This is a genomic window from Streptomyces sp. NPDC001852, assembly GCF_042891825.1.
Taxonomy (GTDB): domain Bacteria; phylum Actinomycetota; class Actinomycetes; order Streptomycetales; family Streptomycetaceae; genus Streptomyces.
Genome location: NZ_JBIATN010000015.1, coordinates 224,825 through 278,686 on the forward strand (window position 1 = coordinate 224,825; position 53,862 = coordinate 278,686).

Annotated in this window: 44 protein-coding genes, 2 pseudogenes and 1 riboswitch (1 of these 47 running past the window's edge); of the genes and pseudogenes, 23 read left to right on the forward strand and 23 right to left on the reverse strand. The window is 69.9% G+C overall.

Annotation, left to right across the window (positions count from 1 at the left end):
• On the forward strand, positions 1 to 1,497 hold the 3' portion of the coding sequence (locus ACFYZB_RS26465) for a sigma-70 family RNA polymerase sigma factor (protein ID WP_388763006.1). 135 nt of this gene lie to the left of the window's left edge; 1,497 of the gene's 1,632 nt are visible here — the last part of the coding sequence; its start codon lies beyond the left edge, outside the window; its stop codon occupies positions 1,495 to 1,497.
• Between the two features lie 22 nt (positions 1,498 to 1,519).
• On the opposite strand, the gene ACFYZB_RS26470 is transcribed toward ACFYZB_RS26465, so the two are convergent.
• From ACFYZB_RS26470 to ACFYZB_RS26485, 4 genes are all read right to left on the reverse strand, one after another.
• On the reverse strand, positions 1,520 to 2,818 hold the full coding sequence (locus tag ACFYZB_RS26470; protein WP_388763008.1) for a lanthionine synthetase LanC family protein: 1,299 nt from the start codon (positions 2,816 to 2,818) through the stop codon (positions 1,520 to 1,522).
• Positions 2,819 to 3,084: 266 nt separating this feature from the next.
• Entirely contained in the window at positions 3,085 to 3,894 is an 810-nt protein-coding gene (locus ACFYZB_RS26475) for a VOC family protein (protein WP_351212548.1), read from the reverse strand.
• A 165-nt stretch (positions 3,895 to 4,059) separates the two neighbouring features.
• Entirely contained in the window at positions 4,060 to 4,335 is a 276-nt protein-coding gene (locus tag ACFYZB_RS26480) for a hypothetical protein (RefSeq protein ID WP_388763011.1), read from the reverse strand.
• 226 nt (positions 4,336 to 4,561) lie between these two features.
• A complete protein-coding gene (locus ACFYZB_RS26485) occupies positions 4,562 to 6,061 on the reverse strand; it encodes an FAD-dependent monooxygenase (protein WP_388763013.1) in 1,500 nt (499 codons plus the stop codon).
• 362 nt (positions 6,062 to 6,423) lie between these two features.
• On the opposite strand from ACFYZB_RS26485, the gene ACFYZB_RS26490 reads away from it, so the two are divergent.
• Positions 6,424 to 7,251, forward strand: coding sequence for an alpha/beta fold hydrolase (locus ACFYZB_RS26490; RefSeq protein WP_388763015.1), 828 nt, complete (start codon positions 6,424 to 6,426; stop codon positions 7,249 to 7,251).
• A gap of 86 nt (positions 7,252 to 7,337) precedes the next feature.
• Here ACFYZB_RS26490 and ACFYZB_RS26495 read toward each other — a convergent pair whose 3' ends face one another.
• Together ACFYZB_RS26495 and ACFYZB_RS26500 are read right to left on the reverse strand one after the other, a co-directional pair.
• Complete coding sequence (locus tag ACFYZB_RS26495) at positions 7,338 to 7,781, reverse strand: VOC family protein (protein ID WP_190172138.1); 444 nt, start codon at positions 7,779 to 7,781, stop codon at positions 7,338 to 7,340.
• Positions 7,782 to 8,279: 498 nt separating this feature from the next.
• Positions 8,280 to 8,867: a TetR/AcrR family transcriptional regulator gene (locus tag ACFYZB_RS26500; RefSeq protein ID WP_388763017.1), complete on the reverse strand. Its 588-nt coding sequence runs from the start codon at positions 8,865 to 8,867 to the stop codon at positions 8,280 to 8,282.
• Between the two features lie 332 nt (positions 8,868 to 9,199).
• On the opposite strand from ACFYZB_RS26500, the gene ACFYZB_RS26505 reads away from it, so the two are divergent.
• A complete protein-coding gene (locus tag ACFYZB_RS26505; protein WP_388763018.1) occupies positions 9,200 to 9,949 on the forward strand; it encodes a glucose 1-dehydrogenase in 750 nt (249 codons plus the stop codon).
• 845 nt (positions 9,950 to 10,794) lie between these two features.
• Here the strand turns inward: ACFYZB_RS26505 and ACFYZB_RS26510 are convergent.
• From ACFYZB_RS26510 to ACFYZB_RS26530, 5 genes and pseudogenes are all read right to left on the reverse strand, one after another.
• A complete protein-coding gene (locus ACFYZB_RS26510) occupies positions 10,795 to 12,240 on the reverse strand; it encodes an aldehyde dehydrogenase family protein (RefSeq protein WP_388763020.1) in 1,446 nt (481 codons plus the stop codon).
• Between the two features lie 292 nt (positions 12,241 to 12,532).
• A pseudogene (locus ACFYZB_RS26515) lies at positions 12,533 to 12,910 on the reverse strand (LexA family protein); the annotation flags it as partial.
• Positions 12,911 to 13,158: 248 nt separating this feature from the next.
• Positions 13,159 to 13,437 carry a DUF1622 domain-containing protein gene (locus ACFYZB_RS26520; RefSeq protein ID WP_388763022.1) on the reverse strand — a complete coding sequence of 93 codons (279 nt, stop codon included), beginning with the start codon at positions 13,435 to 13,437 and terminating at the stop codon, positions 13,159 to 13,161.
• Between the two features lie 277 nt (positions 13,438 to 13,714).
• Positions 13,715 to 14,362 (reverse strand): cysteine hydrolase, encoded by a 648-nt coding sequence (locus tag ACFYZB_RS26525; protein ID WP_388763024.1) that lies wholly within the window; start codon positions 14,360 to 14,362, stop codon positions 13,715 to 13,717.
• 406 nt (positions 14,363 to 14,768) lie between these two features.
• Complete coding sequence (locus tag ACFYZB_RS26530; protein WP_388763025.1) at positions 14,769 to 15,119, reverse strand: ArsR/SmtB family transcription factor; 351 nt, start codon at positions 15,117 to 15,119, stop codon at positions 14,769 to 14,771.
• A 347-nt stretch (positions 15,120 to 15,466) separates the two neighbouring features.
• On the opposite strand from ACFYZB_RS26530, the gene ACFYZB_RS26535 reads away from it, so the two are divergent.
• The gene (locus ACFYZB_RS26535) at positions 15,467 to 16,462 is read left to right on the forward strand and encodes a hypothetical protein (protein ID WP_388763026.1); all 996 of its coding nucleotides are present in this window, start codon (positions 15,467 to 15,469) and stop codon (positions 16,460 to 16,462) included.
• 41 nt (positions 16,463 to 16,503) lie between these two features.
• Here ACFYZB_RS26535 and ACFYZB_RS26540 read toward each other — a convergent pair whose 3' ends face one another.
• The 4 genes from ACFYZB_RS26540 to ACFYZB_RS26555 form a co-directional block, all read right to left on the reverse strand.
• Complete coding sequence (locus ACFYZB_RS26540; RefSeq protein WP_388763028.1) at positions 16,504 to 17,409, reverse strand: GNAT family N-acetyltransferase; 906 nt, start codon at positions 17,407 to 17,409, stop codon at positions 16,504 to 16,506.
• A gap of 29 nt (positions 17,410 to 17,438) precedes the next feature.
• Positions 17,439 to 18,326: an esterase/lipase family protein gene (locus ACFYZB_RS26545; protein ID WP_388763030.1), complete on the reverse strand. Its 888-nt coding sequence runs from the start codon at positions 18,324 to 18,326 to the stop codon at positions 17,439 to 17,441.
• Positions 18,327 to 18,465: 139 nt separating this feature from the next.
• Positions 18,466 to 19,629 (reverse strand): site-2 protease family protein, encoded by a 1,164-nt coding sequence (locus tag ACFYZB_RS26550; protein WP_388763032.1) that lies wholly within the window; start codon positions 19,627 to 19,629, stop codon positions 18,466 to 18,468.
• A gap of 124 nt (positions 19,630 to 19,753) precedes the next feature.
• Positions 19,754 to 23,374 carry a hydantoinase B/oxoprolinase family protein gene (locus ACFYZB_RS26555; RefSeq protein ID WP_388763034.1) on the reverse strand — a complete coding sequence of 1,207 codons (3,621 nt, stop codon included), beginning with the start codon at positions 23,372 to 23,374 and terminating at the stop codon, positions 19,754 to 19,756.
• A 134-nt stretch (positions 23,375 to 23,508) separates the two neighbouring features.
• Between ACFYZB_RS26555 and pstS the strand changes: the two genes are divergently transcribed.
• Positions 23,509 to 24,654 carry a phosphate ABC transporter substrate-binding protein PstS gene (gene pstS, locus ACFYZB_RS26560; protein WP_388763035.1) on the forward strand — a complete coding sequence of 382 codons (1,146 nt, stop codon included), beginning with the start codon at positions 23,509 to 23,511 and terminating at the stop codon, positions 24,652 to 24,654.
• A 149-nt stretch (positions 24,655 to 24,803) separates the two neighbouring features.
• Here the strand turns inward: pstS and ACFYZB_RS26565 are convergent, their stop codons facing one another.
• Entirely contained in the window at positions 24,804 to 25,397 is a 594-nt protein-coding gene (locus ACFYZB_RS26565; protein WP_388763036.1) for a hypothetical protein, read from the reverse strand.
• A 186-nt stretch (positions 25,398 to 25,583) separates the two neighbouring features.
• Complete coding sequence (locus tag ACFYZB_RS26570) at positions 25,584 to 26,486, reverse strand: NAD-dependent protein deacetylase (RefSeq protein WP_388763037.1); 903 nt, start codon at positions 26,484 to 26,486, stop codon at positions 25,584 to 25,586.
• 262 nt (positions 26,487 to 26,748) lie between these two features.
• Between ACFYZB_RS26570 and ACFYZB_RS26575 the strand changes: the two genes are divergently transcribed.
• Together ACFYZB_RS26575 and ACFYZB_RS26580 are read left to right on the forward strand one after the other, a co-directional pair.
• Positions 26,749 to 27,903, forward strand: a complete 1,155-nt coding sequence (locus ACFYZB_RS26575) for a hypothetical protein (RefSeq protein ID WP_388763039.1) — start codon at positions 26,749 to 26,751, stop codon at positions 27,901 to 27,903.
• Between the two features lie 166 nt (positions 27,904 to 28,069).
• A complete protein-coding gene (locus ACFYZB_RS26580) occupies positions 28,070 to 28,885 on the forward strand; it encodes a cutinase family protein (protein WP_388763041.1) in 816 nt (271 codons plus the stop codon).
• 96 nt (positions 28,886 to 28,981) lie between these two features.
• On the opposite strand, the gene ACFYZB_RS26585 is transcribed toward ACFYZB_RS26580, so the two are convergent.
• Positions 28,982 to 31,999 carry a BTAD domain-containing putative transcriptional regulator gene (locus ACFYZB_RS26585; RefSeq protein WP_388763043.1) on the reverse strand — a complete coding sequence of 1,006 codons (3,018 nt, stop codon included), beginning with the start codon at positions 31,997 to 31,999 and terminating at the stop codon, positions 28,982 to 28,984.
• Positions 32,000 to 32,114: 115 nt separating this feature from the next.
• Complete coding sequence (locus tag ACFYZB_RS26590) at positions 32,115 to 33,146, reverse strand: hypothetical protein (protein ID WP_388763044.1); 1,032 nt, start codon at positions 33,144 to 33,146, stop codon at positions 32,115 to 32,117.
• Between the two features lie 83 nt (positions 33,147 to 33,229).
• Here ACFYZB_RS26590 and ACFYZB_RS26595 point away from each other — a divergent pair, with 83 nt between their 5' ends.
• From ACFYZB_RS26595 to ACFYZB_RS26615, 5 genes are all read left to right on the forward strand, one after another.
• Positions 33,230 to 33,541: a helix-turn-helix transcriptional regulator gene (locus ACFYZB_RS26595; RefSeq protein WP_351212600.1), complete on the forward strand. Its 312-nt coding sequence runs from the start codon at positions 33,230 to 33,232 to the stop codon at positions 33,539 to 33,541.
• Positions 33,538 to 34,302: a hypothetical protein gene (locus ACFYZB_RS26600; RefSeq protein WP_388763046.1), complete on the forward strand. Its 765-nt coding sequence runs from the start codon at positions 33,538 to 33,540 to the stop codon at positions 34,300 to 34,302. The genes ACFYZB_RS26595 and ACFYZB_RS26600 overlap by 4 nt, the downstream gene beginning before the upstream one ends.
• 87 nt (positions 34,303 to 34,389) lie before the next feature.
• Positions 34,390 to 35,127 (forward strand): polyprenol monophosphomannose synthase, encoded by a 738-nt coding sequence (locus ACFYZB_RS26605; protein ID WP_388763047.1) that lies wholly within the window; start codon positions 34,390 to 34,392, stop codon positions 35,125 to 35,127.
• An 83-nt stretch (positions 35,128 to 35,210) separates the two neighbouring features.
• Entirely contained in the window at positions 35,211 to 36,476 is a 1,266-nt protein-coding gene (locus ACFYZB_RS26610) for a PP2C family protein-serine/threonine phosphatase (protein ID WP_388763049.1), read from the forward strand.
• A 1,084-nt stretch (positions 36,477 to 37,560) separates the two neighbouring features.
• Complete coding sequence (locus ACFYZB_RS26615; RefSeq protein WP_388763051.1) at positions 37,561 to 40,926, forward strand: GH92 family glycosyl hydrolase; 3,366 nt, start codon at positions 37,561 to 37,563, stop codon at positions 40,924 to 40,926.
• Between the two features lie 127 nt (positions 40,927 to 41,053).
• Here ACFYZB_RS26615 and ACFYZB_RS26620 read toward each other — a convergent pair whose 3' ends face one another.
• Both ACFYZB_RS26620 and ACFYZB_RS26625 read right to left on the reverse strand, forming a co-directional pair.
• Entirely contained in the window at positions 41,054 to 41,950 is an 897-nt protein-coding gene (locus ACFYZB_RS26620; RefSeq protein ID WP_388763053.1) for a LysR family transcriptional regulator, read from the reverse strand.
• A 114-nt stretch (positions 41,951 to 42,064) separates the two neighbouring features.
• Positions 42,065 to 42,925 (reverse strand): NAD-dependent epimerase/dehydratase family protein, encoded by an 861-nt coding sequence (locus ACFYZB_RS26625; RefSeq protein WP_388763054.1) that lies wholly within the window; start codon positions 42,923 to 42,925, stop codon positions 42,065 to 42,067.
• A 357-nt stretch (positions 42,926 to 43,282) separates the two neighbouring features.
• Here ACFYZB_RS26625 and ACFYZB_RS26630 point away from each other — a divergent pair, with 357 nt between their 5' ends.
• A complete protein-coding gene (locus ACFYZB_RS26630) occupies positions 43,283 to 43,675 on the forward strand; it encodes a hypothetical protein (RefSeq protein ID WP_388763056.1) in 393 nt (130 codons plus the stop codon).
• Here the strand turns inward: ACFYZB_RS26630 and ACFYZB_RS26635 are convergent.
• Positions 43,639 to 44,067: a MarR family transcriptional regulator gene (locus ACFYZB_RS26635; RefSeq protein ID WP_351212616.1), complete on the reverse strand. Its 429-nt coding sequence runs from the start codon at positions 44,065 to 44,067 to the stop codon at positions 43,639 to 43,641. The genes ACFYZB_RS26630 and ACFYZB_RS26635 overlap by 37 nt on opposite strands.
• Before the next feature lie 106 nt (positions 44,068 to 44,173).
• On the opposite strand from ACFYZB_RS26635, the gene ACFYZB_RS26640 reads away from it, so the two are divergent.
• The 3 genes from ACFYZB_RS26640 to ACFYZB_RS26650 all read left to right on the forward strand — a co-directional run bounded on the left by ACFYZB_RS26640 (position 44,174) and on the right by ACFYZB_RS26650 (position 47,261).
• Positions 44,174 to 45,631, forward strand: a complete 1,458-nt coding sequence (locus ACFYZB_RS26640; protein WP_388763058.1) for an aldehyde dehydrogenase family protein — start codon at positions 44,174 to 44,176, stop codon at positions 45,629 to 45,631.
• Between the two features lie 25 nt (positions 45,632 to 45,656).
• A complete protein-coding gene (locus tag ACFYZB_RS26645) occupies positions 45,657 to 46,763 on the forward strand; it encodes an NAD(P)-dependent alcohol dehydrogenase (RefSeq protein WP_388763059.1) in 1,107 nt (368 codons plus the stop codon).
• A 348-nt stretch (positions 46,764 to 47,111) separates the two neighbouring features.
• A complete protein-coding gene (locus ACFYZB_RS26650) occupies positions 47,112 to 47,261 on the forward strand; it encodes a hypothetical protein (RefSeq protein ID WP_388763079.1) in 150 nt (49 codons plus the stop codon).
• 26 nt (positions 47,262 to 47,287) lie between these two features.
• Here ACFYZB_RS26650 and ACFYZB_RS26655 read toward each other — a convergent pair whose 3' ends face one another.
• Positions 47,288 to 48,397, reverse strand: coding sequence for a HoxN/HupN/NixA family nickel/cobalt transporter (locus tag ACFYZB_RS26655; protein ID WP_388763060.1), 1,110 nt, complete (start codon positions 48,395 to 48,397; stop codon positions 47,288 to 47,290).
• 26 nt (positions 48,398 to 48,423) lie between these two features.
• Positions 48,424 to 48,614, reverse strand: a riboswitch (cobalamin riboswitch).
• Positions 48,615 to 48,693: 79 nt separating this feature from the next.
• Here ACFYZB_RS26655 and ACFYZB_RS26660 point away from each other — a divergent pair.
• The 7 genes and pseudogenes from ACFYZB_RS26660 (at position 48,694) to ACFYZB_RS26690 (ending at position 53,766) form a co-directional block, all read left to right on the forward strand.
• Complete coding sequence (locus ACFYZB_RS26660) at positions 48,694 to 49,074, forward strand: ArsR/SmtB family transcription factor (protein ID WP_388763061.1); 381 nt, start codon at positions 48,694 to 48,696, stop codon at positions 49,072 to 49,074.
• Positions 49,075 to 49,429: 355 nt separating this feature from the next.
• On the forward strand, positions 49,430 to 49,807 hold the full coding sequence (locus ACFYZB_RS26665) for a hypothetical protein (RefSeq protein ID WP_388763063.1): 378 nt from the start codon (positions 49,430 to 49,432) through the stop codon (positions 49,805 to 49,807).
• On the forward strand, positions 49,804 to 49,977 hold the full coding sequence (locus ACFYZB_RS26670; protein WP_388763065.1) for a hypothetical protein: 174 nt from the start codon (positions 49,804 to 49,806) through the stop codon (positions 49,975 to 49,977). The genes ACFYZB_RS26665 and ACFYZB_RS26670 overlap by 4 nt, the downstream gene beginning before the upstream one ends.
• Before the next feature lie 128 nt (positions 49,978 to 50,105).
• Positions 50,106 to 50,399 carry a hypothetical protein gene (locus ACFYZB_RS26675; protein ID WP_388763067.1) on the forward strand — a complete coding sequence of 98 codons (294 nt, stop codon included), beginning with the start codon at positions 50,106 to 50,108 and terminating at the stop codon, positions 50,397 to 50,399.
• A 77-nt stretch (positions 50,400 to 50,476) separates the two neighbouring features.
• Positions 50,477 to 51,208 (forward strand): SDR family oxidoreductase, encoded by a 732-nt coding sequence (locus ACFYZB_RS26680; protein WP_388763068.1) that lies wholly within the window; start codon positions 50,477 to 50,479, stop codon positions 51,206 to 51,208.
• A gap of 120 nt (positions 51,209 to 51,328) precedes the next feature.
• Positions 51,329 to 51,868, forward strand: a pseudogene (locus ACFYZB_RS26685) (nitroreductase); the annotation flags it as partial.
• A gap of 785 nt (positions 51,869 to 52,653) precedes the next feature.
• Positions 52,654 to 53,766 (forward strand): ABC transporter substrate-binding protein, encoded by a 1,113-nt coding sequence (locus tag ACFYZB_RS26690; RefSeq protein ID WP_388763070.1) that lies wholly within the window; start codon positions 52,654 to 52,656, stop codon positions 53,764 to 53,766.
• Positions 53,767 to 53,862: the final 96 nt, after the last annotated feature.

A 53,862-nucleotide genomic window follows, 5' to 3' on the forward strand; every position in this document is an offset into this window, starting at 1 on the left:
TCGGTCGACGTCGACGACGTGGTGCAGGAGACCATGCTGCGCGCCCTGGACGGGCTGGGCGAACTGCGCACTCCTGAGCGCTTTCGCCCCTGGCTCGTGGCGATCGCGATGAACCAGGTCCGGGCGCACTGGCAGAACCGGCGCGCCGCCCCGGGCACGATGGAGGAAGCCGAGGACCTGGCCGATCCGGGTGCCGACTTCGTCGACCTGACGGTGGTCCAACTCCAGCTCGCCGGACAGCGACAGGAGACAGCGCAGGCGACGCGCTGGCTGGAACCCGAGGACCGGGGACTGCTGTCCCTGTGGTGGCTGGAGTGTGCCGGCGAGCTCACCCGGGCCGAGGTGGCGGCGGCTCTGGACCTGTCGCCCCAGCACACAGCGGTCCGGGTGCAGCGGATGAAGACGCAGCTCGAGGCGGCCCGCGTGGTCGTACGAGCGCTCGACGCACGGCCCCGGTGCGAGGAGCTGCGCATCGTGCTGGCTTCCTGGGACGGCAGGCCCTCGGCTCTGTGGCGTAAGCGAATAGCCCGGCACGCGCGCGGCTGCTCCCAGTGCAGCGGACTGTGGAGCGGCCTGATGCCGGCGGAGGGACTGCTGGCCGGTCTGGCGCTGGTCGCCGCGTCGCCCGCGCTGCCGGCCAGGCTCTCCACCTCTTCGGGGGGTGTTGTCCCGGCAGGGTCGGCCACACCGCTCGGGGTCACCGGGGGCGATACCGCCTCGGGCCCGGCCGCTGCACCAGGTGCCGCGCGGGGCGGGACCGGCTCGCGGCGCCAGTCCCGTAGGCGTCGGCGGATGCGGCGCCGGGCCGTCGGCGGGGCCGTCGTCGCGGCCTGCGTCGTCGGTGGCGGTCTGTGGTACTTCCGCATGGATTCCGGAACCGGCCGCGACAGCGCGAGCGCGGAGCGAAGAGCGGCCGCCCCGGTCCTGGACCTGGCCACGCCCAGTGCCAGTGGCGTGTCGCCGTCGGCCTCCCCCTCCCCGTCACCGACGAAGCCGAAGAAGCCGCGGGCCGGGAAGGCCCCGAGCCGCGGCAGGGCGAGCGGACCCACGGGGCGCCAGCCCGCCCGACCGGCTGCGACCCCGACGAGCACGGCGCCGTCCACGCCGGAACCGACCGACGTCGTCGGCCAGGTGGTCGCGCTGGTGAACAAGGAACGGTCGGGCGCCGGTTGCGCCCCCCTGACCGAGGACCCGCAGCTGCAACAGGCGGCCCAGGGCCACTCCGACGACATGGCCGCTCGCCACTTCTTCGACCACACCAACCCGGACGGCGCCGACCCCGGCCAGCGCATCACGGCCGCCGGCTATCGCTGGTCCACATACGGCGAGAACATCGCCCAGGGCCAGCAGACCGCCGCATCCGTCATGGAGTCCTGGATGAACAGCCCCGGTCACAGGGCGAACATTCTCAACTGCTCGTTCAAGGACATCGGTGTGGGCGTTCACAAGGGTGCGGGCGGCCCGTGGTGGACGCAGGACTTCGGTGCCAGGCAGTGACGCCGGCGTGCGCACCCGTCCCTCACGACATGGCGTCGGTACCGGAGAGGCGGACCGTGGCCCGAGCGGGCACCGCAGGCTGGTCCGGCCAGGTGAACGCGTACCGGGGATCACCCCCGCGGCTCAGCCGTACGAAACGCAGGAGTTCGCGGACGACGCCCGCGTTGCCCATCGCCCAGCCGGTGCACGGTTCGAGATCGCCCGGAGCGGACCGGTGCTCGAAGTTGGACCAGCGGGCACCGTCGATGTCCCGGATCGCGCGGGCGGCGAGGTCCGCGACGAGGACGTGGGCGAAGTCGTCGCCGTCGTGCTGTTCGGTGATCCGGTCGCAGGCCAGGGCGAGAACGCCCGCGGTACCGCAGCAGCGGCCGTTGTTGTCCCAGAAGCCGGGGCGCGGCCGCCGGGGCAGACCGGAGTGGGTGACCGTGTGCCAGCAGCGGTCGACGAGGGCGGGCCAGACCGGGTCGGCCGTGACGTCGCGCAGCAGCCGGAAGACCTGGGCGTCGCCGGCCGGGCCGTGGCACCAGCCGTAGCTGATGGGCTCGATCACGTCGGGTCGGTACTGCGGGGTGGAGTGCAGCACCAGGAAGCCCTCCGGGCCCGCTTCGTCACGCGCCACGACGTCCGCGGCACCGGCCAGCGCCAGCTCGACCAGGTCAGCGCGCCCGCAGGCCCGGCCGACCCGGGCCAGCGCCAGGACGATTCCGAGCGTGCCGTGCGAGATGTGGTGCAGACGGGAGTCGATGCCCGGGCGGTGGGCCCACTGCACGCCCGCCGGGGTCTGCTCGGCCGTCCGCAGATACGGCTCCAGGGCGAGGACGGCCAACTCGGCGTCGCCGGCCACGAGTGCGCCGAGGCCGATCCCCGCGTTGCCGCCCATCAGCTCGAACAACTCTCCCCAGCGCGTGCCGTCGAAGCCTGACCGCACCAGCCCCAGCGCGCGGTCCGCGGCCGCACCGGCGGCCGCGTCGCCGAGTTCGTCGTGAACGGCCCGCAGGACGAGGGCCGTTCCGGTGCGACCGAAGTAGAGGGAGTCGTCGTCGACACCGTCGAGGGAGTCCGCGAGGGCGCGGGCCGCGCGCAGGGCGGCGTCGGCGTGGGAGTCGTCGCCGAAGTGCCGCCACGCCTCCAGGAGCACGGGGACGATCCCGGCCGTACCGCTGTAGAGCGTCGGGTCGAGCTCGTCGTCGGAGGGCCTGGTCGCCCAGGCCAGGCCCCCGCCGACGGCTTCCCGCGCGACCGCGGTCAGCCACCGCAGCCCGTCCACCGCGAGTTCCTCGACCTCGCCGACTGCCACGACCGGGTCTTCCAATGCCGTCATGCGCCCACTCTCGCATGATCCAACGACCGCGCCCACGTTCGCGCACCGGCCAGGTGGTCGACCGGTCCCGTATGACCGCTCTCGACAAAATGGTCGGGTCGGAGAACCCGGCCTCGCAGCGGGACGGCGCTCGTCGACCGCGTCTGGCCCCGGGGAATGCGCAAGGAGGACGCGCATCCGGACGAGTGGTTGGCCAAGAAGCGGTGACCTTGCCACCGGAGATCCGGAAGATCCGGGAGATCCGCAAGACGCGCATGCCGGGGAGGTCAGCGCCGCCGACGCGAGGTCACCGTGAACTTGGCGCCATCGGGGTCCCGCAGCACAGCCTCGTGCTCGCCCTCCCGCAGGACGCTGCCGCCGTGCTTCTCGGCGGCCCGGGCGCACGGTCCCACGTCGGCCACGCAGAAGTGGACCTGCCAGTGCGGTCGCACCGAAGGGTCCGGTGGCGCCTCGACAGACCCCGACTCGATGCGGGCCACGATGTCACCCTGGCTGCGCAGCAGTACCTCGTCGCCCGCGTACTCGACCTCGCAGCAGCCGGGAAGATCCGAGGCCCAGTCCAGGATCTGGCCGTAGAAGATCGCGGCGTCGAAGGCGTCGCGGGTGTGAAGGGTGATGAAGGTGGGTGCGACCTGCCGCCATGTCTCCCACTCGGTCACGAGCTTCCCCTGCCAGATCCCGAAGGTGGCGCCGTCGCGGTCGGCGAGCAGCGCCGCTCTTCCCGGAGGGAAGGAGATCGGCCCGACCGCCAGGGTGCCGCATCGCTCCTGGGTCCGGGCCACGGTCTCGTCCGCGTTCGTCACCGCGAAGTACGGCGTCCAGGCCACGGCCATCTGCCACATGGTGGCCACCGCCGCGATCCCCGCGACGGGTACCCCGTCCGCCAGCGCGGTCCGGAAGTGCTCGCCCAGCCTGGCCTTGCGGCACTGCCAGCCCAGCACGGCACCGTAGAAGTCCTGGGTGGCGTCGAGGTCGCGGCTGGTCAGACTCACCCAGCACGGGGCGCCGAAAACGGAATGGGTGAAGACGACATCCGCCGCACCGGAAGTGGGTGTCGTGCCGTGATTCCTGGCCATCGTGCCCTGGTCTCCTACGCCCGCGACCACAGCTTTGACTCCAGTGTCCGACCAGAGTCCTGATCCTGCACGTCACCTGCCCTCGACCCGTGGGGGAAAACCTGCTCGGCTCGTGAACGCCCGGTCATCATCCGTACGCACCTCGGAGCCGCCCCGCGCTGCGGGTCAGAGGTCGTTGCCCGCGTAGGAGAGGTTGAAGCTCTTGTTGGTCAGGGGGAAGTCGGGCACGATCGTGTGCTCGATCAGGGCGAGGGAGATGTCGATCTCCTCGGCGCGCACCAGGAAGCGGGCGAGTACGTCGCCGCCGGTGTGGACCGGGATGCGAAGCCGTGGGTCGTCATCGGTGAAGGGATGCGCAACGCGGGCGTCGTACGCGAGGCCGCTGGCACGGGCGACGTAGCCGAGGCAGCCGATCTCCCGGGCGGCCTCGGTCTTCAGCACGGCGGTGCCGGTGAAGCGGTCGCGGACGGTGGAGTGGCCGAGGGCGAGGTCGGTGGTCGGCGAAGATGACCGCGGCCACCTCCAGCGGGGTCGGGCCGCCCTCCTTCGCCTCCTCCTCATCCGCGTCTTCGCCGTCGCGGTGGATCTTCCACGCCTGCCACACCGCCCTGAACCTAGGTTCTGTCGTCAAATGTCACGCCCACATCAGCAGGGCTGCGAGGGTGACTTACGACAGACCCTGGTCGGGTGAAGGGGCTACAGAGCTGGAGCCCTGTGTGCAGCACCATTCGGTCAATGCTTTACGGGCCGCGTCGATGCGATGTTCAGGTGACTCGTCCGAGATGGCCCACGCGATATAGGCGTCTGGTCTGACCAGAACACTCTTTTTGGTAGCGCCCTTCGGGGATACGATCTCCACCTCGCCGGCCCACTCTGTGATCAGTGAGGGGAAGCGTTCCGTGTCGGACGGTGTGACAAGGACGAACCGTCGCTTACGGAGGGCTTCGTAGAGTCTGCGTCCGTCACTGAGGGGGACGTCAGGTGCCCGCTTCCCGACAAGGGGATGCGCGCCGACCGCGGCGGCGTAGGAAATGTCGATTCCCGAGATTGCCATGGCCAGTCGTCGGGCCACTGGTGGGGTTTGCAGCACCGTACGCGCTGACAAGTCACGGAGGCCGCACAATGCCCGTGGTGTGGTGAGGACGCCGCGGAGCAGTGCCCCGCTCATCCGCAGAACCCGGCGTCCCACCGGGTGCCGTTCGTTCTGATAGCTGTCGAGCAGGGTGTCCGGTGCGCGGCCACGCTGAACGGCTGCGAGTTTCCAGCTCAGGTTTGCGGAGTCCTGGATGCTGGTGTTGAGGCCCATGCCACCGGCCGGGGAATGGACGTGGGCGGCGTCGCCGACGAGGAATACTCGGCCTACTCGGTAGCGGGGCGACTGGCGTTCGTCGCTGTGGAATCTGGAGAGCCAGCGAGGGTCGTGCATGCCGAAGTCGCTGCCGAGCGCCTGGCGGGCGACGTCTTTGACTTCTTCCAGGTCGACCGATGCGTTGTCGGGCATGGGGTGGTGGCGATTCCAGGCCATGACCCTGAACCAGCCGTCGCCGAACGGGACGACAATGGCGAAGGCGTCTCCGGTCGCTGCCACGGTGGGCGGCTTCTTCGGCGGATCAGCCATCCGGACGTCTGCGAGCATCATGGAGCGAACGGCGGAGCGGCCGGGGAATGGGAGGCCGAGGGACTGGCGCACGCAGCTGTTTCGTCCGTCTGCGCCGACGACGTAGTCTGCGCGCAGGCTGTGTTCAGTGCCGGCTGGTGTCTTCACGGTGACGTCGACACCGCTCGGGTCTTGCTGGACGCCCGTCACTTCGTGGGCCCGCATGATGTTCACGCCGTGTGTCAGGGCGCGGGACAGGAGCAGTCGCTCGGTGTTGTACTGGGGCGTCACGAGCACGTGGGGGTAACGGGTCGGCAGGTGTGACAGATCGATCCGGAGGAATTGCAGGATCGGGTTGCGGAGGCCGGTCAGAAGCAGGTCGTCGGCCAGGCCTCGGGCGTCCAGTTGCTCCATCGTTCGGGCGTGAACGGCGAATGCGCGGGTCAGCTGGGATTCCCCTTCTCGCCGTTCCACGACGGTGCAGCGCACTCCGGCCTCGGCCAGGTCACCTGCGAGCAGCAACCCCGCTGGACCAGCACCGACGACCAGCACGTCAACGTCGGACCCCATGTCCTGCCCTCCGCGTGTCACAGAACGAGTAGTAACGACCCGTGATCACCTGGCTGCCGCCCGCCACCGGTGGTGATGTTCAAGGCGGGTGGGTGACTGTGCCCGGGAGCTCACTCGAGTGGCGTAACCGGTGAATTCCCCTGACGGTGGATGTGCCCGCGGCATGCAAGGACCACCGTACGAGACAGACCACTTCCTCGCCTGTCAGGCAACGGCCGTCCCACTCGTACCGAAGCGGTGTTTCCAGACGCGCTGAACCGCTGCCCCGCAATTATGTTGACCTCGTGCGGCGCCGCTTTCCGGTCACATCCCCGGAGGGCGTGACGTAAGGCCCGCGAGTGCACATCGAGAGGAGCGCAACCATGCCCTTCGCCACCGCCGAGGACGGCACGCAGATCTTCTACAAGGACTGGGGCTCGGGCCAACCCGTCGTCTTCTCCCACGGCTGGCCGCTCACCGCCGACGCCTGGGACCCCCAGATGAAGCTCATGGTGGACAACGGATTCCGCGCCATCGCCCACGACCGACGCGGCGGCGGACGCTCCGGTCAGCCCTGGGACGGCAACAACCTCGACACCTACGCCGACGACCTGGCCGCGGTCATCGAAACCGAAGACCTGCGTGACATCATCCTGGTCGGGCACTCCACCGGCGGCGGCGAAGTCACCCGCTACATCGGCCGGCACGGCACGGCACGGGTCGCCAAACTGGTCCTGCTCGGCGCCATCCCGCCGCTGATGCTGAAGACGGAAGCCAACCCCGAGGGCCTGCCGATCGAGGTGTTCGACGAGATCCGCCAGGGTGTGCTCACGGACCGCTCGCAGTACTACAAGGACCTCAGTGCCCCGTTCTACGGTGCCAACCGTGAGGGCTCGACCGTCTCCCAGGGAACGCGTGACGAATTCTGGCTCTGGAGCATGACCGTCGGCATCAAGGGCGCCTACGACTGCATCAAGGCGTTCTCCGAGACGGACACGACCGAGGACCTGAAGAAGGTCGATGTGCCGACACTGATCGTGCACGGCGACGACGACCAGATCGTGCCCATCGTCTCCGCGGGCGCCAAATCATCCAAGATCGTCAAGGGCGCGCAGTACAAGGTCTACGAGGGCGCGCCTCATGGCCTTGCGATGGTGCCCAAGTACGCCGAGATCTTCAACAGAGACCTGCTTGAGTTCGCGCGTAGTTAGCGCCGTCCCCCGGTCCTGGGCCAACGGCGGCGCTGCCGTTGACCCAGGGAAACTGGCTCGGCAGCCTGGGCGATGGGTTCGCCGTGTCAGCCGATCGGGCTTGCGCCCTGCTGGAAGACGTTGATGAGGTTTCCGTCGTTGTCGCGGATCGCGGTCGAGATGCTGCCGTCGCCGAGGTCCATCTGCTCCCAGACGGTCGTCACGCCCAGGTCACGGAAGGTGCGGGTCACGCTGGCGAGGTCCTCGACGCGGAAGACCAGGGCCTTGTTGCCGATCGGGCGGATGTGGGCGGGGGGCTCTGCCGTCAGTTCGGGGATCCGCACACCGTCCGCGGGCTGGAGGAGCTCGAGCCGGAACCCGGGGCCCTCCAGGAAGGCGACGTCCGCTCCGATGGCGTCGAAGCGGGACTTCGCCAGCAGGGTGAGGCCGAACACCCGGTTCCACCACTGGATCGACGCGTCGAGGTCACTGACGGAAATCGTCACGTTGTGGAGGCTGTACGGGAAGGGCGGCTGGGCAGCGGTGGTCATGGTGATCACTTTTCGTTGGGCGGGTGCAGGCGTTTGCGGTGGGGCACGCGAGACCCCTCGCGCATTCCGCCCGGCTTCTCTGTGCCGTGCAGCGGAACAGTCTGTGCCCGTCTGCCGCTGACCCGGCGTCTACTTGCAATAGCGAATCCGCGGGTCGTAGGCCAAACGTAGACCTTATGGACCGTACAGTCAAGAACTTGTGTCCTCTTCAGGTGCATTGCGAAGTCAGTGGATCAATGCACCAGTTGGCGAATCGCCGTCGGCGTGCGGAAGTGAGGCGCGAGCGAGGTCCCGCGCGGACTTGGGTAGCCTGGAGACTTTGCCGTCAGGGCCCGTGCGCAATGGGCCGGCGCCGTCGACTGCCGGATCGTCGTCGGCCCGCGTTGCGGCGCAGTCGATGGCGCAGCCGCCCGGCCGGAGTGCCTGCTCAAGGGCGGGCCCACCCGGGTCCCTGCCGGTCGGCACGTCACCTGTGAAGGGTGCTGGCCCGCAGGATGGTCAGTGTCGGGAGAGCTGCTTGAGGGCGGCCTGGCTTATCTGCAGCAGAGCTGAGCCGTCCATGCCGGTCTTCGCAAGAAACTCGATGCCCTGCATGACGGCAAGGAGCAGCCGCCCGACCTCCTGGGCGTCCGCCCCCGGTTCGACCGTCCCCTCGTCCTGGGCTTCCTTCACGCAGGCGATCAGAAGATCTTCGACCGCTTGGTAGCTGCTCCGGGCCCGGGAGACGATGTCCGGATCATTGCTGTGCAGCTCGGACGTGCTGTTGACCAGAAGGCAGCCGCGCCGCTGCGGGTCCTCCGTGAATCCCTTGGCCACGCCCTCAACGAGCAGGGTCAGGCGTTCGAAGGCCGTACCGGGCCCGGTCAGGACCGCCCGGACGCCGTTGAGCTGTTCGTCGCGGTAGCCGTCCAGCACGTGCAGGAACAGCTGCCGCTTGTCGCCGAAGGCCCCGTACAGGCTCCCCTTGCCCAGTCCGGTGGCGTCCGTCAGGTCCTGCAGTGACGTAGCCGCGTACCCCTGATTCCAGAACTGCTCGCGCGCAGACTCCAGAACCTGGTCCTCGTCGAAATTCCGCGGTCGTCCCATGTTCAACAGCATACGTCCTTCTTGACCTATCGGTCCAGATCGTGGGCGCCCCGCTGCACTGCGGCACGCAGGGGGACAGGCTGGGTGGTGGCGGGGTGTGTGGCGCACGACTCCCCCTGGCGCCCCGGCGTCCCGGCGGGCGGACCGGCGTCGGCCGGCTCGTCGCCGCTCGGCGGTGTGGATGCAGCCACGTTTTTGCCCGAGCGGTCCATAACGTGGTTCTTTACCGTACAGTCCATAAGTAGCCCGGGGCTGTCCGCTCCGGGCTGTAACACTGCAGCGACACATGGTGCATGATGCTTGGCGTTTGCACCGGACAGGGATAAGCGATCATGGGACAGCTTGACGGGAAGACGGCAGTCGTCACCGGAGGCAACAGCGGAATCGGACTGGCCACAGCCAAGCGATTCGCGCGTGAGGGCGCGCACGTGTTCATCACCGGCCGTCGACAGGAGGCTCTCGACGCCGCGTTGGCCGAGATCGGTGGGGAAGCCACCGCCGTCCGGGGCGACGTCGCGAACCTCGCGGACATCGACCGCCTCTACGCGGCTGTCGCCGAGCGGGGCCGGTCCATCGACGTACTGTTCGCCAACGCGGGCGGCGGTGAGTTCGCCGCGCTTGAGCAGGTCACCGAGGAGCACTTCGACGCCACCTTCAACATCAACGTGCGAGGCATGCTCTTCACCGTTCAAAAGGCAATTCCGCTGCTCAACGACGGCGCCTCGGTGATCCTGACCGGATCGACTGCTGCCACCTCAGGTGGCGCCGCCTTCGGCGTGTACGCCGCGTCCAAGGCCGCGGTCCGCTCCTTCTCCCGCACCTGGGCCAACGAACTCAGCGGCCGCGCAATCCGAGTGAACACCCTGGTGCCCGGCCCGATCGTCACCCCGGGCGTCACCGGCCTGGCCGCGGACGCCGACCAAGCCGCGAAGATGAGGGACGCCTTCGCCAGCCAGATACCGCTGGGCCGGATGGGGCACCCGGACGAGGCCGCAGCCGCCGCACTGTTCCTCGCCAGCAATGAGAGCAGCTTCGTCACCGGATCCGAGCTGTTCGTCGATGGCGGACTCAACCAGATCTGAGCGCCGCAAGACGATGCGCTTGCCCGTCCCAGCGAAGATGAGAGTGTGACCGCGTCGCGGTCACACCGGTAGTCACACCGAACCTTCGGGCGAGCGCAGCCCCGCCGGTGTGCGGGCACACGGCGACCCCCGGAATCGGCTGAGGGCGTGGAGTCGGACGCCGTGCACACAGATGATCAGCAGAGCACCGACGCCCGGCAGTTTTGGCCAGCGGCGGCGCCGACGACCGTGCGTGCCGCCGCAGCCACCGAGTTCATACAGCCGTCGGAAGCGCCAGAAGACATGGGGCCTCTCCGGCAGGGCATCTCAGGGCACGAAATACCTCGAGTCCCTCCGTCGCTGCGGCCATAGGAAAGACGCGTGCTTCTGGGCGCCGGCACCGGCGTAAGCGACATGAGTGGGGCCCGGCCGTGAACGGCCGGGCCCCACTCCTTTGGTCCCTCAAGGGGTCTTGACGATGAAACGCACCGAACGAGGCGCGTGCGAAAGCTGAACGAGCAGCTGGGGAGACATGGTTGTCGACCTCGTGTGCCATCACTTGGTCCACTGTGGCTCCTTCGGTCCATGGCCCGGCTGCGAGGACCACGGGATGCCGAACTGCTCGACCGGATCTGCACAAGGGGCGGCGACGGCGGGTTCGAGCCGGACGCCGGCCTGCCCTCCGCGACCACCGGCGCCGAACATGCAGCACGACATCTGATGAACTGGCGCTGCTCGGTCAGCAGACTTGAACGAACCGTACAGCGGAGCCACCCACAGTCCTGTCGTACTGCACGGCTCTCGTACGCCCCCTCGCACTGTCGTTCCCGGCGAGCGTCGCCTCGCAGGGGGCTGTGAGCGAACTGCTATATCGCCAGGTCAGTAAGGACCAGCACGCGCTCGTAGGTGTAATCCGCCATGGCGAACTTCACTCCTTCGCGGCCGACACCAGACTGCTTGACCCCGCCGTAGGGCATCTGGTCGGCGCGATAGGAGGGCACGTCGCCGATCACGACTCCGCCGACCTCCAGAGCCCGATGTGCCCGGAAGGCAGCCTGCAGGTCGCGTGTGAACACACCCGTCTGCAGGCCATACTTGGAGTCGTTCACAGCGGCGAAAGCCTCGGCCTCACCGGACACCTTGAGGACCGTGAGAACTGGCCCGAAGATCTCCTCGCAGGCCAAGGTCGTGTCTGCTGGCACATCCGCGAGGACCGTAGGCGCGTACGAAGCGCCCTCCCGCTTGCCGCCCGTATAAAGCGTTGCCCCGGAACCGACGGCTTCGTCGACCCATGACTCGACGCGGCACGCTGCGGCCTCACTGACCAGCGGACCCACATCAGTTCTGTCATTCGAAGGGTCGCCGGTGACCTGAGATTTGACGGCTGCGACGATACGCGGCAACAGCCGGTCGTACACCGCGGCGTCAGCTATCACACGCTGCACAGAGATACAGGACTGTCCGCCCTGGTAGTTGGAGAACGTAGCGATGCGCGCGGCGGCCCGGTCAAGATCCTCGTCGCTCGTAAAGTCGGCCAACACCACGGCAGCACCGTTCCCGCCGAGCTCCAACGTGCAGTGCTTTCTGGGAACGGAGTCCATGATGGCGTACCCGACCCTCTCGGAGCCTGTGAAAGAGATAACGGGCAGGCGCTCGTCCTGCACCAGCCCCGGCATCCGGTCATTGGCGACCGGCAGGATGCTCCAGGAACCGGCCGGCAGTTCGGTCTCGGCAAGGAGGTCACCGATGATTAGACCCGAGAGCGGAGTATCGGGCGCCGGCTTCAGGATGATCGGGGCGCCGGCTGCGATGGCCGGGGCGACTTTGTGGGCACACTGGTTCAGCGGGAAGTTGAACGGCGTGATCCCCAGCACAACGCCCTTCGGGAAGCGGCGGGTGAGCGCCAGTCGGCCCTGGCCGCCGGCGTCAGTGTCGAGCCGCTGAGCCTCACCGCTATTGAAGCGGCGGGCTTCCTCCGCGGCGAACCGGAACACGGACACCGCACGGCCGACCTCTACGCGAGCCCACTTGATCGGCTTTCCGTTCTCCGCGGAGATGAGCTGCGCGATCTCCTCGCTGCGCTCCATAAGGCGCTTGCTCACGTGGTCGAGCGCGGCGGCACGAACATATGCGGGAGTAGCCGCGAACTCATCGCGAACGGCATACGCTGCCGCCACCGCCTCCTCCACCTGCTCATCGGTGGGCACACTGACCTCTCCGATGAGCTGACCGGTCCAGGGGGAGGCCACAGCCAAGGTCGTCTCACCGCTGGCCGGACGGCCGGCGAGCCAGAAAGCGCGGGTGGAAATCATGTCCGGTCATGGCCCTTTACGTCTGAAGGTGCGCTGACGTTCATCCGCCAACCGTTACACCGTAGGACCGCCGAGGTGACGGTCGACTTGTACGTGGTGTAGTGATCGCATGCACGCGCATGCCCGACGGTAGCCTTGAGTGCGATCGCCCGTCCCTCGACCGAAAATTCGGGTCTGCCGCACGATCGGGTGACAGCCTGTCACCCGAACCTGCATCAGCCCCCTGAACGACTGGGGGATCCAGCAGGCTCGGCCGTCGCGAAGTGAAACGAGTCGCCTCCTACCGACACCGCTACTTTCCTTCGCACCCCGTACGCAAACTGCGTACAGGAGTGTCAGCGGGTCTACGCGCGGTTCGTCGGCGTGGAGCCCTCTGTGACGCCCACCGCGGCCGGCAGAGCGGGTGAGGACTCGCGCCGCTGCTATGTGTATGGCCGCTGCTGAACCGCTCGGTCAGAGGTTGTTTGACTGTGGCTTCGCCATCGACGAGGGCGGCGACGATGTCGCCGGAGTCGGCGGCGTCTTGGCGGCGGACCGTGACGATGTCGCCGTCACAGATCGCCGCCTCGATCATGCTCTGGCCCCGCACTTTCAGCGTGAACAGCTGGCCGTCGCCGACGAGGCGGCGGGGCAGGGACAGGACGTCCTCGACAAATGGCTCGGCGAGGATCGTGCGCCTGCGGACATCTGGCCGACGGGGACGTCGACGGTCTCCGGGGCGGCGAGCAGCGGGCACTCGCATCCGCTCGAGAAGAGGGCGTGCGCAGACGCCGAGAGGGGGAGGCGTGTCGCGGTACCACGGAACAGCCGGGGCCCTCCTCACGGAGCTGAGCGGCGCCGTCCGGGATGTGCACGGCCCAGTCCGATTGCGGCGGATGGCCGCCGGTCAGCATGCCTGGCAGCCGGCGCCATGCGGCGTCAGTCATCGGCTTCGGCCACTGGCCTTTGCCAAGGCCACTGCCCGGTGATCTCGAGCTCGAGAGAAAAACTGAGGAAGGTACGGATTCCCACGATCACGGCCAACACTCCAACGCTCGCGTACGTCGGTGCGACGGCGACCGTGCGGATAATGTCGCCGGCTACGAGGAACTCCAGTCCTAGCAAGATAGACCGCCCGACACGACGGCGATAGCCGCGGTACACATCCGCCTGTCGGCGACTGATCCTGATAACAGCGAGGACGGTCGCGAAGAGCATGCCCACGACTATGACGGCTACGCCCGCGGCATCAACGGCTCGACCGGCGAACTCCACGATATTTTGAATTTCCACAGTACCCCCAACTGTGCTGACCTGAAACCCGCTCGTCGGTGGTCCGTAACCGTGGTTGCCACCGACGCGTCGTTCCGGGAGCCGGCCACGAAGGGACGATGCGTGTTCCCCTAACCCTTCCCGCGCAGTGGGCCGCTGACTGCCGGCGCTGGCTGAGGCGTGCTTATGGGGCGTGAAGGCTGTTTTACCGGCGGCGACCCCCTCAGTGCATCAGGTCGACCAGTTCGTCCGTCGACAGCAAAGCATGGGCGAAGAAGCGGTAGTTGATCATGGCTGCCTGATAACCGTCGCCCCAGACCGGGTGTCGGGGTCCAGCTGTTGCATCCCTGACCACGGCGACTTCAAATCCCTCCTCGATGAGGTGGCGCATATGGGACTCAACGCACATGTTCGCCAACATTCCACCAAGAATAATTCCTTGAATTTTTCGCTTACGCAATTGTAGTACCAGGTCGTTGGTTTCCGGCCCGAATACCTTGTGCGGGCTTGCGACCACCGTTCTGCCGTCCTCGATATAGGGTTTGAAGCGCTCCAGCCAGTCTGCCCCGGAGTTCCGGAACCCCGCCAGATCGAGCTGTCCCGCCCGTGCGAAGGTATGTGTCTCCAGTTCGTTTGTCTCCAGCGGGCCGTTCATTCGCCAACCGTTGTCGGTCGGGTAGAAGTAATGGGGCGAGATGAAGACCTCGTATCCGGCCGCCTTCGCCACCTCGAAGATTCTCTCCATATTCTCGACGGTCCTGTTTTCTGTGACGCTCGCCCCCACCGCGTCCCAGTTCGCTCCGTCCTCGCTCAGTACGTCGTTCTGTGGATCAATGAACACAAGTGCCGTGTCGGTCTTACTGAATTCCACTTGCCCGCTCCTCATGCGGTTAACAGGCCACTGGCCTGATGGGCATTGGTGCAGCGGGTGCCCTTCCAGAGCGCATTTCGGTCCGGTGACTAGTGGTTTTTTCCACGTGCACCTTGGAGCGCGTGCCCCGAGGAGGCGCTGTCCCTGCTATTCGGCTCTCCGTCCACTTTGCCCCATCGCGGGACCTTCTGCATCGGTGAGCCACCTCGGTCGCTGCAGCCATCCGGAGGCGTCAACGGCCGTGGGGAGGGGGATACGAGATCTGGTGCTCCAGTCAGACTCCTGGTCCTGAACTGTTTCTTCTTCGGTAGTGGCAGCGGCGGCGGGCTTTGGCTTGGTGGCGCCTGCGCCGGGGGACCATTTTTGGTCACCTCGCGGGCTCGGGCGCAGGGTTCGACGGCCGTCGCTACGCCCGTGGCTTCTCCTCCGCCTGGGTCGCCTTCAGGTCGGCGAGCAGCTCCGCCTGCCCCGCCAGCACGCCCGACAGGATCGAGCGCGCCACCCGCAGCAGCTCCGCCACCTCGGGGCTGGTCAGCGAGTAGTACACGTTCGACCCCTCTTTGCGGGTCCGCACCAGGTTCGCCCGCCGGAGCACGGCCAGCTGCTGGGACAGGTGCGCGGGCTCGATGCCCACCTCGGGCAGCATCTCCGCGACCGCGTGCTCGCGCTCGCTCAGCAGCTCCAGGACACGGATGCGGGCGGGGTGACCGAGCGTCTTGAAGAACTCGGCCTTCAGCTGGTACAGCGGCGCACTCATCGAGCCGTCTCCTTCTCGGCGCGCAACGACCGCACGGGCCCGACCACACGGCATCGCCTCCACCCACTCGTCACGACCATGCGACACATCCTCGCGCGTGGCACCGGCGGAACCGAACCCGCATCCAGGATTCAGACCTTCCTGACCGCACCGGCGACCACCGCGGTGGCCGGGCCCGCCTCGGCGCCGAACCCGGAGGCGGCGACGCCGAAGCAGGGCGGCGGAACCTACGAGTGGCCGCCGGGAAGATGCGGGGGAGGCGGTTTCGGGGCACGGTAGGGAACGAGGGGGGCGGGGCCGCTCTGGCCCGATGTCATGCGAGCATCGCCCTATCCGAAGGAAACGTGATGGCCGTAGCCACAGACATGCTCGTTCCTGCGCTGCGCGAGGTCCGTGAGTCCCAAGCCGCGCTGGCCGACCGATTCAAAGCCGACCTCGCGGTCACCCCCTCCGGGGAGTACCGGGAGATCCTGGAGCGCCGCGCCGGCGACGCCCGGGGGCACGTGTACGTCATCGACGAGCGTCTGGCCGCTCTGAAGCCACGCCGGCTCGTGCAGAACGTTCTCGGCAATGCCTGGGACATCACCCGGCAGGCGGTCCGGTTGCCCTTGGATGCGGCCATGTTCGCACCGGGCGCCCTGTTGCGGAGCCAGCAGGGGAAGGCGACCGAGCAGCGGCTGCTGAAGAACGTCGAGGAGGAGTACGCGGCCACCGCCTTCGCCGTGGCCATCTGCCGGGCCGCCGAGCGCATCGCCCAGGAGGCGGAGGACGCCATCACCGCGGAGCTGCTCAGCACCGTCCGCAGTGATGGCGAGGAGACGCTGGAGGAACTCGCCGGCTGCCTCGAGCAGCAGGCCGAGGCAGCGGTGATGGCCGCCCAGGCAGCGGTGGTCACCGATGGAGTGGGCGTCGGCGGCGCCGGCCAGACGGTGCGCGACTGGAGCACCTGGCTGAGGGAGACGGCCGAGCGCATGCCCGGCGTCGACCTGCTCCAGGGCGTGCCGGAGGGTGCCCTCATCTCGGCCGATGCGCTGCCGGTCCCCGACTACCGCAGGCTCAGCGCGAAGATGATCCTCGACCGGCTCCCGCAACTGTCGCAGACGGAACTCGCCATGGTCGGCGCGTACGAGCGCTCCCACGCGGCCCGTCCCGCGGTCCTGAGCAGGATCGCGGACCTGCTCGGGCCCGAGCCCTGGCCCGGCTACGACAGCATGAACGCGAGCGACATCCGCAAGCGGCTCGCCGACGCCGGAGACGGCCTCACCCGTCGGGTGCTGGACTACGAACGCCGCCATCAGGCGCGTTCCACCATCCTCGCGGCTGCCGAACGGGTCCACGCCTGAGCGCCCACGGTCGCGGCGGGGGCGGCCGTCGGACCCTCGGCTCACGCGTCGGTGTCGGGTCGCGGCGGGCCGGAGCGTCGGTGCTGGTAGGTCCACAGCTCGTCCACGACGGCGAAGCCGAAGGAACGGAAGAGCCGGGTGGCGGCCTGCTCCTGGGAGGTGGGCCGCTGGGCGTCGTCGAGGACCAGCGCGACCTCGCCGGCGCCCTGCTCGGCCAACAGGGCCAGGGCCTGACCGAGCACCTTGCGGCCCAGGCCGCGGCGCCTGCGGGCGGGCGTGGTCTCGAGCCAGTAGAGCGTCGCGGTGCGGTCGGGCCCCATGCTGACCACTGCTTCGGCGACCGGTTCGCCGTCCTCACGGATGATCAGCCGGTGGCCCGGGGGAAAGTCGCAGGGGAAGACGTCGGCGAACACTTTGCCCGGCGGCTGTTCGGCAGGAAGCCCGAGGTGCATGTAGCAGCCCTGGCAGCGGCCTGTGAAACCGGTCTGCACCAAGGCGTCGTGCGTGGCCCGGCGTCGAGTGCGGGGCAGGCCTCCCGGCCCCAGGGCACCGGGCGGAGCGCTCACGAACGCCTCGATCCGCGGGCAGTGGGCCAGAGCGGACAGAGCGTGGCCGATCAGGGCGCGAAGAGTCGACCGGTCCTCGTGTGCGTGGATCCAGCAGATGAGACCGGTCCGCGCATCGGCCCAGGACAGGTACGCGACGGTCCCGCAGGGACGGTCCCGGGAGTCGGTGAGAACGCTGATCTGCGGCCTGGCCGTCATCTCCCGCCCGACCAGCCCGACCAGGGGGACAGGCCGCTGCCACACCGCGGCGAGCTTCTCGGGGACGCAGTGCGGTTGCCCGGGAAGCCGGTCGGCATCGATGAGTTCTCGTACCCCCGGTACGTCCTGGGGGCGGAGGGGGCGAAGGGTCGTCCCGCTCTCGGGGCTGGGCGAGGAGGTCATGCTGTCCGTCCGCGCACGTGCTGGCGTTCCTACCGGCTCCCTTTCAGCGTCCTCCGTTTGGGGGCGGCTGTCACGGGAACGTCTGCGGTGCCTCGGGGCTGCCCGTTCTTCCCCCGACCGTGGCCGTGCGGGAGGGATGCGGCGGAAGAGGTCTGCCGAGCCGCGGTCAGCAGCGAGCGCACCTGGTCGATGACCGGCTGGTGCAGCGGCAGCGTCAGATGGCCGACGCCGGGCACCAGCACATTGCGGGCCTTGAGGTCGGGGTGGTCTATGCGGCCCCTCGAAGCCGGAATCACGACCTCGTCGAAGTCGCTGTAGAAGGCCACGAACCGGGTACGGCATGCCGGGGCCGGCTCGGCGAGCTCCTCCAGCAGCCCGCTTCCGGGCCGTAGCTGGCGCAGCAGCGGATGCGGTGGTGCCAGCAGGGCCGCAGCCGTCCCCCCGTGCGGCGTCGCCAGCGTGATCACCAGTGGCACATGGACGTCTCCGCCCAGCGCCTGCACGTAGTAGCGGGCTATCAGCCCTCCGAGGCTGTAACCGATCACGACTGCGCCCCGCCCGGGGCTGCGGGCACTCGCCAGCTCCACCTGCTCGCCCAGGACTCGTGCGGCGGCGCGGATGTCCGGGCTGAAGGCGTGGTAGCTCACCGTGATGAACGGCCCGGCGCTGAGACCGTCCAGTCCCCGCCGCAACGGCGCGACGATCGACTCCCCGTCGCCGAGCCCGTGGACCAGCAGCACGGGGATGTCCCCCTCCGGCGAGGACGGTTCGTCGCCGCCGGTGCCCGGCTCGGACAGGGCGCGAACGAAGTGTCCGGCCAGCTGTCCGACGCCTCCCGCCGCAAGGTCGAGCGGGAGCCGTACCAGCCGCCCGGCGGCTCTGCTTGCCTCGACGCCCACGCCGCGTACCGGTGACATCCCCGGCACCGACAGATGGGGTCCGAAAGGAATAGCCGTGGCCGTTCACCTTCTCCGGCTGGCCCCCCGTTTGCCCTACATGAGAAACATTGTGCGCGTGAACATCATTCCCCCACCACCGCAGCGGGTTCCCCGCAGGTCACACCTGACGCTCCGGTTCATCGGTGTCCCGGAAAGGGTGCGGGAACGGCGGACGCCGTGGGTTCCGGCGGGAGCGGTCGATGTCGTGCGCCGTGATGATCCCGCAGAGCCGGCCGTCCTCCATGACGAGGATGGGCAGTCCGCCCCCGTTGGCGAGGCGCTCCAGCACGGAGATCAGCAGCTCCTCCCGTGCGGCCTGCGTGCACTGGGACAGGGGTGTCGCGAGGTCTCGTACCCGCAGTGACTCGTGCCGGCCGGCCGGTACGGCGGCCAGCCGGCTCAGCTGGACGACACCACTGGGACAGCCGCCGAAGTCCACCAGCGGCAGTACGGAGTGCTGCGTCCGGGCGGCCACCTCGGACAGGAAGCGGTCCACGGTCAGCCAGTCGGGACCGGTGACCACCGGAGTGCTCATGGCCTGCTCGGCCCGCACCCCTCGCAGGGCCGTGACCAGCTCGGCCCACCGCCGTTCGGCCGCGGCTGCGGCCGCCACGAACAGACCGATGACCATCAGCCACAGTCCGCCGGTCATCCCCCTCAGGAACGCCAGCCATCCCACCACGCCCAGCGCCGTGCCCAGGACCTGTCCGGCACGCCCGGACGCCCGCTGGGCTCGATCGCGATCCCCGGTACGCCACCACAGCACGGCCAGCAGCAGCCGTCCTCCGTCCAGGGGCGCGGCCGGCAGCAGGTTGAAGACGCCCAGCAGCAGATTGGTGCCACCCAGCCAGCCCAGTACGACAACGCCGATCCGCCAGCCCAGCACGGCTTCCACCGCGTACGCCGCGCCCACTCCGAGGCCGCCGAGGAACAGGCTGGCGAGCGGCCCGCTGACAGCGACGGTGAACGCGGCCCGTGCCGTCGTCGGTCGCTCCATCCGCGTCATTCCACCGAGCGCCCACAGCGTCACGTCCCGCACGGAGAGCCCTGCCCTGCGAGCCGTCAGCGCATGGGCCATCTCATGCACCACCAGGCTCACCAGCAGCAGCGCGGCGCCGACCACTCCGGCGACCGCGTACAGCACCGGTGCCTGGCCCGGCGCGTAACCCGGGAGCGTCCGGGCGGCCAGGCTGTAGGCGAAGAGCAGCATGATCAGCGGCACACTCCAGTGCGCCCGCACCGCCAGTCCACGGACAGTCCCGAGCAAGATCGAACCCCTCATCACCATCACCGCCGATGGGCCGCCCTTTCGCCGCCGGCTCCCCTCCCTCCCATGGTCCGTCACCGGCCCGGACGACCGGAAGCGTCACCATCCGGTGGTGCGGGCCAGGACGTCGCGTGCCTCGTCAGTGAGCGGGCGGGGAGCCGTCGGCGGGGCCGTATCCGCCCCCGCCGGGTGTGCGGATCACCAGCACGTCACCCTTCGTGACGTCCGACGTGTCGCAGCCGCGCAGCCGATCGGTGCGGCCGTCGGCGCGTTCGATCAGGTTCTCGCCGAGGGCGCCGGGTTCGCCGCCGGCCATGCCGTAGGGCGGGACCCGGCGGTGACCGGAGACGACAGCGACCGTCATCGGCTCGGCGAACCGGATCCGCCGCTCCACTCCGCACCCGCCGTGCCGGCGGCCGTTGCCGCCGCTGCCCTCGCGGATGCGGAACTCCTCCACACGCACCGGGTAGCGCCACTCCAGTATCTCGGGGTCGGTCAGGCGGGAGTTGGTCATGTGGGTCTGCACGGCATCCGCGCCGTCGAAGCCCTCTCCCGCACCGGCGCCGGAGGCAACCGTCTCGTAGTACTGGAAGCGCTCGTTGCCGAAGGAGACGTTGTTCATCGTGCCGGAGCCCTCCGCCTGGGCGCCGAGGACGGCGTACAGGGCGCCGGTGACGGCCTGGGAGGTCTCGACGTTTCCGGCGACGGTAGCGGCCGGGTAGGCGGGGGAGAGCATGGAGCCGGTGGGGATGCGCACGTCGAGGGGCTTCAGGCAGCCGCTGTTGAGCGGGATGTCATCGGCGACGAGGGTGCGGAAGACGTACAGCACGGCTGCCATGACGACGGAGGCGGGGGCGTTGAGGTTGCCGGGCTGCTGGGGCGAGGTGCCGGTGAAGTCCAGGACGGCGCTGCGCCGTTCGCGGTCGATGCGCAGGGCGACCTGGATGACGGCGCCGTTGTCGGTCTCGTAGCGGTGCTCGCCGTCCTGGAGGGTCGCGATGATGCGGCGTACGCATTCCTCGGCGTTGTCCTGGACGTGGCGCATGTAGGCGTGGACGACATCGAGGCCGAACTGGTCGATGACGCGGCGCAGTTCCTGGATGCCCTTCTCGTTGGCGGCGATCTGGGCGCGCAGGTCGGCGAGGTTGGTGTCCGGGTCGCGTGAGGGGTGGCGGGCGCTGGTCAGCAGGTGGCGGGTCTCGTCCTCGCGGAAGTGTCCGTCGCGCACCAGCAGCCAGTTGTCGAAGAGCACCCCCTCCTCGTCGATGGTGGTGCTGAACGCGGGCATGGACCCGGGGCTGATGCCGCCGATCTCGGCGTGGTGGCCGCGTGAGGCGACCAGGAAGAGGAGCTGCTCGCCCGCCTCGTCGAAGACCGGGGTGACGACGGTGACGTCGGGCAGGTGGGTGCCGCCGTGGTACGGGTCGTTGATGGCGTAGACGTCGCCGGGCCGGATCGAGCCCCGGTTGCGGCGCAGGACCTCCTTGATGGACTCGCCCATGGAGCCCAGGTGTACGGGGATGTGGGGTGCGTTGGCGATGAGGTTGCCGTCGGGGTCGAAGAGCGCGCAGGAGAAGTCGAGGCGTTCCTTGATGTTGACCGAATGGGCGGTGCTCTCCAGCCGTACACCCATCTGCTCGGCGATGGACATGAACAGGTTGTTGAAGACTTCCAGCATCACCGGGTCCACGGTGGTGCCGACCGCCGTACGGGACGGGCGGGGGAGGGAGCGGGTGAGGACGAGGTCGCCGTGCTCGTCGGCCGCGGCCCGCCAGCCGGGGTCCACGACCGTGGTCGCATCCGCCTCGGCGATGATCGCCGGACCCTCGACGCCGTCACCGGGGCGCAGGTCCTGGCGTCGGTGGAGCCGGGTGGGCTGCCAGCGGTCCCCGGTGAACATCCGTACGGTGTCGGCCGGTCGGAGCGCACCGGTCCGCGGCGGCGGGACGGTCGGCGCGGCGCCGCGCGGGCCGGAGGAACCGCTGGCTTCGACGGAGATGGCCTCGACGACCAGCGGCTTGCTCATGGTGAAGCCGTAGCGGTCGCGGTGGTCGTGTGCGAAATGGCCCCGCATGTCCTCGGCCGGGCCCAGCGGCACGGGCAGCGAGAAGTCGGTGCCCTCGTAGCGCAGCAGGGCGCGGGCGGCCGTGCGGACGGTGGCGTCCGGCACGCCGTCCTCGCGCAGCTGCTTGCGTGCCTGCTCCTCCAGCTCCGCGCGGACGGCCTCGACGCGGGCTGCCGTCTCCGGCCGGTCGAGGGCGGCCTCGAGGGAGCGTTCGCGCAGCGCGACCGCGTCCGCCACCCCGATGCCGTACGCGGACAGCACCCCGGCGAGGGGCGGGATCACGACGGTGTCGATGCCGAGCCGGTCGGCGACCGCGCAGGCGTGCTGGCCGCCCGCGCCACCGAACGCGACCAGCGCGTAGCGGGTGATGTCGCGGCCGCGCTGTACGGAGATCCTCTTCACCGCGTTCGCGATGTTGAGCACGGCGATGTCGAGGAATCCCGCCGCGACCTCCTCCGGGCCGCGGCACCGCCCGGTCGCGGCGGCGGTCCGCTCGGCCAGCTCGGTGAAGCGGGCACGGACCGCGGCCCCGTCCAGCGGCTGGTCGCCGTCCTTGCCGAACACCCGGGGGAAGAAGGCGGGTTGGATGCGGCCGAGCATGACGTTGGCGTCGGTGACGGTCAGCGGCCCGCCGCGCCGGTAGCAGACCGGGCCGGGGTCGGCGCCGGCCGAGTCGGGGCCGACGCGGTAGCGCATCCCGTCGAAGTGCAGGATCGAGCCACCTCCCGCGGCGACGGTGTGGATGTCGGTCATCGGCGCCCGCATCCGCACTCCGGCCACCTGGGTGCCCAGGACCCGCTCGATCTCGCCCGCGTAGTGGGACACGTCGGTCGAGGTGCCGCCCATGTCGAAGCCGATCGCCCTGACATGGCCCGCGCCGGTGGCGGCGCGCGCCATTCCCACGACCCCACCCGCCGGTCCGGACAGCACGGCGTCCTTGCCCCGGAACCGGCCGGCCTCGCGCAGGCCGCCCCCGGACTGCATGAACATCAGTCGTACACCGTTCAGCTCGGCGGCCACCTGGTCCACGTACCGGCGCAGGATGGGCGAGAGGTAGGCGTCGACCACGGTCGTGTCGCCCCGCGGTACCAGCTTGATCAGCGGACTGACCTCGTGCGAGCAGCTGACCTGCGAAAAGCCGATGGCGCGGGCCGCCTCGGCGACGGCGGCCTCGTGCCCGGAATGACGGTACCCGTGCACGAAGACGACCGCGGCACTGCGGAACCCGTCGGCGTACGCCGCGGCCAGCGCCTCCCGCGCGGCGTCCAGGTCGAGTGGGCGGACGAGTTCGCCGTGCGCGCTCACCCGCTCGTCCACCTCGATCACCCGGGCGTACAGGGCCTCCGGAAGGAGGATGTGCCGGTCGAAGATGCGGGGGCGGTTCTGGTAGGCGATGCGCAGGGCGTCCCTGAAGCCCCGGGTGACGACCAGGACGGTCGGCTCGCCGGTGTGGGTCAGCAGTGCGTTGGTGGCGACGGTGGTGCCCATTTTCACCACCTCGATCCGGTCGCCCGGAATCGGCTCGTCCGCCTCCAGGCCCAGCATCAGACGGACCCCGGCGACCGCCGCGTCCCGGTACGCCTCCGGCTGCTCCGACAGCAGCTTGCGGCTGACCACCTCGGAATCCGGTGTCACCGCCACGACGTCGGTGAACGTGCCACCACGGTCGATCCAGAACTGCCAGCGACCAGTCATGCACCCATTGTCCGCCGTCGACCGGCGACCGGCCGGTCGGTGACAGGGCTCTTACGAGGCATTGCTCACTAAATGTGATCAAATAAATGCGCATGGTTGTGCACGTGCGGTCTGCAGGTGAGGAGCACCGGAGAGTGAAGCTTCAGCGGAAGAGCGGACTGTCCACCCTGGCGGTGGGCTCGGCGCTCGTCTCCGGCGCGCTGGTCCTGACGGCCTGCGGCTCGAAGGGGGGCCCACAGCCCTCCGGGCGACCGTCCATGGCCGCCTCACCCGCCGCCACGGCTGCCATCGGCGTCAAGTGCGGCACGGCGGCCGCTGTGTCGGCCTCCGGCTCGACCGCGCAGGAGTTCGCGATGCAGTTCTGGATCAGGAACTACACGCGGGTCTGCCCCGGCACCCGGATCAGTTACGACGGCAACGGCTCCGGCGCGGGGCAGAACGACTTCCTCAACGGCAGAACCGCCTTCGCCGGTTCCGACTCCGCACTGAGCGCCGCCCAGATCAGCCAGTCCAGGAGCGTCTGCTCCAACGGTGGTCACGCCGTCGATCTGCCCGTGGTCGGAGCACCGATCGCGATCGGCTACAACCTGCCAGGGATCAGGAAACTGGTGCTGGACGCCCCCACCCTCGCCAAGATCTTCGCGTCGCAGATCACCAAGTGGAACGATCCGGCGATCGCGAAGCTCAACCCGGGCACCAAACTGCCGTCGACGCCGATCCAGGCCCTGCACCGCTCGGATTCCTCCGGCACGACGGACAACTTCACCTCCTACCTGAGCGCCGCCGCCGCGAGCGCCTGGCCGTACGGACACAACAAGGAGTGGGCGGCCAAGGGCGGTCGGTCCGCGAAGGGTTCCTCGGGACTCGCCGAACAGGTGAAGAAGACGGTGGGCGCCATCGGCTACGTCGAGCTGACACATGCGATCACCCGCAACGTTCCCACGGTGTCGATCGCCACCGGAGCCTCCACCCCGGTCGCCCCCAGTGTCCTCACGGCGTCCAAGGCGATCGCCGATGCCAAGATCACCGACACCGGTGCCGATCTGGTGCTCGGACTCGACTACACGACCAGGGCCCCGGGCGCCTACCCCATCGACATGGTCACGTACGAGATCGTCTGCGACAAGGGCAACAAGCCGGCCACCTTGTCCGCCACCAAGGCGTTCCTGACGTACATCGCCGACTCCCAGGGCCAACAGGACCTGAGCTTCCAGGGCTACGCGACGCTCCCGGCCACCATCGTGGAGAAGGTGCGCAACGAGATCAACACCTTGTCCTGACTCGCCCTCGTCGACGAGATCGGGCGACCGAAACACCTGAACCGCCGCTTCACCGTGGGCCATTGAGCAGCGATCCGGCAGGGATTCCGGCAGCACCGGCATGCACGGGTCAGCGGAGTGATGCGGTGGTGACACGTCGGGGTGGCTGATCAGGCGGTCCTGCCACCCCGCCGCGTGTCGACGCGCTCCCAGTCCAGCGCCCACTGCTTCATGCGGCGCCGGTCCAGCAGGGCACGTACGGCTCGCGCGGACGCCCAGACCCCGCATCCCGTCGCCATGACCACGCCCACACCGACGAAGGAGGACCTCACAAGCGCGTCGGACTCTGCCGGGGGCTGGGAGACCAGGTCACCCCGCGCATTCGTCCATACCGGCACCCGCGTCCCCGCACGCGTGTGCGCAGCCACCGTCGTCCGGCCGGTGCGCGTGCGGCCATCGGGCGTCGTCCACCGGACCGCCGCGCCGGCCCTGCTCACGTCCGCGTGACCGGGCACCGCATCCCTGGCGTTCTCCAGGAGGACCGCGACGACCTGCCGGCGAGCGGAACGCTCCTCCTCGAAATCCTGGTCCGCCACCATCGCGGCCAACACGCCCGCGGTCGCGCCACCCAGCACTCCCACGACCCACGCGACGAGCAGCAGCCATGCCTCGACGAGATCGCTCGTCCGGCGCAGCGGACTGCGCCTGAACCGCCACAGACTCGCACGAATCGGTCCCTGCCGCCGTGCCCTCTTCCTCACCACGAGCCGACACCCCCTACGAGCACCAGCGCCTGTCTCGTCTCCGGAACGGTAATGAATGCGCCGGTGATCGAGAAGCCCTCGAGAGCGGTCAGTTCCGTGGGCCGTCCCTCTCCGCGGCTAACAGTGCTTCGCCGCACCACTGGCCGGCGCCTTCGATCCCGGTGACGCCCCACCACCGTCACGACGTCACCCAGGTGTCGCCTCGCCGTCCACGGTGATGCCCAGCCTGTCGGCCACGGCGGACAGGGTTGTTCCCAGGGGCAGCGCCACCCGGGTGGCGGCGTAGCGGTCACCCCGTGTCGGATCCCGGTTGACGATCAACACGGGCTTCCCCTCCTGGGCCGCCTGGCGGACGAACCGCAGACCGGACATCACCGTCAGAGAGGAGCCCAGGACGAGTAGCGACGTCGCCTCACGGACCAGCTCGCGGCAGTGCGCGACCCGGCGCGGCGGCACGGTTTCACCGAAGAACACCACGTCCGGTTTGAGGACACCGCCGCAGATCGTGCAGGGCACCACGTGGAAGTCCCCGACCTGTTCGTCGGTGAGGTCGGCGTCACCGTCGGGATTGATGCCGGCGGCCACCGGGTCGTAGCCCGGATTGGCCTCCTCCAGCCGCCGGGCGAGCTCGCGGCGCGGGCTGAAGGCGCCGCAGGAAAGGCAGACGACCCGGTCCAGGCTTCCGTGGAGCTCCACGACGCCTTCACTGCCGGCGGCCTGGTGCAGGCCGTCGACGTTCTGGGTGATCACACCCTGCAGCAGGCCGTGCCGCCCGAACGCGGCCACGGCCCGGTGCCCGGCGTTGGGGAGGGCGCGGCCGAAGGTGCGCCAGCCGAGGTGACTGCGCGCCCAGTACCGGCGCCGGGCCTGCGCGCCGCCGGTGAAGTCCTGGTAGGTCATCGGGGTGTGACGGCTCAGGCTCCCGCCCACGCCCCGGTAGTCGGGGATGCCCGACTCCGTGGAGATGCCCGCCCCGCTGAGCACCAGCACACCGCCGGTGCGCAGCGCATCGGCGACCGGCTCCGGATCCGAGGTGCCCGGCGGCAGGTCCTCGGCAGGGGTCCAGCTCAGAGTGGGGCGCATACGCATGCCGCCAGGGTACGGAACAGGCCGTCCGCAGGCGTTCGGCACCGGCATGTGCGGTGGACGTCGGCCTCGGCTACCACGTGCGCGGCAACAGCAGGGTGAACGGGGCAACCGGCTCGTGGGCCGGCACGGCCGGGGCCGTCCAGCCGGGCTCCGAGGAGCATGCCGATCGCGAAGGCGGTGGTGTGCGTGTCGGCTGTCCCGGCTGTCGACCAACCGCCGGGCCGGTCTTTCCCTCTTCCTCTCTGAGTGGGAGGGGGACGCCATGAGGGTCGGCTGGCAGCGGGTGGTGGCCGTTGGTGTCTGTGGTGGAGTGCTCGCCTGTGGGGGCCTGACGCAGTCGGCCCTGGCCGGCCAGGAACCTCCGACGATCAGCCAGGCGTATGCGAACCCACGTCCCGGTGAGGCCATCGGGATCGATCTGCTCAACTACGAGCGGAAGCCGGGCGTGCACCTGGTGGCCGAATCGCCGGTCTTCGCGGCCCCGGTCAGGATGGACCGTGCGGGGGACACCGGCGGCGAGGGCGTCAAGGCGCCCATCCCGGAGTCGGCCAAGCCCGGATCGTATCCGCTCGTCGTCAAGGCCGGTGGCAAGGTCGTCGCCCGTGACACCATCAACGTCAAGCCGCCCAAGCGTCCGTCCATCGCGGTGGACGGAGTCGGCGCGGGGCGCCCGGGTACCAAGGTGAACCTGTTCTTCGACGACCTGTTCCCCGGAGAGACCGGCACGTCCTTCACGGCCCGTTCCACGGCGTTCGGCGCGCCCGTCCGCCTCGCCCACGACAAGGAGTCCTGGAACAACACCCGTACGTTCAACGCCTTTGGCGTGCCGCTGCGGCACGCCCTCCGCGACGGGTCGTACCCGGTGTGGGTGACCGGCGTCGGCGGGGCGCGGAAGGCGGAGACCCGGCTGGAGGTCCGCTCGGCCCGCCCGGGCGACGACGACTATCTGGGCAAGGCCAGGGGCCCGGCCTTCTTCGGGCAGCAGGGACATGTGTTCAGCGCCCGGCTCAGGGGCTTCACGGTCGCGGCGGGCCGGACGGTGTATGTCAGGTGGCAGGACGCGTATCCGGACCCGGGGGAGGAGCAACTGACCGCGACCTCACCGGCGTTCCGTTCCCCGGCCAAGCTGGCGTCCGACGTCGTCAAGGGCCATGAGGGTGAAGACCCGCTCTTCTGGGGCCCGGCGCGGATCAAGCCCGACCTGGCGCCCGGCGTGTATCCCGTCACTGTCGTCAGCCACCGCGGGCGCGTGACGAAAACCAGCTACCTCACCGTCACCCAGGTCCCCGCTCGCGGCGACGGCAAGGACGGACCGCCGACCGCCGTGTGGCTGGGTGCGGGCATCGGAGCCGTGGCGGTGGGCGCCGCCGCCGCAGTGCTGCTGGTCAGGAGGCGCGGAAGGACGTCCCTCTCCTGACCCGGGCGAACGGGCCCCGCCACCGACGACATCGAGCACTGCGGCCTCGCGCACAGCGGCGCCACCAGCGCAGTCATCGGAATGTCAACGGGATGTGAACACGGCTGCCTAGCGTCTGATGCGTTCGTTGCCCGGCAGGTTCACAACCCCAGGGGGAGTTCACGCAATGTCGAAAACGAGCAGGATCGCACGGGCCGTTCGCACCGCCGCCGTGGCGGCCGCGGTGACCGCCGGCACCGCCGTCGCGGTCCCCTCCGCCGCGCACGCGGCCGACGCAGAGCACTACTACATCGAGATCGGCGGCACCGGCCCCACGTCGCACGTGCCGGAATGCGCCACCACGACGACCTCCTACGACAACGCGAACAACGCCCTCCGCCTCGGCGACCACGCGATCAAGGTGTGCTACCCGGCCACCGCCGGCCCCTTCATCGGCCCCAATGGCCCCCTCGTCGACCTCACGAACCTACAGTTCCACCCCGACAGCGTCACCGCGCCGAACTACGACTCCAGCGTGCAGCAGGGCTACCAGGAGGGGTTGCGGGTGGCGGAGGAGACCCACCGCGAGCACCCCGAGGCCACCATCACGATCAGCGGCTATTCACAGGGCGCTCAGGCGGCCGACGAAGTCCTCCGGACGATCGCGAACGGCGGCACGGGCATTCCGCTCTCGCAGGTCGACGGCATGCTCTACGCCGACCCGATGCAGCCCGGCACGGGCTTCACGGCACAGATCCCGAAGGGGTGGGGCGTGCCGGGGTTCACCTCGCCCGGAGCCGGGCCGGCCGAGTTCAACGGCATCCCGGTCACGCGGTACTGCATCCACGGCGACCCGATCTGCGACGCGTCCCTGCTGAACGCGCCCGGGTACTTCAGCCTGCACCCGAAGTACCCGGAGGCCGGCAACGTCATCGCCCAGACCCTCGCCGATCACGGTGGCGACGGCATCCGGTGGCGGAACGCCGACGGGAACCCCGCGTAGGGCTCCTGACGGAGGGGGACACGGGGAGACCCGGGGGAGAGGGGGAGCGCGGTCCGGCCGGGGAGGAACCCGGCCGGGCCGGCTTCGCCCGAGACGCTATGACTCGTCGGCGCCCGGTCGTCGTTCCTGACGGCGGCGGTCGAGGTCGTCCAGAGCGCGGGAGATGCTCGCACGGTTGGCATCGCCGACCGGCAGGGCGGTGGCCCGCTCGAAGAAGTCGCGCGCCCCGGCCAGGTCTTCCGCCACGGCCCCGTGCCAGATCAGCCGATGGCGTATCGCGATCTCGGACGCGGTGCCGGTCTGCTCGCCCAGTACCGCGTGCGACCGGCGACGGAGTTCGGCGGCCGCCTCCGGGTTGCCCAGGTCGGCTTCCGCCGTGGACAGCCTGCCCAGGACCGCGGAGTACAGGGGGATGTCGCCAAGTCGCCTGGCCAAGTCCTCGGCCTTCCCGAGGGTGCCCACGGCCTCGGCCGGCCGCCCGAGGTCGAGTTGGAGACGACCGAGGCGGAGCAGGGTCTTGCCGAGAAGCCGCGGACTGCCCCCCTTCTCGGCGAGGGCGATCGCCTCGAGGTAGCGGTCGTAGGCCTTGTCGTACTCTCGGAGCTGGTGGTGTACGTCGCCGACGCGTGTCATGACCGAACCCGTGAGCCAGTCGTCGTGCGTCAACTCCCCGGCCAGGCGGAGGACTTCGGCAAAATGGCCCATGGACTCGGCGATCCGCCCCTCGAGATTGGCGAATGTTCCGAGACCGGCCGCGGCTCTGGCCTGCTCATGCCGGTCACCGGCCCGGCGACTGATGTCCAGTGCTTCCGTGAACCAGGAGCGGGCCTGCCGGTAACGGCCCTGCAGCCCGTTCAGGATGCCCAGACCCGTGCGCAGCGCGGAGTCCATCCGGCGGTCGGTGGCCTGACCGACCAGCGGCAGCAGCATCTCCAGCGCGGTGCGGCACTCGTGGAACCGGCCCTGTCGGGTGAGGTAGTCGACCACGCCCTCGGCGATCCAACAGGCCTCGTCCAGCCGGCCCACGGCCGCCGCCTGTCCGATCACGTCCACCAGTTCACCGCCCGCCTCGTCCAGCCAGGCCGTGGCCTCCTCCCAGTCCGCGAAGGGTCCGATGCCCTGCGGGCCGGTCGGAAAGGACGAGGTGCCCCAGTCGGCGGCACAGCGGGCGGCGGCCACGTACAGCCGGAACACACCACCCTGGGCCGCCGGGACCTCCTCGGGCGATGCGGTGGCGACGCGTCGGGCATAGACCGCCATGAGGTCGTGCAACCGGTAGCGGTCGGCGGTCACCCGCTGCACCAGACTCGCCTCGGCCAGGCTCTCCAGGGCGCGCTCGGCGTCGGAGGGCGTCCGGTCGAGAAGGGCGGCCAGCGTCAGCCGGTCCAGCCGTACGGTGGGTGACAGGCCCAGGGCACGGAAGGCACGCTGCTCGGCGGCCGGAAGCTGCTCGTAGGAGATCCGGAACGCGGCCTCGACGCTGCGGTCCTCCACCGTCAGCTCGTCGAGCCGGCGCTCGTCGTCGGCCAGTCGCACCGCCAGGGCGTCCACCGCCCACGACGGGCGGTCCTGTATCCGTGCCCCGACGATGCGCAACGCCAGCGGAAGCCGACCGCACAACGTGGCGAGTTCGCGTACGGCCACACGCTCGTGGTCGGATGCGTCGCCCCCCTCCTCGCCGCCGACGATCCGGGTCAGCAGGTCCGCCGCCTCGTCGATGGCGAGAGGGGACAGCGAGACTCTGCGGTCCGCGTCCAGCCCGGTCAGGCGCCGGCGGCTCGTCACCATCACCATGCTGCCGGAACCCGCGGGTAACAGCGGTCGTACCTGCTCGGCGCGGGAGGCGTCGTCGAGTACGAGCAGCAGCCGAAGGGAAGCGGTCGCCGCCCGCCACGACGCGGCCAACTCGTCCAGGTCCTCGGAGTCCTCCCCGTCGCCGGCACCCACCGCCCGCAGCAGCCGGCGCAGTACGCGCTGCCGCCCCATCGCCTCACGGTCCTCGCGGTGCCCGTGCAGGTCCACGAAGAGGCAGCCGTCGGGATACCGGTCCCGCAGCGCTCGCGCCGCGCGCACCACCAGGGCGGTCTTCCCGACTCCGGCCATGCCGTCCACCGCCCGGACGGTGACCGCCCGCGCGTCGGCAGGCGCGACGAGAAGCCGAAGTTCTCGGTCCCGGCCGGTGAAGTTGCCTGTCCCAACGGGTAGTTCATGCCGCACGCGGCGTTTGTGACGAGCCTGTTCCGGACCCCGAGGCCCGCTCGGCCGATGGGTCATGTCGTCCGCCGTCCGCCTCTGCCGTGGCGCGGTGTCGCCGGGCGGCGAGGAGTCGTCGCCACGGAGGACCGCCTCGTGCACGCGTCGCAGTTCGGCGCCGGGCTCCACCCCTTGCTCGTCCACCAGACGGCGCCGCACCGCGGCGTAGACGTCCAGCGCGTCGGACTGACGGTTGCCGGCATGCAGGGCACGCATGAGCAGGGCGGCCAGCGCCTCGTTGTAGGGGTGGGCCGTCGTCAGGGAGAAGAGTTCCCCCACGGCGGGGGCGTGGTGTCCCGCCCGGAGTTGGCAGTCCACCCTGTCCTGCAGCAACAGGAGCCGCTGTTCCGCCAGCCGCAATCGCTCCCCTTCCGCGAAGGGCCCCACGATCCCGGCCAGGGGTTCGCCGCGAAACAGTCCCAGCGCCCGGGACCACGCGTCCACCGCGGCGTCCAGGTCCCCGGAATCCCGCGCCGCGCGCCCTTCGGCCGCGAGCTCCTCCCACCGCGCCACATCCGTGCACGCACTTCCCGGGGCGAAGCGGTAGCCGCCGCGGACGGTGTCGATCACGGAATTCGCCGAGCCGTTTCCACGAGCATCCAGGCGCCGTCTCAACCGGTGAACATAGACCGGGATCACTCTGCTGCCCGTGCCGGGGGGCTCCGCACCCCACACCCCGTCGAGCAGTTGCTGCCGACTGACCGTTCTGCCTGGTCGAAGCAGCAGGGCGATCAGGAGCGCCTGTTCACGCACCGGCCCGAGCTCCAGACTCGCGTCGCCGCGCCAGGCCTGGAGCGGCCCGAGCAGAGCGAATCGAAGTTGCTGATTTGCATCCGTGGATAACTCGCGCGGAATCGGCACGCGGCGAGTCTATCCAGCCTCCACCCACCCCACGGCCACCCCCACAAGACCTGCGCCTATCGGATACGACGGCACCACACGGCTTCCGTGCAACAAAGGGAGAACTCCTTTGCTGTCAGGGTGACTTGCTCTCCCCTCGAGGTCGGAGGCGGGCGGTGGCCGCGGCGAACCGGCCGCGCAGGCCGGAAGGGTCCCAGGGAAGGCCCGCCAGCAGGAGAGCCGCCGTGCCCACGGACGTGACCAGACCGGCGCCGAGCGTGAGGGCGGCCACGGCAGGGACGGACGTCAGCGAGCCCGTGCCGAACAGGGGCCACAGCGTGTCACGGAACGCCGTCGCCCCGCTGATCGCGACGCATCCGGCGACGACCGATGCCTCGGCAATGCGGCGCAGCCGGGTGCGCGGCGGCCGGGCGACGAATCCGGCGACCGCGTTGCTGATCACGCAGAACGCGAGGTTGGTGGTCGTCTCGACGATCAGGAACCAGGCGATGAGCAGCGGATCCGTCCAGCGTTCGCCCACGGCCTGTGCGGCGGTCAGTGCCGCCGCGGCCAGCGCGCTCAGCCCGACGAACACGGTCATGGCACGGCGGCGCATCCAGGCCGCGGTGTCCGGGCCGACCGACCGCCGCAGCATGGGGATGCGTCGGCAGACGAAGACGGCGTCGCCGAGCCAGTCGGTCTCCCCGCCACCGGACGGGCCGTGCCGTCGGAGACTTCGCACCAGCAGCGCTACCACCACCGCGGTGAGCACGGAGTTGACGGCCAGTCCGCCGATCAGAGCCGATGTCCATGCCCGTGACCGCAAGGCGGGGGTTCGGGCGACGACCGCCGCCCACTCGACCCCCAGCGTGAGTGCGACCAGCGTGATCATCGCTGCCGCCGCACGCACTGTCTGCCGTACCCGGTCCGCACCGCCCGGTGCCTGCCGTACGAGCAGCCGCAGCCCGATCACCAGCGCGAGCATCGGCACCGCGAACTGGGCCAGGGACACCACCACGTCATAGGGGTCGTCCTGCCAGGGGCTGGCCGCCCGGACGGTCTTGTCCTGGGTCGCGAGCAGCGTCGACGCCTCGAACACGGCGGCCACGCCGAGGCCCACCCGGACCGGGGAGGAGGAAGCCCGGCCGTTCTGCTTCACATGTTCCATGGATCGCCATAGTACGCGCCTCGTACTACGTGACAAGTAGTATCGCGGCTCGTATCATGTGAGACCGGAGGCAAGGAGACCCCATGCACAGCAACGACGCCCAGATGCTCGTGCTCACCGTCCTCGCGGACGGCCCGCTGCACGGATACGCCATCAACACCGCGATCGAAGAACTCACCGGTCGCAGACTCGGCCCCGGCAGCCTCTACGGCGCACTCTCCCGGCTGGAGGCACGCGAACTGATCCGGCCCGCGGAGCAGGCGGGCGAGACCCAGGAACGCCACCGCACCATGCAGATCACCGACGCGGGCCGCGACCAACTGCGCGCCGAACTCGAGCAGATGGCCCGCATCTCCGCCGCCGGCCTGCGCGCACTGGGGATCACGCCGGCATGAACGCGGCCACGCTGCTGACCCGGCTCTACCCGCCGGCCGTACGCGAGCGCTGGGGCGAGGGCATCAGCCACGAGGTGTCCGCCGCCGGAATCCGCTCCTGGCCCGACACCCTCGCGGGGGCCGCGCGGCTGTGGCTGCGCCCCGGCGACTGGCCCGAGACCTCCACCGGCCAGACCCGCCGCGTGCTGACGGTCGCGCTGTTCGCGCTCACCGCGGCCACCGGGCTGCTGCTGCGCTCTGCCGAGCCCTCCACCACCCTCAGGGCCGACGTCCACCACCCCGCCACGAGCCTGTGGCTGGTCCCGCTCCTGCTCGGCATCGGCCTTGCCGTACCGCTCCCACCACTGCGCGGCGCGGCACTGCGCAGCCTGACCGCCACGGCGCTGCGCATTCTGGCGGCCCCGGCCGTCGCGGTCGTGGCCCTCTGCGTGATGGCGTGGAGCGGTGCGGCCGAACACCTCACGGGACTCGCCGCCGCCGCCGCGGTCACCTACTACTGGCTCACGCTCGGATTCGTCGCACTCCGCCTGTGCGTCCTCGTCGCCCGCATCGCCACGATCGCTCACCTGCCGACCACGCGCCGGCTGTCCACGGCCCTTCTGTACATCGGGACCGGACTGGCCCTCTCCGCGAGCCAGAATCTCCTCGCCGCCCTCCGGACCGCTCTTCGCCCCGGTTCCCTCGCCGAGGGCGTGGCACTGGGCCTCCTGGCCGCCGCAGCCCTCAGCACCGGCCGCGACCTGCGGCGCAGGAGGGCATAGCCCCGGCACAAGCCCGATGTGTAGCCTGCCCCCCATCCTTCCGGGGCGTCTCACCCCACCTGTCCACGGCCGACCGAGGAGCCGCAGATGGCCGTCGTAGCCCCGAAGGTCGTCGTCGTGGTGCCGACCTACGACGAGCGGGACAACCTGCCCGTCCTGGCCGGCCTGCTCGCGGAACTGCCCGTGCCGAACCTGCATCTGCTCGTGGTCGACGACAACTCACCCGACGGCACGGGCGAGGTCGCCGACGAACTCGCCGCTGGGTCACCGGACACCGTCGGCGTGCTCCACCGCACCGCCAAAGACGGGCTCGGGCGTGCCTACGTCGCAGGGATGGCCCGTGCGCTGGACGAGGGCGCCGATGTGGTGGTCCAGATGGACGCCGATCTCTCGCACCCGGCCTCGGCGATCCCCGCCATGGTCGACACTCTGCGGACGAAGGACGCGGCCGTCGTGCTCGGCTCCCGGTACGTGGCAGGCGGCTGCGTCGCCACCGATTGGCCTTGGCGCCGCAAGGCCCTGTCCGCCTGGGCCAACCTCTACGTCAACGCGATCCTGCGACTGCACGTGAAGGACGCCACCGCCGGATTCAAGGCATGGCGGGCCGAGACCCTGCGAGCGATCGACCTCTCGTCCGTCCACAGCAACGGGTACTCGTTCCAGGTCGAGATGAACTACCGCACCGTCAAGCAGGGCCTGACCATCCTCGAAGTGCCGATCCGTTTCGAGGAACGCTCGCGAGGCGCGTCGAAGATGAGCCTCGGGGTGCAGCTCGAATCCGCGCTGACCCCGTGGAAGCTACGCTTCGGAACCACGCCGGGCTGAGGCCTCCTGCAGGCCAGGCAGCTCGGCCGCCACCTGCCGGCCCAACGGGACCAGGGTGGGTCGCGGCCGTACCCCACGCGATCATGCCTGACGTGAGAGAGGCCGGGATCGGTGTGAGACTGGGCACGGAAGGGGTGATCTCCGTGCCGGACCCACCGCACGCGTCCGCCGGTCTCGTCACCGCTGTCGACGAGAATCGGCTGGCAGCGCTGATCACCGAGGCGCAGACGGCTCTGCCGTTCGAACTGCCCGCCCTGGCGAACCGGGGCGCCGCGGCCCTCGGCCTGGAGAGCGCGCTGATCTACCTCGTCGACCTGCGACAACGACTGCTCATCCCCCTCGACGAGGCCTTGGAGCCGCTGCCGGTGGAGGGCTCGTCGGCCGGCTGGGCGTACCGCACACTCTCCCCGCGGGTGACCGACGCCCACGACGGCTCGATCGTCTGGGTGCCTCTGGTCGACGGTGCGGAGCGGCTCGGTGTGCTGGCGGTGGGGACCGCCTTGCCCGACGAGGTGCGGATGCGCCGCAGCCGGATGCTGGCCGATGTGTTCGCCATGCTCATCACCTCCAAGCGTGCCTACAGCGACTGGCTCGCGGCCCGTGCCCGCACCGCGACCATGGCGCTGCCCGCCGAGATGCTGCGGGCCTTCCTGCCGCCCCACACGGTCGGCAGCAGAAGGTGTGTCTCCACGGCGGTCCTGGAACCGGCATACGACGTCGCCGGCGACGCCTTCGACCACTCGGTGGTCAAGAACGTGCTGCACACCATGATCCTCGACGGCATGGGGCACGATCTGACCGCCGGCCTGACCACGTCGGTGGCCATGGCCGCGGCGCGCAACGCCCGCCGCGGCGGTGGCGACCTCGCTGACGTCGTCGGCTCGATCGACCAGGCGCTCGCCCACTGGCTGCCCGACCACTTCTGCACCGGTGTGGTGTGCCGGCTCGACGCGGAAACCGGGGTACTGCGCTGGGTCAACTGCGGTCACCCGCCGCCGCTGCTGATCCGCGCCGAGCGCGTGTTCGACGGGGCGCTCGACAGCCCCCCGCAGCCGCCGATCGGCCTGGCTGTGGAGCTCGCCCCCGGAACGCGGCACGTCCACGAGGTGGTACTGGAACCGGGCGACTGCGTCCTGCTCTACACCGACGGTGTCGTGGAGGCTCGCGATGGGGACGGTGCGGAGTTCGGCCTCGACCGGTTCACCGACTTCATCATCCGCTCCTCCGCCGCCGGACAACGCCCGGCAGAGGTCCTGCGGTTGCTCATCCACGCCATCCTCGACTACCAGCGCCACCAACTGCGGGACGACGTGACCATCCTGCTCTTCGAATGGCGCCCGCAGCAGTGACGCCGTACGGCGCACACCGACTGCCTCGCCACCAACTGCAGCGCGGACCGTCGACCAGGAGACTGCCCTCCCCCCCAACTCGTCGGTAGCGCGGTACGCGACGGGGCTCCGCCCTTCTGACTGCGCCTGATCCGCGACCGGTCGCTGACGTGCGAAGCCAGCGACGCCTCCACCAGCGCACCCCACGGCAAACACGCCCGCACCAGCCGGGGCACCCGCTACCACGACCGGCGCAAGACCGTCTGGGCACAGCAGCCGGCCGAGGCACCATGACCGAGCGGCGTGCCCGCCGCCAAGCCGTACGGGCACTCGGCGCCGCCCGATCCCCGTGTCGTCACCGGTCGCTTTTGCGATGCACGGGCCGCCGTACGGCGAGGAAGCAGCCGTTGCGCCGTCGATGAGATCGGCAACTCCTCAGCCGTATCGGCGTAGTGGAACGCGCACCTGCGCAGCGCCTCGAAGTGCCGCCCGGATCGGCCTGCCGGCCGTGTCGTCGGGGGACGCTGGGAAGCAACTCCGCCGTCACCGCGCCGCCTTGGCGGGTGTCGGCCCATGAGGCCGCGACCCGAGGGGCGGAGCCTGGCGCTCGCCGGTGTCCCTGCTGGTGCACGCCCGTAACGGCGGCACGGAAGGGGTGTTGCTTCGAGGGGGCCCAACTGCGTCAGGGTTCAGCCCGGTTCCTCGTGGGCCCTCGACGCCGGGCGCGACTGCTCCGTCGGCCTCGTGACCCGGCGTGAACTCCGGCCGAGGCCTTCCTCCCCCGGATCCTCCGGGGGCCCGTGACCGCTTGCCGATAGCGGCGGCGTGGTGCCGCAGGAACCCCGGCTGCGAACTTCGCACTCAGAAAGCTCTGTTGGCCTCGTTGACATGCCGTGAGCCCACGCGTTTCACTCGACACTCGTGAATGGCAACGTTGTCAGGGCCGTCGTTCGAGGCGGCCGGCACCGTTGCCTGTCATGACGTCCCTGCCCTTCGGCACGTCAGCACCTGTGCGAAGCACGAACCGCTGCGGAGGCAACCGATGGTCCGACCCCGACGTTCAGCTGCGCCACGTAACCGAAAAAGACTCCGTCAACGCCTGGCCGTGATCTGCGTCCTGGGAATCGCCGCGCTCCCGCTCCCGGCGATCGGGGACGCCCATGCCGAGAGCGCCGCAACACCGGCCCTGGTGCAAGACCCCGCGTCCCTCGTCAAACCTCTGATCGGCACGTCCGGAGAGGTGGACACCTTCCCCGGCCCCGACATGCCGGCCGGCATGGTGCAGTGGGGTCCCGACACGACGCCCGACCGCCCGGACGGCGGTGGCTACGAGTACAACGACAACAAGGTCTCCGGCTTCAGCCTGACCCACCTTTCCGGACCCGGCTGCCCCGTCGCGGGCGACCTGCCCATCCTGCCCGTGACCGGCACGCTGTCGGGCGACCTCGGCAATGCGTCCGTCGGCTTCAGCCACGACGACGAGCAGACCGGCATCGGTTACTACAAGGTCACCGACGCGGGCGGCGTCACGACCCGGCTGACCGACACCACCCGCGCCGGCCTGGGCACCTTCACCTTCCCCGCCGGCCGGCAGGCGAACCTGCTGTTCAAGCTCAGCGGCGGCGCCACACAGGTGGACGGCACCCGGGTCCAGGTGGTGAACAAACAGGAGATCAGCGGCTCGATCGACAGCGGTCACTTCTGCGGCGCGAACAACCGTTACACGTTGCACTTCGACATCAAGTTCGACCAGCCGTTCACCGGCAGTGGCACCTGGGTCGGCAGCACCATCAACCCCGGCGAGACGTCGCTGAAAGCGGGCAAGGTCCGACAGAACCTGCAGGCACATCCGCCAAAGCCGCTGAAGGAAAGGCACTTCACCGTTCCCGCAGCCCCGTCCCCGACGGTGCACGGGAGTGCCGGCACGTCCTCCGGCACGCCGTCACCGGTCCCGAGCGCCGGCGTGGCGCCCCGGACGTCGGGCGCGGGCAAGACCTCCGCGAGTACGTCCGCCGAGCCCCCCACAACCGGCGCGAACGGGATGTACCTGACCTTCGACACCTCGTCCGACCCGACGGTGAAGGCAAAGGTCGGCATCTCCTACACGAGTGACGCGGGCGCGGCGAACAACCTCGCCACCGAGATCAGGAACTGGAACTTCGACGCCGTCCAGCAGGCCAACCACGACGCCTGGAACGCGGTACTGAACAAGATCCGGATCGGCGGCGGCTCCTCGGACCAGCAAGTGCAGTTCTACACCGCGCTCTACCACGCGCTCCTCCACCCGAACGTCTTCTCGGACGACAACGGCCAGTACATGGGCATGGACAACCAGGTCCACAAGCTGGCCAGGGGCCAGCAGGCCCAGTACGCCAACTACTCGGGCTGGGACACCTACCGGTCCCAGACCCAGCTGATGGCCATGGTCGAGCCCAAGGTCACCAGCGACGTCGTCACCTCGATGCTCAACGGCTACGACCAGACGGGCCTGCTGCCCAAGTGGGCCTCGAACAACGGCGAGAGCTATGTGATGGTCGGTGACCCGGCCGCCGGCATCATCGCCGACGCGTACGCCTTCGGCGCCCGCAGCTTCGACACGGACAAGGCGCTCGCCGCCCTTCAGCACGAGGCCACCGTCCCGAACAACGACCGCCCCGGCGAGTCCGTGCGGGACACCAAGGGCTACCTCCCGCTCGACGAGAACGACTACGGCTGCTGCAACTTCTACGGCCCGGTCTCCACGCAGCTGGAGTACGACTCCGCCGACTACGCCCTGGCCGCCTTCGCGAAGTCGCTGGGCAGGACGGACGTCTACACGAAGTTCGCCACCCGCGCCCAGGACTGGATGAACGTCTTCAACCCGCAGACCGGCTACCTGCAGGCGAAGAACAAGGACGGCCAGTTCGCGGGCGGATTCACCCCGGGCACCTCCAACGGCTTCGTGGAAGGCACGTCGGCCCAGTACACGCCGATGGTCCCGTTCAACCTGCGGCAGCTCATCCAGGCGCGCGGCGGTGCCAAGGCGTACTCGTCCTTCCTGGACAGCCTGCTCGCCGACATCACCGACCCCGGCAACACCAACGCCAACCTGAGCAACGAGCCCAGCGTGGAGATCCCCTGGGAGTACGACTACACGGGCCAGCCGTGGAAGACCCAGGAAGCCGTCCGCCAGGCCCAGCAGAAGCTCTACTTCAACGCTCCGGTCGGCTCGTTCGGCAACGACGACCTCGGCGCCATGAGCTCCTGGTACGTCTGGTCCGAGCTGGGCATGTACCCCGAGACCCCGGGCACGGACACCCTGGCGCTCGGCAGCCCGGTGTTCCCGGTGGCCGAGGTGACCTTCGCGGGCGGCAAGACGGTGCAGATCAACGCGCCGCAGGCGGCACCCGACGCCCCGTACGTGCAGTCCCTCGGCGTCAAGGGCAAGGAGTGGAAGACCTCCTGGCTGACGTACCAGCAGTTCAAGGGCGCGGGCACGGTCGACTTCACCCTCGGCACCCAGCCCGGCACGTCCTGGGCGTCCGACCCGTCGGCCGTGCCTCCGTCGGACACCACCGGCGGAGACCGGGTGCTGGCCGCGACCGGCCCCTCCAGCGACGGCCTGGTGCTCCCGCCCAACGCGTCCGGTGACGCCACGCTCGACCTCACCAACCTCGGCAGCAAGGACGTCACCGTCGACTGGAAGGCGACCGCGGCCTCCGGTGTCACCCTCGACACCTCCTCCGGCTCGGTGAACGTGCCCGCCTCGGGCAGCGCCGAGGCGAAGGTCCACGTGACAGCGGGCGCGGCCGAAGGAACGTTTCCGGTCACCTTCGCGCTCACCGACCACAGCACCGGGGCGGCACTGAGCGGCGCCGCCCTTCGCGTCGCCGTGGCGAAGGCCGGCGAGCTGTGGCCCTACGACACCAACGAAGGCGTCTACCCCGACGGCACGAAGTTCTCGGGCGGCTTCGACAGCGACGGTTGGGCGTTCTCGCAGAACGCGGTGTCGGCGGCCGGCGTCACCAGCGGCTCCGCCGTCACGGTGGACGGCATCTCCTACACCTGGCCGACGGTGACGTCCGGTCAGCTGGACAACCTGGAGATGGCCGGCCAGACCATCCCGATGCCGGCCGGCACGTCCGGCTCGTCACTGGGCCTGCTGGGTGCGGCGGCCAACGCGCCGACCGACGGCAGCGGGGTCTCGGGCACGGTGACCGTCACCTACACCGACGGCACCACCTCCAAGGCGACGGTCGGCTTCTCGGACTGGACGCTCAACGGCGGGTCGAGCAAGCCGCTCGCGGGTGACACCACGGCCGTCACGACGGGCTACCGGAACACCGGTAGCGGGGGCCGGGACGGCGTGAAGACCTACGTCTTCGCCACGAAGGTCCCGCTCGACGCATCCAAGCAGGTGGCGTCGATCACCCTGCCGGTGACGGGCTCGACAGGCACGGACCATCTGTTCGCCTACGGCTTCGGCCAGTGAGACACGCCGGACACTGACGACGGCTGGGCCGGTCCCCGGGAAGCGCGAGCCCCGGGACCGGCCTGCCCTCTGGGCAGGACAAGGCGTGCGTGTGGTGGTCTCCCGCAGCGCCCGGGACCTGCCCGGTTCAGTGCCCGGACGGGCGGTCCCCCGTGCGGGGACCGGTCAGGGTCTCCCTCGCGGCCTCGGCGAAGTCGTGGATGAGAGGGGAGCGGCGGGACGCCACCCAGGCCAGGGCCACCTCGTTGGGGCCGATGTCCGCCACGGGCAGCGGAACGACGTCCGGGCGGGTGTAGAAGGTGGCGGTGGACAGCGGGAGCACGCAGATGCCGGCTCCCGACGCCACCAGCTCCAGCTTCTCCTCCACCTGGTGGATCGCCGGAACCTCGGGGCGCCTCCTGCCGCGCAACTCCAGCGCCACGTCACGCCACTCGGGAACGGCGTCGGGGTCCTGGAGCAGGTGCTCGGAGGCGAGGTCCCCGACGCTGACCGACGCCCTGTCCGCCAGACGGTGCCCCACCGGCAGCACGACGACCCGGGGCTCCTGGAAGAGCGACCGCACCTGAAGGCCGTGCCCTTCGATGGGCAGCCGTACGACGCCGATGTCCGCCCGGCCGTCCAGCAGCACCTGCACCTGATCGTCCCAAGTGGTGCGCAGCAGCCGCACGTTGACGCCGGGATGACGCGTGGCGAAGACCACCATGGCCGGGGTGACCGTGATGCCGGGCATGAAGCCGATGGTCAGGGTGGGTGTCTCCTGCGCCGCCGCCTTCACCCGTCGGACCAGCGCCTCGGCCGAGGCGAGCAGCGGGACGGCGTCCTCCAGCAACTGCTGTCCGGCAGGAGTCAGCAGCGTGCCGCGCCGGTCACGGTCGAAGACCTCGGCGCCCAGGTCGTCCTCCAGGCTGCGGATCTGCCGGGACAGGACGGGCTGGGCGATGTGCAGCCGCTCGGCCGCGCGTCCGAAGTGGAGTTCCTCCGCCACTGCCACGAAATACCGGAGCTTTCGCAGGTCAAGATCCACGCGGACTCATCGCTCACTTTCTCCCCGAGGCGCAGGCCGAGGCATGTGGTCAAGGATCTGTGCCCCGGGTGCGGTGCGCCGTCACGGACGGCGCCCACTGCTTCCCGGCCTGGTTCACTCACCGGCGGCGAGCACGGCCAGCGGGTCGGTGTGCATGGGGGCCCACCCCAGCTCCGCCTCGGCGCGTGCCGGAGTGAGCTGCTGGTCGAGGGCGAAGGCGTCCGCGATCGGGCCCATCTGCTCGCGGGCCTGCTCCAGCGTGAGGGAGGCGAGCTTCCCGTCGAGGCCGGCGGAGCGGGCGACGGCCAGCGCGCACTCCTTTGCGGTGGGGTTCACGCCGCCCACGCCGGCGTACACCGAACCGGGCTTCGCCTCGAGCGCGGCGACATACAGCTCCGCCATGTCGTCGATGTGCACCAGCGCCCAGCGGTTCGTGCCGTCGCCGATGCAGGGGATCGCACCGCTTTCCTTGCCGGGGATGGCGTAGAAGATGTCGATCAGACGGTTCTCACCGCCGTACAGCAGGCCGGGCCGTACCACGACGGGGCGGCCGCCTCGCTGTGCACGCTGCAGGACGGCGTCCTCGACGGGCTTGCGCCAGGCCACCAGGGCCGGCGGGTTCCAGGGGGCGGTCTCGTCGACGACCCCGCCCGTGTCGCCGTAGACCCAGGTGCCGCCGGTGTGCACATAGGTGCCGGCGCCGATGCCGTCCTGCATGGCGGTGGCCGCCCAGAGGTCCTCGACACCGTTCTCGGCCTGCGCCAGGTGCACGACCGCCTCGGCTCGGGCCGCCGCCGCGTTGAGCACGCCGAGGTCTCCCAGTCCGCCGCGTACCGGAGTCGCCCCGAGGGCGCTGACCGCCTCTGCCGCACGGTCGGTGCGGGCCAGTGCCTCGACGGTGTGCCCATGGCGGACCAGCGCGCTGATCGTGGCCTTGCCGATGTATCCGGATCCGCCGGTGAGGAAGATCTTCATGGGTGTGGCTCCTGTCTTCCGTGGCCCGGTCTTCGTGGGCCGGTGACCTCGCTGACCAGCCTCCGCCCGGAGACGGACCTCCGTCCAAGACCTCTTCCGGCACCGCTGATACCCGACGGGCATCACGTAGGGCACGCCGCTGAGGGCTCAGGGTGGCGGCGTCGGCTGTGGTTCTCCGGGGCGGATCCGGTGGGGTGGGGCTGGGGCCCGTCTTCCGCACCGGGTGAGGCGGAGCGACGGCTCGGTGAAGGACGTCACCGGCGCCTGCCTGACGTACCAGGTCCGTCCCGGGCACGCCGGACTGGTCGACGAGGTGATCGACTGGTACGACGGTACGGCGACGGGCCTCGAGCGCACGTGATACCGAGCGCCGCCGATGAGTTCGCCCTGCGGCGATGGGCGGCGCACGGTTATGAGACCGACCCCGCCTCGCTCGGCGACACCGGGTACTGGACCCAGCCCGACGAGCGGGACCTCACCGCCGAGGAACAGCCGGGGCTGGGCAGGGCGATGCTCTTGCACGGGATGCATCGGGCGCGGGCGGCCGGGGCCACTCGTGCGACGGTCGCCTGCCTGGGTGCGCGGGGGTATCCCAAGGCGCGCGGGCTGTTCCACGGCGTCGGGTTCCGCGAGCCCTCACGTGACGCGCCGCTCGTCAAGTCGTCCGACACGCCACTGACGAGCCGTCCCGAGCGAGGCGGCACCATCCTGATCTACGACAGCGCGTGCCACGCCTTGGACAGCGCCTGACGGAACTGGTCGGCCTGGTGCGGCGTGAGGTCGCGGATCATCCGCTCCTCCAGATCCCGTACCGGACCCGCGAACCGGTCGAGCAGTTCGCGCCCGTCGTCGGTCAGCAGGATCAGCAGTTCGCGGCGGTTGCGAGGGTTGCGCTCCCGCCGTACGAGCCCCCGCGCCTCCAGGGACCGTACGAGATCGGCCATGGACTGTGCCGTGACGAACGAGTCCCGGGCGAGCTGGGCCGCGGACAGCCCGTCATGACGCTCCAGCACGGTGAGGGCCGTGTACTGCAGGGCCGTGATCCCCGCCGGCTTGACCAGCTCGTCCAGGTGCGAGCGCACGACGAGTTCCACCTGCTTGACCATGTAGAGCAACGACGGGCGTGTCCGTGTACCGACCATGCGTGCACCCTAGACCATTGACAGGAATCCTGTCGTTATCCAGACTGCAGAACCAACAGGAAACCTGTTGGTTGAACGTTTGGCGAACGATGCTGGGGAGTCGGTCATGGCCACCACCTTCGACACTGGTCCGGGACAGTTGTTCATCGGCGGTCAGTGGCGCGAAGCCGCGGACGGCGCCCGCATGGACGTCATCGACCCGTCCACCGGCCGGGTGATCACGACCGTCGCGGAGGCCGACGCCGATGACGTCGACGCCGCCGTACGCGCGGCCAGGGAGGCCTTCGACTGCGGGCCGTGGCCGCGGATGAGCGGGCGCGAGCGCGGGCGCGTACTGCACCGGGTCGCGGAGCTGATCCGGGCGAACGCCGAGGAGATCGCGGCCCTGGAGAGCCTCGACGTCGGCAAGCCGATCTCCCTGTGCACCGCGGTAGACGTGACGAACGCGGCCAACGACTACGAGTACTACGCCTGCCTGGCGCAGAGCCAGGACGGCGCCACCCGCGACACCCCCCTCAACGCCTTCGCCTGCACCAGGCGCGAGCCGCTCGGCGTCGTCGCCGCCATCACGCCCTTCAACTTCCCCCTGATCCTCTCCGGTTCGAAGCTCGCACCGGCCCTCGCGGCCGGCAACACCGTCGTCCACAAGCCCGCCGAGGAGACTCCTCTCAGCGCCCTCCGCATGGCCCGCCTGCTGAAGGAGGCGGGCGTCCCCGACGGCGTGGTCAACGTCGTCACCGGCACGGGTCCGGTGGCGGGCGAGGCTCTGCTGCGCAACCCCGGCATCGACAAGGTCGCCTTCACCGGATCCACGGCGGTCGGCCGGCACGTGGCGAGCGTGGCGGGTGAAGGGCTCAAGCCCGTCATGATGGAACTGGGCGGCAACGCGGCGCACATCGTCTTCGAGGACGCCGACCTGGAGAAATCGGTCGGCACGATCATCAAGGCGTTCGTCTTCAACACCGGCCAGTTCTGCATGGCCGGACCTCGACTGCTGGTCGCCCGCCCGGTCCACGACACCCTGGTCGGCATTCTCGCCGGGGCTGTCGCGCAGGTGCCCGTGGGCGATCCACGCGATCCGGGCACCGTCGTCGGACCGATGGCGGGCCACAAGCACCTGGAGAAGGTCGAGGAGTACGTCGAACTGGCCCGCAAGGAGGGCGCCAGGGTGGTCGTCGGCGGCGAACGGCTCGACCTGGGCGGCGGCTACTACTACAAGCCCACCGTGATCACCGGCCTGGCCAACGACTCCCGCGTCGTCCGGGAGGAGATCTTCGGCCCCGTCCTCACGGTCCAGCCCTTCGACTCCGAGGCCGAGGCGGTGGCCCTCGCCAACTCCACGCCGTACGGCCTCGCCGCAGGCGTCCAGACCACCGGCCTCACCCGCGCCCACCGTGTCGCCGAGCGGCTGCAGGCGGGCATCGTCTGGATCAACGACTGGGCCATGCTCGACCCGGCGGTCCCCTTCGGCGGCGTCAAGGACTCGGGCTTCGGCCGCGAGTACGGCCCCGAGGCCCTCGCCGCCTACACCCGGGTCAAATCCGTCGTCGTCTCGCTCGACTGAGCGCCTGCCCGAAGGAGTTCACCGCATGACCACCATCACGCGCGCCGCCGTGGTCGAATCCGGGGGAGCGCCCTTCACGCTCTGCGACGTCGAACTCGACGCCCCGGGACCGGGGGAGGCCCTCGTCCGCATGGTCGCCACCGGCCTGTGCCACACCGACCTCGGCGTGGCGAGCGGCGGCCTGCCCTTCCCGCTGCCAGGCGTGCTCGGCCACGAAGGAGCCGGTGTCGTGGAGGCCGTAGGCCCGGACGTGACCGGCGTCGAACCCGGCGACCACGTCGTGCTGTCCTTCACCTCCTGCGGCAGCTGCCGCAACTGCCGTGACGGCCACCCGGCGTACTGCGCCACCTGGCTGCCACGGAACCTCATCGGCGGACGACGCTCCGATGGCACCAGCACCATCAGCCGCGACGGCAGCCCGCTCGGCGGGCACTTCTTCGGCCAGTCCTCCTTCGCCGAACGCGCGTTGGTGGACCGGCGGAGCCTGGTGAAGGTCGACCCCGATGTGCGGCTCGACCTGGTCGCACCGCTCGGCTGCGGTGTGCAGACCGGGGCCGGTGCCGTGTGGAACGTCCTCGGTCCCCGGGCCGGCAGCACGCTCGTCGTCCTCGGCGCCGGAGCCGTCGGCCTGTCCGCGGTGATGGCCGCCGCCCTCACCCCGGCTGCCCGGATCATCGCCGTGGACCGGTTCGCCGAACGGCTCGCTCTGGCCGAGGAGTTGGGCGCCACGCACACCGTCAACTCCGCCGAGGCCGACCTCGGCGACACGCTCGCCGCGCTGACCGACGGGCAGGGAGCCGACGGTGTCGTGGAGACCACCGGCAACGTCGCCGTGCTGCGCCAGGGCGCCGACGCGCTCGCCGCCCGCGGCACCCTGGTCGTCGTCGGCGCCCCACCCTTCGGCACCGAAGTCGCCCTGGACGTCAACGGGTTGCTGCCCGGCAAGCGGATCACCGGTCTCACCCTGGGTGACAGCGAGACCCAGACCTTCGTCCCCGCCCTCGTCCAACTGGTCAAGGAGGGGCGGCTGCCGCTGGAGCGCCTGATCAGTACGTATCCGTTCCCGGACATCGACCGGGCGGTGCGGGACATGAGTGAGGGCAAGACGATCAAGCCGGTGCTCACTTTCTGAGCGGGTGTGGTGGGCGCCACACGTCCCGTCCGGAACTCGGGTCCCTCCGGCCCCGACTCCTGAAGCGGCGCGGATCGATCCGAGTGACTCCGTACGACGTGATCTGGAGACGCGGTCGGACCCGTCGCGCCCGGCATGCACGGCACCGGCACGAGCCAGGGCGACGCCGATCCCGACGGCAGCGGTGGCATGGGGGACATGCACGGGGCGGGCCGCTGATGGGCTCGGAACCGGTGATCGCACCGGTGACGACCGATCTCAGCGTCGGCGGGATGACCTGCGCGGCCTGCGTGACGCGCCGTATGCCTCTCCATCCATCCGCAGCCCGTCGGCGCCCCGAAGTTCGGCATCCGCCTCCTCGGCGCGCCGGATGCCTGGACCACTCCCTGGCACTCGGCCGCCCTCCGCCGCGCCGACGCCACCTGGACCCTCATGCCCCGGGCCAAGGCCACTCGCCACGGTCACTCTGCCCCGGCCCTGCCTGCCGGGGCAGAGTGACCGTGGCGGCGACGGCCGCGGTGGCGTCAGGCCGTGTCCGCCGCGCGGGCGCGCCAGCGCTCCTCCACCTTCGCCACGCGCCAGTAGCCGATGGCCGCGGCCCAGACGACCACGAAGAGGCCGGCGATGACGTAGCCGACGTTGTCCAGGTTCAGGCCCGCGATCCAGCCGGAGACGCCATCACTCAGGCCCAGCTTGTCGTGCAGCACCCCGACCAGCTCGATCGTTCCGACGAAGAAGGCCACCGCGATGGAAAGGCCGGTGATGGTGAGGTTGTAGAACACCTTGCGTACCGGGTTGGAGAACGCCCACTGGTAGGCGAAGTTCATGAAGGTGCCGTCGAGGGTGTCGAACAGGCTCATACCGGCGGCGAAGAGGAGGGGCAGGCACAGGACCGCGTACCAGGGGAGGCCCGCGGCGGCGCCGTTGCCGGCCAGGGCGAGGAGCAGCACCTCGGTGGAGGTGTCGAAGCCGATGCCGAAGAGGAAGCCGAGCGGGAACATCTGACCGGGGCGGCGGACGGACTTGGTGAGCCGGCCCAGGATGCGGTTCATGAAGCCGCGGGAGTCGAGGTGGGCTTCCAACTCCGCCTCGTCGTACTGCCCTTCCCGCATGGCCCTGAAGACGCGGACGATGCCGAACAGCGCCACGAGGTTCAAGGCGGCGATCAGGTAGAGGAAGCCGCCGGAGACCGTGGTGCCCACGGTGCCGAGGACCTGGTGGGTCCGTGAGCCGTCGTTCATCAGGGTGCCCGCGAGCTTGGCGCCTCCGGCGACCAGTGCGGCCATGACGACCACCACGCTGGAGTGCCCGAGCGCGAACCAGAAGCCCACCGACACCGGCCGCTTGCCGTCGGCCATCAGCTTGCGGGTGGTGTTGTCGATCGCGGCGATGTGGTCCGCGTCGAAGGCGTGCCGCATGCCGAGGGTGTAGGCCGTGATGCCCAGCCCGACCCCGAACGCCTTGGTGCCGACCTCGTAGTGGCGCGGCACCACGAGCAGGAACAGGATTCCGAAGGCGACCACGTGCAGAGCGACGATCACGGTCAGGAGGCCGGCGGTTCGGACGGTGTCCTCACGCCGCCAGCGGAAGGAAGGGGCGGCGGCGGTTTCGGGCACGCCTTGGGGCACGGTCATACGGTCACGCTCCAGCACCTCGTGGATCAGCTTCGTGGTGCCGTGGCCGGTCTCCTGGCTGACGGGTCACTGCGCCCGCCCCTGCCTTCCCGGCCGCGAGGCCAGTGGCAATGCATGGGGCGGGAGCTCCCCGATCACAGTGGCGAGGGCCGCTCCGGACTGAGTCCCTGAGGGACTGTCACCGGTCTTCCCGAACACCACGGCCTGCCCACCCTAGAAGGCCGGAGGTTGAAGCTGCAAGGCTGCACAACTGATCAGGTATGTTGCTCGGCGTCAACGGCTGCGATGATGGGGGCATGCATCTCGTCCCCGCGGAACGTGCCGGGCAGCGGACCATCGACGGCCATCGGGTCTGCGACGCCATCACCGCCGTCGGCGAGCCCGAGCGGGTACGCGCCTGGGCCGACCGCTTCTCTCTGCTCTCCGACCCCGGGCGCCTGTCCCTGCTGCTGGCCCTCCACGAGGCAAGCCCCATCGCCGTCTCCGACCTGGCCGTCGCCACCGGGATGCGGGACACCGCCGTGTCCCAGGCACTGCGTCTGCTGCGGGCGGCGGGCGTCGTGGAGGGCGAGAAGGACGGCCGCATCGTGCGCTACCGCCTCGTCGACGCCTCGATTTCAGCCCTGCTGAAGCACTGCGGGTCCCAAGAGGCGGGAGCGGGCGGCCTTCTCCCTTAGGAACTGACGGACGAGCAGTTCCGCGTCCGCAGGTCCGGATCCTACCGGGGCGATCGAGAGGATGTCGGATTTGGCATTTGCCATTCATGTTCGAGGTTTGTAGACACTTGAGACACCAAGGCACCGGATGTGACTCGCGGTGGCGCTGTTCGACCGCCCCGGGGGATCCCTGGACACCAGTAGCCCGCACGGCAGTTCGACCGGGGTGAGCTCGACGGCTCGGACCACGCCGAACCAGCGGTGGACGAGCCGTCGTGGGACGGGGCGTCCCGGCCCCAACTTCCCGTACCTGAGGTCTCACCGCGTGGGGACCGACGCAGCGCCGGCCGGCCCTGGCTTCACGGGCGCGAAGGCCGTGCTGAACCCGGTGATCGTGGTGCTCACGGTCGGGTTGACGTTCGTGAGCGTCTTCCTCGCGGCGTTCCACACGCCCCAGCCCCATCGGCTTCCGGTGGCGGTCGTGCCATCGGACCGGTGCGCGGCCTTGTTCGACGTCAAGCTGCAGCGCGTCGCGCCGGGCGCGTTCCAGGTGGAGCGGTACCAGGACGAGCACTCGGCCGAGGTGGCGCTCGAGCACCGGAAGGTGTACGCGGCGTACGTGGATACGGCCCATGACCAACGACTGCTGTACGCCGGCGCGAACGGCCTGGCGGTGAAGGCGCTGGTCGCGCCGCTCGGGCAGGTGACGCAGGGGCCGGATCGAAGGTCCGGGTCGCGGACGTCCTGCCCTTGACCAGGGACGACACGCGCGGCCTGTCGATCTTCTACGCCTCGTTCGGCCTGATCCTGGCCGGATATCTGTTCGGCCAGGTGACGTACCAGGTGGCTCCCCGGCTGGCCTTCTCGCAGCGCCTGCTGAGTCTGACCGTCTTCTCGCCGGCCGGGGGTTCGCCACGGCCCTGATCGCGGACTCGATCTACGAGGCGATACCGGGGCGGTTCGTCGCTGTCGCCGGCCTCGTGACGCTCATGGCGGCGGTGGGGGCCGGAACCGTGCTGTCCATCCGTGTCTTCGGAGCCCCGGGTGCGCCGTTGGCATCGATCTTCATGCTGGTGATCGGGAACGCGACCAGCGGCGGTGTGCTTCCGCCCTCGTTCCTGCCCGGCTGGCTGGAACCTCTTGCCTCGGTGATGCCCGCGGGTGTCGGTGTTCGGGCGCTCAACCGGCTGGCCTGCTTGCACGACGACGGAGTGGCGAGCGGGTTCACGATCCTGTCCGTCTGGGTGGGCGTCTGCGTGCTGGCGATCTTCGGACTGGACCGGATCGCTTCCACGACGGCGATCGTGCACGCCGCGCACCGCGTCAGGCCCGCCCGAGCCCGATGAAACCGGCGGGACCGGGCAGCCCCATCATGTACATAAGGTATATATCGGACGCGAGGCATCGGAGAAAGGAAACTCACATGAAAATCGCGGTGATCGGCGGAACCGGACTGATCGGGTCACGAGTCGTGGAGAACCTGAGGGCGGCCGGCCACCAAGCCGTGCCGCACTCCCTGTCCACCGGCGTGAACATCATCACCGGAGAGGGTCTGGAGGCGGCCGTCTCGGGCGCCGACGTGGTCGTCAACCTGACGAATTCCCCGACGTTCGACGACGCCTCGCTCGCCTTCTTCCAGGCTTCGATGGACAACCTTGTCGCCGCGAGCGAGAAGGCAGGCGTCGGACACTTCGTCATCCTCTCGATCGTGGGCGTGGACAGGGTGCCCGAGCTGGACTACTACCGGGCGAAGGTGCTGCAGGAAGACGTCCTCAAGGCCGGGTCGATCCCCTATTCCATCGTCCGGGCCACGCAGTTCATGGAGTTCATGGACGCAACCCTGGCCATGACCACCGAGGGCGACACCGTCCGCCTGCCGCGCACACCGATCCAGCCGATCGCCGCCGCGGACGTCGCCGGCGCCGTCGCCGAGGTCGCCGCAGGCAGTCCCCTGAACGGCGTCCTGAACATCGCAGGTCCCGACGTCTACGCCCTCGACGAACTCGGGCGCCTCACCCTGACCGCCAAGGGCGATGCCCGCTCAGTCGTCACCGATGACAGCGCCGGCATGTTCGCCGCAGTCCACGGCGACGCCATCACCGCCCCGAAGGGCGCCCGGATCGCACCCACCCACTACACGGACTGGCTCTCCTGACCGAGGCCCCAGCCAGGACCTTCCGGGCGCGACGTCCACCGCACGGTCACCTGCCAGGGAGCATCCCGGTGCGGCTGCCGGCGGGGCGAGACGCCCAGCGGACGAGGGAGACGGGCGATCTTGGACGTCTGTGCGACGGTCACCAGCCGGCGGGCCGTGCGCGGATTCACCGACCGGCACGTGCCGAAAGCGGTACATGAACGCGTGCTGTCCGCCGCGGCCTGGGCACCGTCCGGATCGAACCTCCAGCCGTGGCACGTCTACGTACTGACTGGCCGGCCGCTGACGGAACTCAAGAAGCGCGTCGGTGAGCGTGTGGGCGCGAACGACCCCTGGGACGAACCCGAGCCCGAGATGTACCCGCCCGCACTCAAGTCCCCTTACCGCGAACGCCGGTTCGCCTTCGGCGAGCAGCACTACGGCGCACTCGGCATTCCCCGCGAGGACATAGAGGCGCGCCAGAGGGCCGCTTCCGCCAACTGGGTCTGTTTCGGCGCGCCCGCCGCCCTGTTCTGCTACATCGACCGAGGCATGGGCCGGCCTCAGTGGTCCGACGTCGGCATGTATCTGCAGACCGTCATGCTGCTGCTTCGCACCGAGGGGCTGCACAGTTGCACGCAGATGGCCTGGGCGAAGTACCACAAGACCGTCGCGGAGGTGGGGCGGGTGCTCGAAGGGGACCTTCGAACGGGCCGCCTGCAGGTGGGCCCGGGCACGGGGCAGATCCCCCTGCCGTACGGCGACGTCCGTGAGCACCGAGCGTGCCAGCGGCACCGCCCGCACGACCTCCAGCTCCTCCGCCACCGCCGGACAGGCCTCCGCCTCGACGACCGCGTCGTCCAGCGCGCCGCGCTCGAGCAGGGCGCAGGCCCGCTGCGCATGCCAGTACGGGAGCGACCACCCGAGACCCAGGGCCTCCGCCTTCTCCTGCCCCTCGCGCAGACACTGCTCGCTGTCGTCGAGACGATCCGTGGCGGTCGGGACCGTGCACAACCAGAGACCGGCCAGCCGGGGCGGCCGCGGCCTGAGGCTGTGCGGCTCGGCATCGGAACGACGCCTCGCCTGCTCGGCGATCCCGAAGGCACGAGACCGTGTGCCCTCGGATGACGCGGTAAACGGCCCTGGTTCCACCGCCTGCGAATCCGCTGGGAGTTCGCCCGGGGCGCGTTGCTCTGGGCATGGCGATCCCCGGGGCCTCTATGACGTTCGGGCAGGTTCGCGGGTGAGGGACGAAGAGCAGCCGTCATGCGGCGCCTTCGGGAAAGCCGGCAGCTCAGCGAACAAATAATCGGTTGCCTGTCGGCACCGGCGGTGGATGCAATGTCCGGCATGGTCACCCAGGTGCGCCCGCCACGGCGAGATGAGACGAAGGCGTGCTACCGGGCCTTGCCACTCTGCGATCCGGGCAAACCGCAACCGAATCGCCGCACGGGAGACACCAGCGCATGAGCACGCCACCATCGCCATCTGGGGCGGAGCGGACTGACGGATCATCCGTCCGGATCGGAGCTCTCGTTCCGCTGACTCGGCCTGGCTGGGTCGAGGCAGGCCGGCACTTGCTCGCTGGACTCGAGCTGGCGGTCCGCGAAGTCAATGACGCCGGTGGGATCGTCGGAAGGCCGATCGAGCTGGTGGTTCGAGACACCGCGGCTGATCCACGGAGGGCCGCGGCGGCCGTGGACGAATTGGCTCGCCTGGGCGTGGCCGCCTTGGTGGGGGAGTATCACAGTGTCGTCGCTCGCGCCGCTGCCGCCAGGGCCGACGCCCTCGGCCTGCCGTTCCTCTGCTCGTCAGCGGTTCTCGACGCGCTCACCGAACAGCCGACCGAGTGGGTGGCGCGCCTGGCCCCGGCGCAGTCCCGCGGATGGCAGATCTACGCAGACTTCCTCCACGGCGCGGGGCACAGTCGCATCGCCGTAGCAGCCGAACCGAGTGTCTACTGGGCATCCGGCGCCCGCATCCTGCGGGACTACCTCGCTCCACGTGGCGGCACCGTCATCGAACTCGACACGCGCGCGCTCGCCCCGACGGCCCTGTGCGACGAAGTCGTCGACCAGGGCGCCACAGCCCTCCTTCTTCTGGTCGGCCACCCGGAGCCGGCAGTGTCGATCGTCAACTCCGTCCGCCGCGACCAGCGCCTCGCCGGGATCATGATGGGCGCTCCGGCCGGGCAGCCGGAGTTCGCCGAATGGGCGACTCTGCTGGGGGTCGACGGCACAGCGATCCCGTTCTTGCGCTACCTGCCCGAACGCCTCAGCCCGCTCGGTGCACGAGTCGAGACGGTCCTCCGCGAGCGGCTGGCCGAAGCACCCTCCTTCGTCGCCTTCGAGGGCTCCGACACGGTCGCCGTCCTCGCCGACGTGCTGCGTTCTCGCGGCGCGGACCGGGCGCGCATTGCCGAATCCTGGCCGCGCGTCGCAGTCGAAGGCACCCGCGGGCAGATCCAGTTCTCCCGCATCCCAGGCATCAGCGTTTGGCAATGGGCCTGGACGCCCGTCCGAGTCGTGGATCGAGATCCGGCGGACCCGGATCGCTTTCGGATCATTCACACCGGCTAAACTTGATCATTAACCTCGCTGCTGTTTCAGGCGCACATGTTCGGTGAGGGTTTCGATTCGTTTCACGGTCTTCCCGGGCTCGTGACGTGGGGCTGA

Excerpts from the sequence above, each read along its gene's own strand:
- ACFYZB_RS26490 (WP_388763015.1), top strand. The coding sequence starts at position 6,424 with ATGCCCTTCGCCACCGCCGAGGACGGCACGCAGATCTTCTACAAGGAC.
- ACFYZB_RS26555 (WP_388763034.1), bottom strand. The coding sequence starts at position 23,374 with ATGACTGGTCGCTGGCAGTTCTGGATCGACCGTGGTGGCACGTTCACC.
- ACFYZB_RS26645 (WP_388763059.1), top strand. The coding sequence starts at position 45,657 with ATGACCACCATCACGCGCGCCGCCGTGGTCGAATCCGGGGGAGCGCCC.
- ACFYZB_RS26535 (WP_388763026.1), top strand. The coding sequence starts at position 15,467 with ATGGCCGTAGCCACAGACATGCTCGTTCCTGCGCTGCGCGAGGTCCGT.
- ACFYZB_RS26605 (WP_388763047.1), top strand. The coding sequence starts at position 34,390 with ATGGCCGTCGTAGCCCCGAAGGTCGTCGTCGTGGTGCCGACCTACGAC.
- ACFYZB_RS26595 (WP_351212600.1), top strand. The coding sequence starts at position 33,230 with ATGCACAGCAACGACGCCCAGATGCTCGTGCTCACCGTCCTCGCGGAC.
- ACFYZB_RS26520 (WP_388763022.1), bottom strand. The coding sequence starts at position 13,437 with ATGCTCTTCGCGACCGTCCTCGCTGTTATCAGGATCAGTCGCCGACAG.
- ACFYZB_RS26635 (WP_351212616.1), bottom strand. The coding sequence starts at position 44,067 with ATGGTCGGTACACGGACACGCCCGTCGTTGCTCTACATGGTCAAGCAG.
- ACFYZB_RS26570 (WP_388763037.1), bottom strand. The coding sequence starts at position 26,486 with ATGCGTATGCGCCCCACTCTGAGCTGGACCCCTGCCGAGGACCTGCCG.
- ACFYZB_RS26530 (WP_388763025.1), bottom strand. The coding sequence starts at position 15,119 with ATGAGTGCGCCGCTGTACCAGCTGAAGGCCGAGTTCTTCAAGACGCTC.
- ACFYZB_RS26580 (WP_388763041.1), top strand. The coding sequence starts at position 28,070 with ATGTCGAAAACGAGCAGGATCGCACGGGCCGTTCGCACCGCCGCCGTG.
- ACFYZB_RS26625 (WP_388763054.1), bottom strand. The coding sequence starts at position 42,925 with ATGAAGATCTTCCTCACCGGCGGATCCGGATACATCGGCAAGGCCACG.
- ACFYZB_RS26510 (WP_388763020.1), bottom strand. The coding sequence starts at position 12,240 with ATGATTTCCACCCGCGCTTTCTGGCTCGCCGGCCGTCCGGCCAGCGGT.
- ACFYZB_RS26655 (WP_388763060.1), bottom strand. The coding sequence starts at position 48,397 with ATGACCGTGCCCCAAGGCGTGCCCGAAACCGCCGCCGCCCCTTCCTTC.
- ACFYZB_RS26470 (WP_388763008.1), bottom strand. The coding sequence starts at position 2,818 with ATGACGGCATTGGAAGACCCGGTCGTGGCAGTCGGCGAGGTCGAGGAA.
- ACFYZB_RS26680 (WP_388763068.1), top strand. The coding sequence starts at position 50,477 with ATGAAAATCGCGGTGATCGGCGGAACCGGACTGATCGGGTCACGAGTC.
- ACFYZB_RS26545 (WP_388763030.1), bottom strand. The coding sequence starts at position 18,326 with ATGTCACCGGTACGCGGCGTGGGCGTCGAGGCAAGCAGAGCCGCCGGG.
- ACFYZB_RS26475 (WP_351212548.1), bottom strand. The coding sequence starts at position 3,894 with ATGGCCAGGAATCACGGCACGACACCCACTTCCGGTGCGGCGGATGTC.
- ACFYZB_RS26540 (WP_388763028.1), bottom strand. The coding sequence starts at position 17,409 with ATGACCTCCTCGCCCAGCCCCGAGAGCGGGACGACCCTTCGCCCCCTC.
- ACFYZB_RS26505 (WP_388763018.1), top strand. The coding sequence starts at position 9,200 with ATGGGACAGCTTGACGGGAAGACGGCAGTCGTCACCGGAGGCAACAGC.
- ACFYZB_RS26590 (WP_388763044.1), bottom strand. The coding sequence starts at position 33,146 with ATGGAACATGTGAAGCAGAACGGCCGGGCTTCCTCCTCCCCGGTCCGG.
- ACFYZB_RS26610 (WP_388763049.1), top strand. The coding sequence starts at position 35,211 with ATGCCTGACGTGAGAGAGGCCGGGATCGGTGTGAGACTGGGCACGGAA.
- ACFYZB_RS26600 (WP_388763046.1), top strand. The coding sequence starts at position 33,538 with ATGAACGCGGCCACGCTGCTGACCCGGCTCTACCCGCCGGCCGTACGC.
- ACFYZB_RS26640 (WP_388763058.1), top strand. The coding sequence starts at position 44,174 with ATGGCCACCACCTTCGACACTGGTCCGGGACAGTTGTTCATCGGCGGT.
- ACFYZB_RS26550 (WP_388763032.1), bottom strand. The coding sequence starts at position 19,629 with ATGAGGGGTTCGATCTTGCTCGGGACTGTCCGTGGACTGGCGGTGCGG.
- ACFYZB_RS26660 (WP_388763061.1), top strand. The coding sequence starts at position 48,694 with ATGCATCTCGTCCCCGCGGAACGTGCCGGGCAGCGGACCATCGACGGC.
- ACFYZB_RS26690 (WP_388763070.1), top strand. The coding sequence starts at position 52,654 with ATGAGCACGCCACCATCGCCATCTGGGGCGGAGCGGACTGACGGATCA.
- ACFYZB_RS26500 (WP_388763017.1), bottom strand. The coding sequence starts at position 8,867 with ATGGGACGACCGCGGAATTTCGACGAGGACCAGGTTCTGGAGTCTGCG.
- ACFYZB_RS26485 (WP_388763013.1), bottom strand. The coding sequence starts at position 6,061 with ATGGGGTCCGACGTTGACGTGCTGGTCGTCGGTGCTGGTCCAGCGGGG.
- ACFYZB_RS26495 (WP_190172138.1), bottom strand. The coding sequence starts at position 7,781 with ATGACCACCGCTGCCCAGCCGCCCTTCCCGTACAGCCTCCACAACGTG.
- ACFYZB_RS26575 (WP_388763039.1), top strand. The coding sequence starts at position 26,749 with ATGAGGGTCGGCTGGCAGCGGGTGGTGGCCGTTGGTGTCTGTGGTGGA.